Source organism: Pseudoalteromonas sp. SR43-7 (genome assembly GCF_014163785.1).
In the GTDB taxonomy this organism is placed as follows: Bacteria; Pseudomonadota; Gammaproteobacteria; order Enterobacterales; family Alteromonadaceae; genus Pseudoalteromonas; species Pseudoalteromonas distincta.
Genome location: NZ_JACJDY010000021.1, coordinates 1 through 57,671, shown reverse-complemented (window position 1 = coordinate 57,671; position 57,671 = coordinate 1). Strand labels below are relative to the sequence as shown.

Annotated in this window: 49 protein-coding genes and 2 pseudogenes (1 of these 51 running past the window's edge); 26 read left to right on the top strand and 25 right to left on the bottom strand. The window is 39.6% G+C overall.

Annotated features, from left to right (window positions below):
- The 4 genes from H5087_RS15510 to H5087_RS15495 all read right to left on the bottom strand — a co-directional run.
- Positions 1-754 carry the 5' portion of an enoyl-CoA hydratase gene (locus tag H5087_RS15510; protein ID WP_182672622.1) on the bottom strand. It extends 38 nt beyond the left edge of the window, so the window shows 754 of its 792 coding nt (coding positions 1-754); its start codon is at positions 752-754; the stop codon falls past the left edge of the window.
- Between the two features lie 10 nt (positions 755-764).
- Positions 765-1,922, bottom strand: a complete 1,158-nt coding sequence (locus tag H5087_RS15505; protein WP_010552837.1) for an acyl-CoA dehydrogenase family protein — start codon at positions 1,920-1,922, stop codon at positions 765-767.
- Positions 1,923-2,082: 160 nt separating this feature from the next.
- On the bottom strand, positions 2,083-3,573 hold the full coding sequence (locus tag H5087_RS15500) for a CoA-acylating methylmalonate-semialdehyde dehydrogenase (protein WP_024604003.1): 1,491 nt from the start codon (positions 3,571-3,573) through the stop codon (positions 2,083-2,085).
- Positions 3,574-3,697: 124 nt separating this feature from the next.
- Positions 3,698-4,879, bottom strand: coding sequence for an acetyl-CoA C-acyltransferase (locus tag H5087_RS15495; protein WP_008135263.1), 1,182 nt, complete (start codon positions 4,877-4,879; stop codon positions 3,698-3,700).
- Between the two features lie 330 nt (positions 4,880-5,209).
- Here H5087_RS15495 and H5087_RS15490 point away from each other — a divergent pair, with 330 nt between their 5' ends.
- The 9 genes from H5087_RS15490 (at position 5,210) to H5087_RS15450 (ending at position 15,029) form a co-directional block, all read left to right on the top strand.
- Entirely contained in the window at positions 5,210-5,644 is a 435-nt protein-coding gene (locus tag H5087_RS15490; RefSeq protein WP_182672621.1) for a MerR family DNA-binding transcriptional regulator, read from the top strand.
- Positions 5,645-5,698: 54 nt separating this feature from the next.
- Entirely contained in the window at positions 5,699-6,874 is a 1,176-nt protein-coding gene (locus tag H5087_RS15485) for an isovaleryl-CoA dehydrogenase (protein WP_024604001.1), read from the top strand.
- 10 nt (positions 6,875-6,884) lie between these two features.
- A complete protein-coding gene (locus H5087_RS15480; RefSeq protein WP_182672620.1) occupies positions 6,885-8,492 on the top strand; it encodes a carboxyl transferase domain-containing protein in 1,608 nt (535 codons plus the stop codon).
- Positions 8,493-8,504: 12 nt separating this feature from the next.
- On the top strand, positions 8,505-9,275 hold the full coding sequence (locus H5087_RS15475; RefSeq protein ID WP_182672619.1) for an enoyl-CoA hydratase/isomerase family protein: 771 nt from the start codon (positions 8,505-8,507) through the stop codon (positions 9,273-9,275).
- An 8-nt stretch (positions 9,276-9,283) separates the two neighbouring features.
- On the top strand, positions 9,284-11,287 hold the full coding sequence (locus tag H5087_RS15470; RefSeq protein ID WP_182672618.1) for an acetyl/propionyl/methylcrotonyl-CoA carboxylase subunit alpha: 2,004 nt from the start codon (positions 9,284-9,286) through the stop codon (positions 11,285-11,287).
- A complete protein-coding gene (locus H5087_RS15465; RefSeq protein ID WP_165723427.1) occupies positions 11,287-12,183 on the top strand; it encodes a hydroxymethylglutaryl-CoA lyase in 897 nt (298 codons plus the stop codon). Before H5087_RS15470 ends, H5087_RS15465 begins: the two co-directional genes overlap by 1 nt.
- Before the next feature lie 261 nt (positions 12,184-12,444).
- Positions 12,445-13,143: a CoA transferase subunit A gene (locus tag H5087_RS15460; protein ID WP_008135270.1), complete on the top strand. Its 699-nt coding sequence runs from the start codon at positions 12,445-12,447 to the stop codon at positions 13,141-13,143.
- 14 nt (positions 13,144-13,157) lie between these two features.
- Positions 13,158-13,814, top strand: coding sequence for a CoA transferase subunit B (locus H5087_RS15455; RefSeq protein WP_039489749.1), 657 nt, complete (start codon positions 13,158-13,160; stop codon positions 13,812-13,814).
- 333 nt (positions 13,815-14,147) lie between these two features.
- Positions 14,148-15,029 (top strand): LysR family transcriptional regulator, encoded by an 882-nt coding sequence (locus H5087_RS15450; protein WP_002961883.1) that lies wholly within the window; start codon positions 14,148-14,150, stop codon positions 15,027-15,029.
- Positions 15,030-15,910: 881 nt separating this feature from the next.
- Here the strand turns inward: H5087_RS15450 and H5087_RS15445 are convergent.
- Entirely contained in the window at positions 15,911-16,687 is a 777-nt protein-coding gene (locus H5087_RS15445) for an amino acid ABC transporter substrate-binding protein (RefSeq protein ID WP_182672617.1), read from the bottom strand.
- Between the two features lie 133 nt (positions 16,688-16,820).
- Positions 16,821-18,110 carry a peptide-methionine (S)-S-oxide reductase MsrA gene (gene msrA / locus H5087_RS15440; protein WP_182672616.1) on the bottom strand — a complete coding sequence of 430 codons (1,290 nt, stop codon included), beginning with the start codon at positions 18,108-18,110 and terminating at the stop codon, positions 16,821-16,823.
- Between the two features lie 248 nt (positions 18,111-18,358).
- On the opposite strand from msrA, the gene pxpB reads away from it, so the two are divergent.
- The 6 genes and pseudogenes from pxpB (at position 18,359) to H5087_RS15410 (ending at position 23,618) form a co-directional block, all read left to right on the top strand.
- A complete protein-coding gene (pxpB, locus tag H5087_RS15435) occupies positions 18,359-19,024 on the top strand; it encodes a 5-oxoprolinase subunit PxpB (protein ID WP_182672615.1) in 666 nt (221 codons plus the stop codon).
- Entirely contained in the window at positions 19,017-19,943 is a 927-nt protein-coding gene (locus H5087_RS15430) for a biotin-dependent carboxyltransferase family protein (protein WP_182672614.1), read from the top strand. The genes pxpB and H5087_RS15430 overlap by 8 nt, the downstream gene beginning before the upstream one ends.
- Before the next feature lie 44 nt (positions 19,944-19,987).
- Positions 19,988-20,271: pseudogene (locus H5087_RS20310) on the top strand (5-oxoproline transporter, DUF979 family subunit); the annotation flags it as partial.
- Positions 20,264-20,932 (top strand): pyroglutamyl-peptidase I, encoded by a 669-nt coding sequence (pcp, locus tag H5087_RS15420; protein ID WP_220491585.1) that lies wholly within the window; start codon positions 20,264-20,266, stop codon positions 20,930-20,932. The pseudogene H5087_RS20310 and the gene pcp, both read left to right, overlap by 8 nt.
- A gap of 153 nt (positions 20,933-21,085) precedes the next feature.
- Positions 21,086-22,759 carry an asparagine synthase B gene (gene asnB, locus H5087_RS15415; RefSeq protein ID WP_182672613.1) on the top strand — a complete coding sequence of 558 codons (1,674 nt, stop codon included), beginning with the start codon at positions 21,086-21,088 and terminating at the stop codon, positions 22,757-22,759.
- Positions 22,743-23,618 carry a PhzF family phenazine biosynthesis protein gene (locus tag H5087_RS15410; RefSeq protein WP_182672612.1) on the top strand — a complete coding sequence of 292 codons (876 nt, stop codon included), beginning with the start codon at positions 22,743-22,745 and terminating at the stop codon, positions 23,616-23,618. Before asnB ends, H5087_RS15410 begins: the two co-directional genes overlap by 17 nt.
- A gap of 18 nt (positions 23,619-23,636) precedes the next feature.
- Here the strand turns inward: H5087_RS15410 and egtD are convergent, their stop codons facing one another.
- Positions 23,637-24,611, bottom strand: coding sequence for an L-histidine N(alpha)-methyltransferase (gene egtD, locus H5087_RS15405; RefSeq protein WP_182672611.1), 975 nt, complete (start codon positions 24,609-24,611; stop codon positions 23,637-23,639).
- A complete protein-coding gene (egtB, locus tag H5087_RS15400; protein ID WP_182672610.1) occupies positions 24,608-25,879 on the bottom strand; it encodes an ergothioneine biosynthesis protein EgtB in 1,272 nt (423 codons plus the stop codon). The genes egtD and egtB overlap by 4 nt, the downstream gene beginning before the upstream one ends.
- A gap of 628 nt (positions 25,880-26,507) precedes the next feature.
- Between egtB and H5087_RS15395 the strand changes: the two genes are divergently transcribed.
- Complete coding sequence (locus H5087_RS15395; protein ID WP_182672609.1) at positions 26,508-28,088, top strand: BCCT family transporter; 1,581 nt, start codon at positions 26,508-26,510, stop codon at positions 28,086-28,088.
- A gap of 80 nt (positions 28,089-28,168) precedes the next feature.
- On the opposite strand, the gene H5087_RS15390 is transcribed toward H5087_RS15395, so the two are convergent.
- The 3 genes from H5087_RS15390 to H5087_RS15380 all read right to left on the bottom strand — a co-directional run bounded on the left by H5087_RS15390 (position 28,169) and on the right by H5087_RS15380 (position 31,934).
- On the bottom strand, positions 28,169-28,879 hold the full coding sequence (locus tag H5087_RS15390; protein ID WP_182672608.1) for a 3'-5' exonuclease: 711 nt from the start codon (positions 28,877-28,879) through the stop codon (positions 28,169-28,171).
- Between the two features lie 3 nt (positions 28,880-28,882).
- Complete coding sequence (locus tag H5087_RS15385) at positions 28,883-30,778, bottom strand: DUF294 nucleotidyltransferase-like domain-containing protein (RefSeq protein ID WP_039489770.1); 1,896 nt, start codon at positions 30,776-30,778, stop codon at positions 28,883-28,885.
- 148 nt (positions 30,779-30,926) lie between these two features.
- Positions 30,927-31,934 (bottom strand): rhodanese-related sulfurtransferase, encoded by a 1,008-nt coding sequence (locus H5087_RS15380; RefSeq protein WP_182672607.1) that lies wholly within the window; start codon positions 31,932-31,934, stop codon positions 30,927-30,929.
- A gap of 208 nt (positions 31,935-32,142) precedes the next feature.
- Here H5087_RS15380 and H5087_RS15375 point away from each other — a divergent pair, with 208 nt between their 5' ends.
- Both H5087_RS15375 and H5087_RS15370 read left to right on the top strand, forming a co-directional pair.
- Complete coding sequence (locus tag H5087_RS15375) at positions 32,143-33,471, top strand: DEAD/DEAH box helicase (protein WP_002961190.1); 1,329 nt, start codon at positions 32,143-32,145, stop codon at positions 33,469-33,471.
- Between the two features lie 2 nt (positions 33,472-33,473).
- Entirely contained in the window at positions 33,474-34,307 is an 834-nt protein-coding gene (locus H5087_RS15370) for a S1 RNA-binding domain-containing protein (protein WP_182672606.1), read from the top strand.
- 39 nt (positions 34,308-34,346) lie between these two features.
- Here H5087_RS15370 and H5087_RS15365 read toward each other — a convergent pair whose 3' ends face one another.
- The 10 genes from H5087_RS15365 to gyrA form a co-directional block, all read right to left on the bottom strand.
- Entirely contained in the window at positions 34,347-34,721 is a 375-nt protein-coding gene (locus H5087_RS15365; RefSeq protein WP_024595713.1) for a hypothetical protein, read from the bottom strand.
- Between the two features lie 93 nt (positions 34,722-34,814).
- Positions 34,815-35,519 (bottom strand): orotidine-5'-phosphate decarboxylase, encoded by a 705-nt coding sequence (pyrF, locus tag H5087_RS15360; protein WP_002961184.1) that lies wholly within the window; start codon positions 35,517-35,519, stop codon positions 34,815-34,817.
- A gap of 44 nt (positions 35,520-35,563) precedes the next feature.
- Positions 35,564-36,700, bottom strand: a complete 1,137-nt coding sequence (lapB, locus tag H5087_RS15355) for a lipopolysaccharide assembly protein LapB (RefSeq protein WP_002961182.1) — start codon at positions 36,698-36,700, stop codon at positions 35,564-35,566.
- A 2-nt stretch (positions 36,701-36,702) separates the two neighbouring features.
- On the bottom strand, positions 36,703-36,984 hold the full coding sequence (locus H5087_RS15350; RefSeq protein ID WP_039489780.1) for a lipopolysaccharide assembly protein LapA domain-containing protein: 282 nt from the start codon (positions 36,982-36,984) through the stop codon (positions 36,703-36,705).
- Between the two features lie 21 nt (positions 36,985-37,005).
- Complete coding sequence (ihfB, locus tag H5087_RS15345) at positions 37,006-37,293, bottom strand: integration host factor subunit beta (protein ID WP_002961178.1); 288 nt, start codon at positions 37,291-37,293, stop codon at positions 37,006-37,008.
- Between the two features lie 67 nt (positions 37,294-37,360).
- On the bottom strand, positions 37,361-39,028 hold the full coding sequence (rpsA, locus tag H5087_RS15340; protein WP_002961176.1) for a 30S ribosomal protein S1: 1,668 nt from the start codon (positions 39,026-39,028) through the stop codon (positions 37,361-37,363).
- A gap of 95 nt (positions 39,029-39,123) precedes the next feature.
- Positions 39,124-39,834, bottom strand: coding sequence for a (d)CMP kinase (gene cmk / locus H5087_RS15335; protein ID WP_182672605.1), 711 nt, complete (start codon positions 39,832-39,834; stop codon positions 39,124-39,126).
- Between the two features lie 106 nt (positions 39,835-39,940).
- Positions 39,941-41,218: a 3-phosphoshikimate 1-carboxyvinyltransferase gene (gene aroA / locus H5087_RS15330; RefSeq protein ID WP_182672604.1), complete on the bottom strand. Its 1,278-nt coding sequence runs from the start codon at positions 41,216-41,218 to the stop codon at positions 39,941-39,943.
- Positions 41,218-42,300: a 3-phosphoserine/phosphohydroxythreonine transaminase gene (gene serC, locus H5087_RS15325; RefSeq protein WP_182672603.1), complete on the bottom strand. Its 1,083-nt coding sequence runs from the start codon at positions 42,298-42,300 to the stop codon at positions 41,218-41,220. Before serC ends, aroA begins: the two co-directional genes overlap by 1 nt.
- A gap of 158 nt (positions 42,301-42,458) precedes the next feature.
- Entirely contained in the window at positions 42,459-45,158 is a 2,700-nt protein-coding gene (gyrA, locus tag H5087_RS15320; RefSeq protein ID WP_002961163.1) for a DNA topoisomerase (ATP-hydrolyzing) subunit A, read from the bottom strand.
- A gap of 176 nt (positions 45,159-45,334) precedes the next feature.
- Between gyrA and ubiG the strand changes: the two genes are divergently transcribed.
- The 5 genes from ubiG to yfaE all read left to right on the top strand — a co-directional run bounded on the left by ubiG (position 45,335) and on the right by yfaE (position 50,884).
- On the top strand, positions 45,335-46,045 hold the full coding sequence (gene ubiG / locus H5087_RS15315) for a bifunctional 2-polyprenyl-6-hydroxyphenol methylase/3-demethylubiquinol 3-O-methyltransferase UbiG (protein WP_024597262.1): 711 nt from the start codon (positions 45,335-45,337) through the stop codon (positions 46,043-46,045).
- The gene (locus tag H5087_RS15310; RefSeq protein ID WP_182672602.1) at positions 46,045-46,725 is read left to right on the top strand and encodes an HAD family hydrolase; all 681 of its coding nucleotides are present in this window, start codon (positions 46,045-46,047) and stop codon (positions 46,723-46,725) included. Before ubiG ends, H5087_RS15310 begins: the two co-directional genes overlap by 1 nt.
- Before the next feature lie 408 nt (positions 46,726-47,133).
- A complete protein-coding gene (nrdA, locus tag H5087_RS15305) occupies positions 47,134-49,416 on the top strand; it encodes a class 1a ribonucleoside-diphosphate reductase subunit alpha (RefSeq protein WP_002961160.1) in 2,283 nt (760 codons plus the stop codon).
- Between the two features lie 65 nt (positions 49,417-49,481).
- The gene (gene nrdB / locus H5087_RS15300) at positions 49,482-50,612 is read left to right on the top strand and encodes a class Ia ribonucleoside-diphosphate reductase subunit beta (RefSeq protein ID WP_002961159.1); all 1,131 of its coding nucleotides are present in this window, start codon (positions 49,482-49,484) and stop codon (positions 50,610-50,612) included.
- Complete coding sequence (yfaE, locus tag H5087_RS15295; RefSeq protein WP_182672601.1) at positions 50,612-50,884, top strand: class I ribonucleotide reductase maintenance protein YfaE; 273 nt, start codon at positions 50,612-50,614, stop codon at positions 50,882-50,884. The genes nrdB and yfaE overlap by 1 nt, the downstream gene beginning before the upstream one ends.
- 35 nt (positions 50,885-50,919) lie before the next feature.
- Here yfaE and H5087_RS15290 read toward each other — a convergent pair whose 3' ends face one another.
- Positions 50,920-51,507 (bottom strand): DUF1287 domain-containing protein, encoded by a 588-nt coding sequence (locus H5087_RS15290; protein WP_182672600.1) that lies wholly within the window; start codon positions 51,505-51,507, stop codon positions 50,920-50,922.
- A gap of 27 nt (positions 51,508-51,534) precedes the next feature.
- Positions 51,535-52,008, bottom strand: a complete 474-nt coding sequence (locus H5087_RS20205) for a hypothetical protein (RefSeq protein ID WP_182672599.1) — start codon at positions 52,006-52,008, stop codon at positions 51,535-51,537.
- 285 nt (positions 52,009-52,293) lie between these two features.
- Here H5087_RS20205 and H5087_RS20345 point away from each other — a divergent pair.
- Positions 52,294-53,283 (top strand): annotated as a pseudogene (locus H5087_RS20345) (alpha/beta fold hydrolase).
- A gap of 137 nt (positions 53,284-53,420) precedes the next feature.
- On the opposite strand, the gene H5087_RS15275 reads toward H5087_RS20345, so the two are convergent.
- Both H5087_RS15275 and H5087_RS15270 read right to left on the bottom strand, forming a co-directional pair.
- Entirely contained in the window at positions 53,421-53,849 is a 429-nt protein-coding gene (locus H5087_RS15275) for a hypothetical protein (RefSeq protein ID WP_002961147.1), read from the bottom strand.
- Positions 53,850-54,048: 199 nt separating this feature from the next.
- A complete protein-coding gene (locus H5087_RS15270) occupies positions 54,049-54,228 on the bottom strand; it encodes a hypothetical protein (protein WP_002961145.1) in 180 nt (59 codons plus the stop codon).
- Positions 54,229-54,508: 280 nt separating this feature from the next.
- Here H5087_RS15270 and H5087_RS15265 point away from each other — a divergent pair, with 280 nt between their 5' ends.
- Both H5087_RS15265 and H5087_RS15260 read left to right on the top strand, forming a co-directional pair.
- Positions 54,509-54,898, top strand: a complete 390-nt coding sequence (locus tag H5087_RS15265; protein WP_182672598.1) for a YkgJ family cysteine cluster protein — start codon at positions 54,509-54,511, stop codon at positions 54,896-54,898.
- A gap of 215 nt (positions 54,899-55,113) precedes the next feature.
- On the top strand, positions 55,114-57,483 hold the full coding sequence (locus H5087_RS15260; RefSeq protein ID WP_182672597.1) for a TonB-dependent receptor: 2,370 nt from the start codon (positions 55,114-55,116) through the stop codon (positions 57,481-57,483).
- The last annotated feature ends 188 nt before the right edge of the window (positions 57,484-57,671 follow it).

The following is a 57,671-nucleotide window of genomic DNA, read 5'->3' as shown; positions in this document are numbered from 1 at the left end:
AGGCATTTACGCCTTCTTGTTGATCCTCGGTATCAAACAATCCAACAAACAATTCACGCTCAAGAGGCAATACACTTGCCATGGGTTGATGACGCCCCTTTTGAATCAATGTTTTACACGCAGCAACTGAGGTAGGGCTTTGATCGGCCACTTGGTTTGCAAGTTTTAATGCCGCTGCAAAGCTTTCACCGTGTGGTACTACTTCTTCTACTAAGCCAATTTGTAGGGCTTTATCGGCTTTTAAGCGCTCGCCGCATAAAATCATGCGTTTTGCCCAGCCTTCGCCTACAAGCCATGCTAAATTTTGTGTACCACCCGCACAGGGTAATAAGCCAACTTTAGCTTCAGGGAGCGCCATTTGTGCTTGCTCTTCAGCTATACGTATATCGCACGCAAGCGCCACTTCTAGCCCGCCGCCCATTGCATAGCCATTAATGGCTGCAACCGACACGCCTCTAAAATTAGTAAGCGCTTCAAACGCTTCACCAAATACACACGACATATCGGCGGCTACGCCTTTATCGCCACCAGCAAATACGTTTAGGTCGGCACCTGCGCTAAAAAACTTCTCGCCTTCACCAGTCAGTACTAATGCATAAATATTTTTATTGTTATTAAGCGCGTTAACGGTATTTTTTAAATCAATTAATGTGTCTTTTGTCCAGGTGTTTGCTGGCGGATTAGACATAGTTAAAATTGCAACATGACCTTCGGTTGTTAGTTCAATACTCGGATTAGATTTAGATTCTGACATACATTGCTCCTTATAAAACGTCGCTTGCAGACTCAGCTAGAATTCGGCGCGCAATAATTACACGCATAATTTCGTTAGTGCCCTCTAAAATTTGATGAACGCGTACATCACGTACATGGCGCTCAAGCGGGTATTCTTTTATGTAACCGTAACCACCATGAATTTGCAGTGCGTCGTTACACACAGTAAAGCCAACATCGGTAGCAAAGCGTTTAGCCATGGCGCAGTAAGTGGTTTTTTCAACGTCGTTATTATCAAGTTTAAATGCAGCAAGCCTAACCATTTGGCGCGCAGCTACAAGTTCGGTGTTCATATCGGCAATTTTAAATTGCAATGCTTGAAACGCAGCCAATGGCTTACCAAATTGTGTACGTTCTTTTAAATATTCACGGGCTGTATTAAGCGCCGCTTGCGCTGTACCAATTGAACATGTGGCAATGTTAATTCGGCCGCCATCTAGGCCTTGCATCGCAAATTTAAAGCCTTCTCCCTCTGCGCCTAATAAGTTATGCGCAGGAATGCGTACATCTTCAAAGCTAATTAGCCGTGTTGGTTGTGCGTTCCAACCCATTTTTTCTTCTGCTTTACCGTATTCAACGCCTTTTGCGTCGGCAGGCACTACAAATGCCGAAATACCCGCAGCGCCTTCGCCGCCTGTACGTGCCATTACCACTAATACTTCGGTTTCGCCAGCGCCCGATATAAACATTTTTGAGCCGTTAATAACGTACTCATCACCCTCAAGCACTGCTTTGGTTTTAAGTGATGCGGCATCTGAGCCCGAGCCTGGCTCTGTTAAACAGTAAGAGGCAAGTAACTCGCCCATGACTAATTGCTCTACGTATTTGTCTTTAACGGCATCGGTACCAAAACTTGCTACCATCCAGGTAGCCATATTATGAATGGTTAACATGGCCGTTGTTGCTGTACAGCCCATAGCAAGTTGTTCAAAAATAATGCTCGAATCTAAACGAGATAAACCAAGGCCGCCTGCTTCCTCTGGCGTGTATAAACCACAAAAACCAAGCTCGCCTGCCGCTTTAATCGTGTCTTTAGGGAAAATATGTTCGCGGTCCCATTTTGCTGCATAAGGTGCGAGTTCTGACTCAGCAAATTGGCGTGCTGTTTGCGCAAAGGCTTGTTGATCTTCAGATAAGTTAAAGTCCATGGTAGATCTCTTTAATTGTGTAAGTTGTGTTGTTAGCGTTTCCCGTCACGGGAGTCGTTCGTGACGAGCGGCGAAGGCTTATGTGTGTTGTGTGTGAAGTAGCCTTCGCGCCCATCTTTATTATTAATTATTCTTTTATTTACTCATTTTTTAATTACGATTATTTTAAGTTAATGCTCATATTTGGACCCGACGCAATGTCGTCTTCAAACCAACGTGATGTAATTGTTTTAGTTTCTGTGTAAAAGCGAATACCTTGCTTACCGTACGTGTGAGTATCGCCGTAAAACGAGCCTTTCCAACCAGTGAACGAAAAGAAAGGAAGTGGCACCGGAATTGGCACATTAATACCTACTTGGCCTACTTCAATTTCGTGTTGGAATTTACGAGCCACTGCGCCGCTTGACGTGAATAACGAGGTACCGTTACCGTAAGGGCTGTCGTTAATAAGGGCGATTGCCTCTTCAAGCGTGTCTACAAACATACACGCTAGTACTGGACCAAATATTTCTTCTTTGTATAAATCCATCTCTTTGGTTACATCGGTAAATAACGTTGGGCCAACCCAGTTACCTTGCTCATACCCTTCAACCGTAAAGTCAGAACCATCAATTAAACAGGTAGCGCCTTGCTCTTTACCACCAGCAATGAGTGATAAAATACGTGCCTTTGCTGCTTTTGATGTTTGTGGACCGTATGCCGCGTTTGCATCATCCCACACGCCTGGGCGTACATTTTCAAAGCCTGCTTTAATTTCATCTACCCACTGACTTGCTTGACCTACAAATACAGCAACAGAAATACCCATACAGCGCTGGCCAGCAGCACCGACAGATGCGCCTACTAGGTTGTTTACAACGTGCGATTTACTTGCATCAGGCATAATAACCATGTGGTTTTTAGCGCCAACACACGCTTGCACACGTTTAAGGTTTTGTGTGCCTTTAGAATAAATATAAGCACCTACACCACACGAGCCTACAAACGAAATAGCGCGTACTGCTTTATCTTCTAGTAAGCGGTCTACTTGTGGTTTTGTACCGTGAACAACTTGTAATACGCCTTTTGGTGCACCGGCTTCAATAAATAGCTCTGCTAAGCGCATTGGTGTAAGTGGATCTTGCTCAGACGGTTTTAAAATAAAGGTGTTACCACACACAATAGCCAGCGGGAACATCCAAAGGGGGATCATTGCAGGGAAGTTAAATGGTGTTACGCCCGCACACACGCCAAGTGGCTGCATGTAAGAATACGTATCTATTTTGCGCGCTACGTTCTCCATTGTTTCACCCATCATTAATGATGGAGCGTTAGCGGCTTGTTCTACTACTTCAATACCGCGCCAAACATCGCCTTTTGCATCTTCAAACGTTTTACCCAATTCATGGCAAATAATGGTAGCAAGCTCATCGTGATGTTCTTTTAATAGCGCAGCGTACTTCATCATAATGCGAGCACGTTCAGTAATAGGTACGTCTTTCCATGTTTTAAACGTCTCAGAAGCTGAGGCAATTGCCGCGTCCATTTCTGATTCTGTGGTACATGGCACTTGTGCAAGTACTTCTTGAGTTGCTGGGTTTATAACATCGATAAGCTCTTTTGATGCTGATTGAATAAATTCGCCATTAATAAGTAGTGGTACTTGGTGCATGATTAAATCCTAGTGTGTGAGTTGTGTGTTCTCTTTAAAATTGGTAGCGCCGCTTTGTTAGCATTATTAGTGCAGCGCTTTTGTAGTTATTCGTACAGCTTTCTTATAACTATTTAATACCTAGTTAATACGCTTCTACGGCCATAGCAACCGCTTCACCGCCACCAATACATAAAGACGCAATGCCTTTTTTAAGACCTCGGTTTTTAAGGGCATGAATCAGCGTTACTAAAATACGCGCGCCGCTTGCACCAATTGGGTGGCCAAGTGCACATGCACCGCCGTTAACGTTTACTTTGCTTTCATCAAGTTTTAACTCATTAATAGCCAGCATGGTTACCATGGCAAATGCTTCGTTAATTTCCCAAAGGTCAACATCGTTTACAGCCCAACCTGCTTTTTCAAGCACGCTGTTCATAGCCCCTACTGGCGCTACTGTAAATTCACTTGGTTTTTGAGAATGCGTGCTGTGCGCCACAATTTTACAAAGCGGTGTTAACCCTTGCTCTTTTGCTTTTGATTCGCTCATTAATATAAGCGCTGCGCCACCGTCTGAAATTGACGATGAATTAGCGGCTGTAATAGTGCCGTCTTTTTTAAAAGCAGCACGTAAGGTAGGAATTTTCTCTGGGCGGGCGTTGCCTGGTTGCTCATCAATCGATACTGTTACATCGCCTTTGCGTGTTTGCATTGTATGGGGTGCAACTTCGTTATCAAAGCTACCATTTTGTATCGCGGCTTTAGCTTTACTTAATGAGCCTAATGCAAACGCATCCATTTGCTCGCGGCCAATGCCGTATTCATCGGCGGTGTCTTGTGCAAAACAACCCATAGCTTTGTTGTCGTAAGCATCTTCAAGGCCATCGCTCATCATGTGATCTTTTATTTCGCCATGTCCCATACGCATTCCACCACGCGCTTTTGGAATAAAGTACGGTGCGTTTGTCATGCTTTCCATGCCACCGGCAATAGCAGATTGAATAGAGCCTGCTTTAATTAAATCGTTTGCAAGCATGGCCGCTTTTAAACCAGAGCCACATACTTTATTAATTGTTGTAGCGCCAGTGCTAAGTGCAAGGCCTGCTTTTAACATTGCTTGGCGTGCGGGTGCTTGTCCAAGGCCTGCTGGTAATACGCAGCCCATAATTACTTCGTCTATTGCATCATTAGCTAAACCAGTTTGTGCAAGTGCGCTTGCAATGGCGGTAGCGCCAAGTTCGGTAGACTGCGCATCACTTAACGCTCCCATAAAACCACCCATTGGGGTGCGTTTTGCTGCTACAATTACCACTGATTCTAAAGTCATAACTAACTCCATTGTATTTATTCGCAAATAGTTGTTAGTATATTTGCTCTATTAATTTAGTATTCATTTATTATTTAATACCCTTACACAATACTAACGTTTACGCCAACGTCAACTAAAAACAGCTTAATTTTTAGTTTTATAAGTGTAAGGATTATTTTCCATCGGTTAGACTACACTGATGAAATAAAAATAACCCATTGAATATTAAAAACATAAATCAACACCTCGCTTAAACATCCCTTTATAAATAGTTTCAAATCACACCAAGCTTTACCTTTACGTAAACTTCACTTATATTGGGGTTATTCGAATGAGGTAAATACAATTATGAAACCAGATAATCAAACAAACTTTGCAAGCTCAGCCAAAATGCCGGCCACTAATGAACAAACATTTAGCATTAGCGAACTCGCTAAAGAATTTGACATTACAACCCGCTCTATTCGCTTTTACGAAGACCAAGGGTTAATAACTCCAGAGCGTAATGGTCAAACCCGTATTTATTCAAAACGCGATAAAGTGCGTTTAAAACTAATATTACGTGGTAAGCGCCTTGGCTTTACATTGGCCGAAACCGGTCGTTTGTTTGAACTGTACGACGCAGATAAATCAAGCGCTAAGCAGTTGGTTACTATGCTTGACCTTATTTCAGAAAAAAAAGCAGACCTATCTCAACAAATGGACGACATTAAAGTTGTTCTTATGGAGTTGGTGACGGCCGAGCGCCGCTGTAGAGACACGCTTAATAAAATAGACGAATAAGTTTTTTTTAAATAAAAACACACTGACAACACATACGTCACACAGGAATGAATCATGAGCACTATTTCACTATATAAAGAAATGAACTTTGGCCTTGGCGAAACCGCCGATATGATCCGCGACCACGTAAACAGTTTTGCGAGTCAGGAGATTGCCCCGCTTGCTGAAAAAACGGACTTAGATAACGCTTTTCCAAATCAACTTTGGACTCAAATGGGCGAAATGGGCGTACTAGGTATGACCGTATCTGAAGAACTTGGCGGCGCCGGTTTAGGTTACTTAGAACATGTTATTGCTATGGAAGAAATTAGCCGTGCCAGTGCCTCTATAGGGTTAAGCTATGGAGCACATTCAAACCTGTGCGTTAATCAAATTAACCGTAACGGCACACAAGCTCAAAAAGAAAAATACTTACCAAAGCTTATTAGTGGCGAGCACATTGGTGCCCTTGCAATGAGCGAGCCTAATGCAGGCTCTGACGTTGTATCGATGAAACTCAAAGCCGAAAAAAAAGGCGATAAGTACATTTTAAACGGCAATAAAATGTGGATCACTAATGGTCCCGACGCACACACACTCGTTATTTACGCTAAAACAGATTTAAACGCTGGCGCTAAAGGCATTACCGCATTTATTGTTGAAAGTAACTTTCCTGGTTTTTCAACAGCGCAAAAGCTCGACAAACTGGGCATGCGCGGCTCAAATACCTGTGAGCTAGTATTTGAAAACTGCGAAGTACCCCAGGAGAACATTTTAGGTAACCTAAACGAAGGCGTTAAAGTACTTATGAGTGGCCTTGATTACGAACGCGTAGTACTTGCAGCGGGCCCGCTTGGCATAATGCAAGCGTGTATGGACATAGTTGTACCGTACATTCATGAGCGTAAACAGTTTGATACCCCTATTGGTCAATTTCAGTTAATTCAGGGCAAAGTAGCCGACATGTATACACAAATGAATGCTGCGCGCTCATACGTATACACGGTAGCTAAAGCGTGTGACCGAGGCGAAACCACCCGTAAAGATGCAGCCGGTGCTATTTTATACGCAGCAGAGCTTGCAACTAAAATGGCACTTGATGCGATTCAAATTTTAGGTGGCAATGGCTACATAAACGAATACGCAACAGGTCGCCTACTGCGCGACGCTAAACTATACGAAATTGGTGCAGGTACATCAGAAATACGCCGCATGCTCATTGGCCGCGAACTTTTCACTGAAAGCCGTTAAGGATTAAACCATGACGATTTTAAAATCGAGCGTTAATCCTCACGATCCAACGTTTGTGCAAAACCATAAAAATATGTCGGCGCTGGTGGATGATTTACGCGATAAAGTAGCAACAATTAGCCAAGGCGGAGGCGCTGCATTAAAGGAGCGCCACGAAGGCCGTGGTAAATTATTTGTACGCGACCGCATAAGTACATTAATTGACGAAGGCTCACCGTTTTTAGAAATTTCGCAATTTGCTGCCTTTGGTGTTTACGAACAAGCAATACCTTGTGCAGGCGTTGTAGCCGGTATTGGCCGTGTTAAAGGCGTTGAATGCATGATTATTGCAAACGATGCCACGGTTAAAGGCGGTACATATTTTCCGCTTACCGTTAAAAAGCATTTACGCGCACAAGACATCGCAGAGCGCTGCCACTTACCGTGTATTTATTTGGTGGATTCGGGCGGTGCAAATCTGCCAGAGCAAGATGATGTATTTCCAGATAAGCTGCATTTTGGTCGTATTTTTTACAATCAAGCCCGTATGTCGGGCAAAGGTATTCCACAAATTGCCGTGGTAATGGGATTATGTACCGCAGGTGGTGCGTACGTACCTGCAATGGCAGATGAAAGTATTATTGTAAAAGATCAAGGCACTATATTTTTAGCAGGTCCGCCCCTTGTAAAAGCAGCAACCGGCGAAGAAGTAACCGCCGAAGAGTTAGGCGGCGCCGATGTGCACTGTAAAATTTCGGGTGTTGCCGATCACTACGCTGAAAACGATGCTCATGCGCTGTCTATTGCGCGCCAATGTATTGAGCGCATTAACTACACACGTCCGACCGCCCCTCTTCTAGAGGATATAAAGCCACCTCGTTATGATATTAACGAGCTTTACGGCATTGTAGGCACCGACCTTAAAAAGCCGTTTGATGTACGCGAAGTAATAGCGCGCACTGTAGATGACTCATCATTTGATGAATTTAAACGTTACTTTGGTGAAACGCTGGTCACCGGTTTTGCCAGCATTTATGGCAACCCGGTTGGCATAGTGGCTAATAACGGTATTTTATTTAGTGAGTCGGCGCAAAAAGGCGCGCACTTTATTCAGCTGTGTGCTCAGCGCAATATTCCTTTAGTGTTTTTACAAAATATTACCGGCTTTATGGTGGGTAAAAAATACGAAGCCGAAGGCATTGCAAAGCACGGCGCTAAAATGGTGATGGCGGTTTCGTGTGCTGATGTGCCTAAATTCACTGTACTTATTGGCGGCTCTTACGGCGCAGGTAACTACGGAATGTGTGGCCGCGCATTTGAACCCACCATGATGTGGATGTGGCCTAATGCCCGTATTTCTGTCATGGGCGGCGAGCAAGCTGCGGGTGTAATGGCGCAAGTTAAACAAGATGGTTTAGCACGTAAAGGCCAAAACATGAGCGAGCAAGAAATCAGTGATTTTAAAAAGCCAATTATTGATCAATACGAAGAGCAAGGTCACCCGTATTACGCAAGTGCACGCTTGTGGGATGACGGCATTATAGACCCTGCCGACACGCGTAATGTATTAGGGCTTGCGTTAACGGCTGCGAATAACGCACCAAAACGTGATTCGAAATTTGGCGTATTTAGAATGTAACCGGAGCGCAAAATGTCAGTAACACTACAAATAACAAAATCTAATGTGGCTGTACTTGTGTTAAGTCGCCCAGAAAAAAGAAATGCATTTAACAGTGAAGTAATACATGAGCTGATCCAGTGTATTGAACATGCAAATACGCTTGATATTCGTGCTTTGGTTTTAAAAACAGAAGGTAAACACTTTTCAGCCGGTGCCGATTTAGCCTGGATGAAATCGATGGCGAATAATAACTACGCCGATAATCTAGCTGATTCAATGCAATTAGCTAAATTAATGCAGGTATTAGCAAGCTCACCACACCCAACAATTTGCGCTGTGCAAGGTGCCGCTTTTGGCGGTGCTCTGGGCTTAATAGCCTGTTGCGACATAGCCCTTAGTAAAGACGATGCGCAATTCTGTTTAAGCGAAGTAAAGCTGGGTCTTATTCCTGCGGTTATTAGTCCATACGTTATTAAAGCTATTGGTGAGCGCGCTGCTCGCAGGTACTTTTTAACGGCTGAAGTGTTTGATGCACATACTGCTAAGCAACTTGGCTTAATTCATCAAGTAACCGGTAATTTAGACTGTGCGCTCGATAATATGCTGCAAACACTGATTGATAACGGACCTGTTGCAGTAAAAGCCGCAAAAGCATTAATTAACGATGTAGCAAATAAACCAATAACCGATGAACTCATTGAGCTTACCGCTGAGCGTATTGCAAAAATTCGCGTATCTGAAGAAGGTCAAGAAGGGCTAAGTGCTTTTTTTGATAAACGCTCACCCGCTTGGCAACTGTAGGATTGATTATGAACACACAACGATTACAAAAAATACTGATTGCCAATCGTGGAGAAATTGCGTGCCGTGTAATGCGCAGCGCAAAACAAATGGGCTTAACCACGGTCGCGGTATACTCTGATGCAGACAAACATGCCCAGCACGTAAAAATGGCTGACGAGGCTTACCATATTGGTGCCGCGCCAAGTAAAGATTCGTATTTAGTAGCAGACAAAATTTTACAAGTTGCCAAAGACTGCGGCGCTGATTGTATTCACCCAGGCTATGGTTTTTTATCTGAGAACAGCGAATTTGCTAAAGCCTGCGAAGCTAATAACATTGCTTTTATAGGGCCACCAGCAAGCAGTATTGAAGCAATGGGGTCTAAAACCCGCGCTAAAGAAATAATGGCAGCTGCTAATGTGCCATTAGTACCTGGTTATTATGGTGATAAACAAGACCCTGCTTTTTTACAAAGTGAAGCTGAAAAAATTGGCTACCCTGTACTAATTAAAGCCGCCTTTGGTGGCGGTGGTAAAGGTATGCGCGTTGTACAAAAAGCAAAAGACTTTATGAGCGCACTACAAGGTGCGCAACGTGAAGCGATTGCCGGTTTTGGTAACGATTTAGTATTACTTGAGCGCTACGTTAACCAGCCTCGCCATGTTGAAGTGCAAGTATTTGCAGATAACTACGGTAACTGTGTTTATTTAGGCGATCGTGATTGTTCTTTGCAACGTCGTCATCAAAAAGTAATTGAAGAAGCCCCTGCTCCGGGTTTATCTGACGAACTACGCAAAGAAATGGGCGAAGCGGCTGTACGTTGTGCACTGGCTATAAATTATAGAGGCGCAGGTACGGTTGAGTTTTTACTGTGTGGCGATGAATTTTTCTTTATGGAAATGAATACGCGCCTTCAAGTAGAACACCCAGTGACCGAAATGGTAACCGGTGTAGATTTAGTCAATTGGCAAATAAATATTGCGGGTGGGCAAACATTGCCAATGACACAAAGTGATATTCAATTGCAGGGTCATAGCTTTGAAGCGCGTATATACGCAGAAGATCCAGCTAACGACTTTATCCCGTGCTCGGGCACTATTGAAGCACTACACACACCCCTTAACAGCGAATTTGTACGCATTGATACAGGCATTGCACAAGGCGACGAAATTAGCCCATTTTATGATCCGATGATTGCAAAACTTATTGTGCATGACGACAATCGCGAACAAGCACTGAGCCGCTTACAACAAGCCCTTGAGCAATTTCATTTAGCGGGTTTTAGCACTAACATTGGCTTTTTACATAATTTAGCAAGCCACCCTACCTTTAAACAAGGTGCGCCAAGCACACACTTTATTGCTGAGCAAGGTGATTCGTTAGTTGCTGTTGACGAATCGTTATTGCAAACAAGCCAGCTTATTGCTGCTTTTGCGTATTTAGAATCATTAACTAACACCCAAAATGCGCAAAACAGTGCAAGCCCGTGGCAACAACTGAGTGGTTTTACAATCAATTCACCACAAGCAATTAAAGTCCCTTTTGCCGATTTACAGCTAAGCGCTATAAAAACGACAGCGGGCTATAGTATTACGCATAACGAGCATGTATTTAAACTACAAGGCACATTAAATAATAATCTGTGCACTGTATTTATTAATGGTGAAAAACATAGCGCGCACGTAACTACGGTTGGTAATAGTACTGCGGGCAATATTGTCACTGTTATGAATAAAGCACTGCAAACTAAGCTTGAACTAGTTGATAAACATTATATTAGTTCGCACGAAAGCGAAGCTTTGCCACTTGCCGCGCCGCTTAATGGCACAGTAGTTAAGCACTTAATCGACATTGGTAGCACAATTACCAAAGGCGATGCGGTTGTTATTATCGAAGCCATGAAAATGGAATATACGCTTAACGCACCACACGACGGCATTTTAAGAAGCTACTGTTTTGGTGAAGGCGAATTAGTAACGCATGGAGCCTTACTTGCTATTGTCGAAGATACAACAGAGGAAGGTGCATAATGAGTGCCTTTCCAAATAAAGTACGTATTGTTGAAGTTGGCGCGCGAGACGGCCTACAAAACGAAAAAACAGTAAGCACAGCCGATAAAGTAGCGCTTATTAACGCCCTAAGTGCTGCTGGCTTAAAAGATATTGAAGCTGGCGCGTTTGTTTCCCCTAAGTGGGTGCCACAAATGGCAGACTCAGCGGATGTAATATCAGCGCTAGATTTACCCAATGTAAATTTAAGCGCCCTTACACCTAACTTAAAAGGTGCACAAGCAGCGCACGCTGTTGGTATTAAAGAGTTTGCTATATTTACAGCTGCGAGTGAGTCGTTTTGTCAAAAAAATATCAACTGCTCAATAGACGAAAGTATTGAACGTTTTAGCGAAGTAATGGCGTTTGCTAAAGCTAATAATATTCGTGTACGTGGTTATGTAAGCTGTGTACTCGGTTGCCCCTATGAGGGTGATATTGACCCGCAAGCAGTATTAAGTGTATCGCAAAAGCTATTAGATTTAGGCTGTTACGAAGTAAGCCTTGGCGATACCATAGGTGTTGGCACCGCAAAAAAAGTAACGCAATTAATCGAGTTACTTTTAACGCACATTGATAAAGCCAAGTTGGCCGTGCATTTTCATGATACATACGGCCAAGCGCTCACAAATATTTACGCAGCTTTAAGCCTAGGTATTGCAACGGTTGACGCGGCAGTTGCGGGCCTTGGTGGCTGTCCTTATGCTAAGGGGGCGTCAGGAAATGTTGCCACCGAAGATGTAGTTTACTTACTGCAAGGGCTTGGCATTGAACACTCAATTGATTTACAAAGGTTAAGTGACGCTGGCTGGGAGATAACCAAAGCACTTGGTAAGCAACCTGTGAGCAAAGTATCTGTGGCACTGCACACAAAATAACCTGAGCTCTGGATAATAAATCTATCTCGAGCAGCTATTTTCAGCACTAACTGCGTTGAATTTACTTGCAATAGGCCAGCTATTGACGCGTAAATTCGCCTTGTTTTCACTGAAAATCTCTGGCTAGAGAAAATAAACTTAAATATCACCCTGATTCATATGTTAGTAAATCTATTAACCAGAGTTCAGGTTAAATAGCTATCTTATGAAATGATGATTAAAGATAGTTAACAACAAATAGCACACAATGAGGAGAGACTCATGGCCGGTTTTGATAAGGTAGTTTCTAGTTACGAAGCTGCAATGGAAGGATTAAAAGACGGCGATACCATTATTGCCGGTGGTTTTGGTTTATGTGGTATTCCTGAGGGCTTAATTAAACAAATTAAGCACATGCAAACAAAAAACTTAACCGTAGTATCTAATAACTGTGGTGTTGATGACTTTGGTTTAGGTATTTTATTACAAGACAAACAAATTAAAAAAGTAGTTGCCTCGTACGTTGGCGAAAATGCCCTATTCGAGCAGCAGTTATTAAGTGGCGAAATTGATGTAGAGCTTACGCCTCAAGGTACACTAGCTGAAAAAATGCGTGCTGGTGGCGCGGGTATACCTGCGTTTTACACCGCAACCGGTTACGGTACTCCAGTTGCTGAAGGCAAAGATGTAAAAGAGTTTAATGGTCGCCCGTATATTTTAGAAGAATCTATAACGGGTGAATTTGCTATTGTTAAAGCGTGGAAAGCCGACCGCTTTGGTAATTTAGTGTTTAGACACACCGCCATGAACTTTAATCCAATGGCGGCAACAGCGGGCAAAATTACCGTTGCCGAAGTAGAAGAAATTGTAGAGCCGGGTGAGCTTGAACCAAGCCAAATTCATACCCCGGGTATTTTTGTAAATCGCGTTATTAAAGGCAGCTTTGAAAAACGCATTGAACGTGTAACAACACGAGATTAAGCAGGAGCAAAATTATGGCATTATCACGTGAACAAGTTGCAATGCGCGTTGCACAAGAACTTCAAGATGGTTACTACGTAAATTTGGGCATAGGAATTCCGACACTCGTCGCAAACTATGTACCAGATGATATTGAAGTTATGTTACAGTCCGAAAATGGCCTTTTAGGCATGGGCCCGTACCCGACTAAAGCAGAGCTAGACGCCGATATGATTAACGCGGGTAAAGAAACCGTGACAGCAGCCACTGGTGCAGCCATATTTAATAGTGCAGATAGTTTTGCCATGATACGGGGTGGTCATGTAGACTTAACCGTTCTGGGTGCATTTGAAGTTGACCAGAATGGCAACATCGCATCGTGGATGATCCCTAAAAAGCTGATTAAAGGCATGGGTGGCGCGATGGATTTAGTCGCTGGCGCGAAAAACATTATTGTTACTATGACCCATGCAAGTAAGCATGGTGACTCTAAACTATTAGAAGCCTGCTCTTTACCGCTTACTGGCGTTAATTGCGTTAAAAAAATAGTGACAGATTTAGCCGTATTAGAAGTTAAAGACGGCGCATTTCATCTATTAGAACGTGCTCCGGGCGTATCTGTTGATGAAATCATTAGTAAAACAGCAGGTAAATTACTTGTTGACGGTGAAGTTCCAGAAATGGTTTTTTAGGCTTTAGCTTAAAATAACGCTTTACCCTGTACCGACCTCATTCCCAGTGCCAATGGCGCTGAGTTACCCAAAATCCCTCGCAAGAGGGATTTTTTTTATCTTTTGTCATTATTTTTACCGTCATTCATACATCTGTAGTAAATTTTATCTATAATACAAATATAAATTAAATGTAAGCGCTTAGATTCTTTGCACTATTTTGTGGATAGCCTGCACCCTTTTTGTGAACTAGCGTTAATTTTATTTTTAACCTACTGATATTTAAAGATTAAATAGTTGGTTCAAATTTTGCCTAAGTAAGGCGTCTCAATAAATTAAATAATTCTGGAAAACATGCAAACTCCTATTCGTGGCCTTCGCTCTTTTTGCTTTGCCGCAAGAAGCCTAAGTTTTAAGCATGCAGCTAATGAGCTGTACTTAACGCCGTCTGCGGTAAGCCATCAAATAAAACAACTTGAAGAACAACTTGGTATTGAGCTTTTTCAACGTAAAACGCGTTCAATTAGCTTAACCACAGCGGGTAAAAACTTTTTTGATGCTGTGTCTCCTATCATCACAATGTTAGAGAGCACCATTAATGAGTTTAGTCAGATGCAGCAAAATACAAATTTGACGATTACGCTGCCTGAATTTTTTGCCAGCGAATTACTCATGCCTAAATTAAGTGAGTGGACGTCAGAACACCCTAATATAAACCTGCAAATGGACACGCTTAAAACACGCAAAGAATTAACGCGTCATAGCGATTTATCTATTGTATTGTCCTCAGGTAAACCTACTGAAGGGTTAGCGACTGAGTTGTTTAACCTTGAATATATTCCTGCATGTAATAAAAAATTGCTCGATCAGTGGAGGGACGATCATCGTCAAGCCCTTAACCAAGTTCCGCTAATCTTGCACAAAGCTCGCCCTTGGGCTTGGCATCAGTGGGCCGAAAAAGCAGGGATTGATGATTTTTCTCCTTCGCAGATTATTCAAATAGATAGCATGTTTGGTGTAGCGCGTGCAGCGCAGCAAGGCATGGGCATTGCACTTATCCCACTGCCTATTAGCCAAAGCTGGCTAGATGAGCAATGGCTTTACAAATTATTCGAACAGCCTTTAACAACTAAAGATAAATACTATTTAGTGCAGCACGAATCAAGCACGCCTAATCACCCGCTTGATTTATTTGCGAAGTGGGTTGTAAATACGTTTAGAAAAATTCAAGAATAATCCCCTATTAGACGAGTTCAGTAATACAACCTACTCTGTGTTGTATTACTGAACTCGTCTAAATCTCTCTGCAATTTTTAATAATATTTTTTAATTAAATACATAAACTTAGCACCATGCATTAGACTAAAGTCTATAGTTTAATTTTTTTCACTCATTGGTTTTGTTTTTATCGTTTGTCGAAAATAAAGTTAAATATTAAAGTTCCTTTATCAGCTCAAAACAACTTAGTTAAATTGTTTCTTAAGAGCAATAAATGCAACCTTTAGAGTTCTAGTAACTCAAACGTAGCAGTGAAAAGAATCTTATATTGTGTGTGTAAGATGTTGTCAGTGTGAAAAAGCGGTTCAAGTTAGGTGGTGACTTGGCTTGAACTGTTTTTATTTTTGGTGCAAACCACATGGTATGCAATACAAAGCTACCAACGTGTAGTAAACAGAATCTTTATATTGTGTGTGAAGATGTTGTCAGTGTGAAAAAGCGGTTCAAGTTAGGTGGTGACTTGGCTTGAACTGTTTTTATTTTTGGCACAAACCACATGATATGTAATACAAAGCTACCAAAGCGTAGTAAACAGAATCTTTATATTGTGTGTGAAGATGTTGTCAGTGTGAAAAAGCGGTTCAAGTTAGGTGGTGACTTGGCTTGAACTGTTTTTATTTTTGGCACAAACCACATGATATGTAATAAAAAGCTACCAACGTGTAGTAAACAGAATCTTTATATTGTGTGTGAAGATGTTGTCAGTGTGAAAAAGCAGTTCAAGTTAGGTGGTGACTTGGCTTGAACTGTTTTTATTTTTGGCGCAAACCACATGATATGCAATATAAGTTTAATACTTTTAAAAGCCCCGTAAGTTATAACTTACGGGGCTTTTTTAGTTAAATCTTAATTTGATATTCTTTTTTTAATTTACTTATTTGCACTTTATGTGAAATCAAGAAGGCATTAAATTTCTTGATTATGTCAGGGTAGTCAATCGACGATAATAAAAAGGCTTGTAAATCTGTCGGCAATTCGTTTTGAAAATAAACAGGTCTGTTTAATTTAAAGTATTTTAGGAGATTATAATTTAATACATCGTTAGATATGTAAATACACTCCACTCGCTCTTTTAAAAGCATCTCTATTAATTCCATTACGTTAGCTGTTTCAATTAGCTCAACGTTTTCGTTATTCATTAAAGGTTTAAAGCTTTGAGACGTAAACCCTCTCACCGTTGCAAAACTAACGCATTCATCAATAGTGATATTTTTATTTAAACTCGCAATACCCGTTTTAGTCACAACGGTTGGCTGCGAATAAATAATTTCATTTAAATCACCAAAGGAAGCTTTATAACTTGGTTTCCATTGAGGGTTATCTGGATATTTAAAATCAACATGATGGTGATCAATAAATTCTTTATAAAGACGATTAATTGGCAGCGTGTAAAACTCAAATTCAAAATCGTGCTGCTGGGCGAACAAAGTAAGTAATTTTTGACTGAAGCCATAATAATCTGCACCATTTGTTCCACTACCATCAAAGTAAGGTAGATACTCTATATTCTCTACGCCGACGACATAGTGCGTTGCCGACTTAGCATCGGTAATAAAAATGAATAAAGCTAAAGGCAAATACATTAACTGCGTTGCTATTTTTTTAAATTGATTCATTAATAACCTAAGTAATATTATTGACAATTAGCTGCACGCTTTAATTTTAACAAATTTGCAAAGATTATGATAAGCCTATTTTGTTTTATGCAAAAAAAAGCCTGATTAAAATCAGGCTTAGCAAAGAAAGGGTTTAGCTTTTATCTCTCGGTACAAAATCAAGGACTGTTGCATTAATACAGTAACGATCGCGACCTCTTGGACCTTCACCAGGAAATAAATGACCTAGGTGTATGCCTGTACTTTTAGAGCGAAGCTCAATGCGTGTCATGCCCCAGCTGCTATCGTCGTGCTGTGTTACGTTGTTTTTTACAGGATGAGTAAACGACAACCAACCAGTACCTGAGTTAAACCTATCGCTTGTATCAAATAGTGGCTCGCCACTTAATTTATCAACAAAAGTGCCGTCTGGTGTATTTTTAAACTCTTTGTACTCTTTACAGTAAGGTCTATCTGTTCGTGCATCAAATGCAACTTTATAAGCATCACTGTTACCTAATTTAAAAGCGCCTAATGCTTTATAAAACTCTTCAGGCGTTGCATAACCTTGACGGCCATATACCTCAATACCATTTTCTAAAAACAAAATGGTTGGTGTTGCCCACGTGGCTGACTTAATAGTTAAATCATCAAGTTGGTCAGCATGGCGAAACGACATTGGTATTGTCCCTTTGTAATCATTTGCGACTGCTTTGTTAAACTTTTCACAATATGGGCAGTATTCACGTGAATCTAAGACCACTATTTGCTTTCCTGATAATAAAGCCATGTTATCTACTTTTTCTACAGCTGTTTTATTAAAAACAACACCGGTAGAATGATCTGGGCAATAGCCATTAGGTTTCTTTTCTAAATAATTTTGATGATACTCTTCTGCCGATACAAAACCTTGAAGCGGTTTAATAACTGTTTCAATTTTGCCATAGCTTGCATCAGTTAAAAGCTGCTGATATTGCGATTTAACTTGCTCAGCTACTTTAGCTTGTGCATCAGTAGTCGTTAATACAATTGAGCGATATTGAGTACCAATGTCGTTACCTTGGCGATTTTTTTGTGTAGGGTCGTGACTTTCAAAATAGTTTTTTAAGAGATCTTCTGCTGAAATTATATTGCTGTTATACATAACTTGTACAACTTCAGCATAATTGTTCTCGTCAAAACGACGAGACTGATCAGTAATATTTCTGTAGGTAGCTTTAAAGCCATTGCCGTCAGCGTACCCCGATTCAGCATCAATAACGCCATTAAGCGCTTCGTAGCGTTTTTCGGCTCCCCAAAAACACCCCGATCCAAGTACAATGGTTTCTACATGCATGGTGGCTTCTACATTACTGTGCTCAATCTTTTCCATAGATAAAGCAAAGCTGCCTGCGCTAAATATAATAGCAGCGCCTGATAAATATAATAAATGCTGGTGTTTCATAAAGTACCTCTTAAACAAGTGCGTGCTAACTAAGACCTCCTTATCCTAATTTTTATTTCAACCTAATTACTTATTTAGTACGAAGCGTATTAAGTTTTGGTCTTCAATAAGTTAAATACGATTAATTGAATATAAAACTACTCTTAAAGTAAGTTGGGCAATAAACATAACCACTTAGTCGCAATGGTGTAAATAAATTAATAAAACTGTGTTACGTTTAAATAATGTTGTACAAATAGGTTTATTTAATGAAGCCAGCTCCTCATATTTATGCATTAACAAACAGTAGTTTACTGTTTGATGCATCGCATTTAGACGCTACAGATAGACTCTCTATTCAAAAGAAAATTTGGGCTTTAGCTAGCCACTGTAAAAGCACTGATGAATTTAGCGATTTAGTGCCCGCCATGAACTCGCTCACTCTCTATTTAAAATTAGATAAACACTTAAATAAGTGGTTACAAGTGCTACCTTCGCTGTGGAATGAGATTAAAACGAGTACTTTTAAGGGGCAGCATCACTTAATCAAAACCTCATACAAGGGTGAGGATATTAATTACGTGGCTCGCTATCATAATTTAAGTGCCGATGAAGTTATTAATATTCATAGTAAAACCAAGTACCACGTTTTATTTTTAGGCTTTCAGCCCGGTTTTGCTTACCTACATGGCTTAAATGAGCAATTACATACACCAAGACGTGATGAGCCACGCACTAGGGTTCCTAAAGGCTCTGTTGCGATAGGTGCTGCACAAACCGGCATTTACCCCGCAGATACCCCAGGTGGTTGGCATATAATAGGTCATACAGATACTGCTTTGTTTGATTCGACCTCTGAGCAACCTTGTTTAATTCAACCAGGCGATACGCTTGAATTTGTTCCGCTCGTTAATAAAGGTGCAAATCATGATTAAAGTACTTAAAAGTGGTGTATTACTTACAATTCAAGATTTTGGCCGTGAAGGCTACCGCCATTTAGGTGTAAGCAAAGCGGGCAGCCTAGACCCTATTGCACAAATCATTGCTAATAGATTACTTAACAATAACGACAATGATGCCGTTTTAGAAATAACTGTAGGTTTGTGCGAACTGGAATTTACCTGCGACACAGTAATTGCGCTTCATGGTGCAGATTTGCAAGCAACCCTTGATGGACATGCAATTTATCCTGGTTGGACATACGCAGTAAAAAACAAACAAGTCCTAAGTTTTGCTACTGGTAGAGCAGGCTTAAGAGCTTATTTAGCAGTGAAAGGCGGTATACAAAATGCTGAGGTTATGGGTTCTAAATCTACAGATTTAAACGCATGTTTTGGTGGTTTTGAAGGTAGATCTCTCACCACTGGTGATGAAATACCTATTACTCCTTATTATGAAGAGTTTATAAAGGTAGGCGCAATTGCCCCCGCCCAGCGCAAACTTATACGCCTGCATCCAAGTCCTCATGCCGACTTATTAGGCGAGCCTTTACTTAGCAACTTTGTGTCTACCGCTTTTAAAGTCAGCAATAATAGTAACCGAATGGGCGTAAGGCTTGAGCATAAAAATAATTTGGGGCATTCGCACTCTTTGCCATCATTAGGAGTAAGCCCTGGGAGTATTCAACTGCCACCAAGTGGAGAGCCAATTGTGTTACTAAATGATGGCCAAACCACAGGAGGCTACCCTCTGCTAGGGACTGTTATTGAAGCCGACTTACGTCAATTTGCACAATTTAGACCTTTAGATACTGTTGAGTTTAAATATGTAACGTTTGAAGAAGCAGCAAAGGCGAAGCAGAAACTTGACGGACACCTAAATCAATTGAGCCTTGCACTTAAAAATAACCTATAAAAATATTCTAAAAATAAATAGGAAAACTATGTTCGACTTAAATTATTGGCCCTGATAATCGTTTTATACTTGTTGTTTTGTATTGTGTAGGTATGGCATTTTTAATTGAAGGTCATGGCACAAGCCCTGCTCCATTAGTTGCGCTCGGCATGTATAGCGGCTATTGCAGTATGTTAATGACGCCTATGGCAGCAAATTTAATATTCTTCCTGCAGCTCTTTTAGACTTAAAAGATAAGTACTATGTAATAAAGGTTCAAATTCAGACGGCAGTTACCTTACTCGCCGTTAATATTATTTTAATGTATAGCTTGGTGTGTAATGACTAAATCAACTTCTTCTATGGCGTGTGTATTAATAACCGGCTTTGCGCCTTTTGGTAGCGAAACTATCAATCCTTCTTGGCAAGCAGTGCAAAAACTTGATGAAACTATCATCATGAAACACAAAATATGTACACTAGAACTTGCCTGTGAGTTTAATACGTCTATTAGTCAGCTTATAAACGCCATTGAGTCGCACAATCCGACGGTTGTTTTATGTATAGGCCAAGCCGGTGGGCGCAGCGAAATATCAATTGAGCGTATTGCAATAAACGTTGATGATGCACACATTAAAGACAATGCAGGTAAGCAACCTGTTGATATACCAATAGAAAAAAATGGCCCTGATGCCTATTTCACTAACTTGCCAATAAAGCGTATGTTACAAGCACTGCACAACAGCAATATACCTGCTGCCATTTCCAATACGGCAGGTACGTATGTATGCAATCACGTTATGTATGGCCTTATGCATTACATAAATGATCACTGCGCTGTGATGAAAGGTGGCTTTGTGCATATTCCTTATTTACCAAGCCAAGCTGTGCACCACAATGGCGCACCTAGCATGTGTGAAGACACTGTTATTAACGCGCTAAAAGTGATGATTGCACAAGCTTTGAACAATAATAACGACGTAAAAATAGCAGCAGGCACTACGCATTAACCACTTTGGTGCGGTTGCATGTAACTTGGTGCATAAATTATTCTTAATTAATTGTAAAAGCTATGTGACTTGAGTAATTTTTTCTGATAAAACAAGGTTTCGCAGCACAGCAAATTGGCTTTGCTGCACACATAATAGGAATGAGGAGTTACTATGTGTTCAATTTTTGGGGTATTAGATATTAAATCTGATCCCGCTCAATTGCGTACCCAAGCAATTGAAATGTCAAAGCTGCTTAGACACCGTGGCCCAGATTGGTCTGGTGTATATGCATCTGAAAAAGCTATTTTAGTACATGAGCGTTTAGCTATTGTTGGTGTATCAAGCGGTGCACAGCCTTTATACAATCCTGAAAAAACAAATATTTTAGCGGTCAATGGCGAGATCTATAATCATAAAGAACTTGCAGCAGAGCTAGATGTTGATTTTACTTTTCAAACTCAATCAGACTGTGAAGTTATTTTAGCGCTTTATAAACAAAAAGGGCCTGACTTTTTAGATGATCTAAATGGCATTTTTGCATTCTGTTTATACGATGAAGAAAATGACGCTTACTTAATTGGCCGTGACCATATTGGTATTATCCCGCTTTACACTGGTCACGACGAGCACGGTAACTTTTACGTTGCTTCTGAGCTAAAAGCTCTTTCTCCAATTTGTAAGCATATTGAAGAATTTCCACCAGGGCATTACCTGTACAGCAAAGATGGCAAAATGACGCCTTATTACAAGCGTGATTGGGAAACATTTGATGCAGTTAAAGATAACAGCGCACAAGCGCAAGACGTTAAAGATGCATTAGAAGCGGCCGTTAAACGCCAGCTAATGTGTGATGTACCATACGGTGTATTACTTTCTGGTGGTTTAGACTCATCGGTTATCTCTGCTATTACCCAGCGTTTTGCTGCAAAACGTATTGAAGATAACGACGAAAGCGATGCATGGTGGCCTAAGTTGCATTCTTTTTCAGTAGGCCTTGAGGGTTCACCTGATTTAGCCGCTGCCCAAAAAGTAGCTGACATGATTGGTACTATTCACCACCCTATCATTTTTACCATTCAAGAAGGTATTGATGCTCTGCGTGAAGTGATTTACCACATTGAAACGTATGATGTAACAACGATTCGTGCCTCTACACCTATGTACTTAATGGCTCGCCAAATTAAAGCGATGGGCATTAAAATGGTGTTATCTGGCGAAGGTGCTGATGAGCTATTTGGTGGTTACTTATACTTCCATAAAGCCCCTAACGCACAAGAGTTTCATGAAGAGCTAAACCGTAAAGTATCAAAACTGCATATGTTTGACTGTTTACGTGCTAATAAATCAATGGCAGCATGGGGCGTTGAGGCACGTGTACCGTTCCTTGATAAAGAATTTGTTGATGTTGCTATGCGTATCAACCCTGAAGCCAAAATGTGTAAAGATGGCAAAATCGAAAAACACATTTTACGTGAAGGTTTTAATGGCTACTTACCTGATGAAGTTTTATGGCGCCAAAAAGAGCAATTTTCAGACGGTGTTGGTTACAGCTGGATTGATACGTTAAAAGAGTTTGTAAATGAGCAAGTGAGCGATCAAGAGCTTGCAAATGCTAAATTTAAATACCCTATTAATACGCCAGATTCAAAAGAAGCTTACTACTACCGTACTATTTTTGAATCGCACTTTCCTGGTGATGCATCAGCTAAATGTGTACCACATGGTAAATCGGTAGCGTGTTCGACTCCTGAAGCACTTGCATGGGACGCATCGTTCCAAAACAATGCAGATCCATCAGGTCGTGCTGCTGGCGTTCATAACGACGCATATGCAAGCAAAGGTTAATACTCTTTGTTTAACGAAGCGTAAGCCCAAATGGCTTACGCTTCGCTTTATAAAACTCACTTCCACCGAATCTGTTTTTTATAGCCCTGCAAATAACTTAAAAGGCTCAAGTGCTTTAATTGTTATTTATAAAATTGGGTTAACATCAAAAACAATGCAATATATTGCATCACAATCAAATCACCCTGCTACCGTATTTTTAAATCAAAATGAGATAACTAAACGCCATTGTAATATTCGCTGGTTTAACCAAACAAGTGAAATTAAACGCTGTGGGCATGGTACTTTAGCGGCCGCTAATTTTTTAATAAAGTATTTTGGTTATTGCCCTGAAGTATTTACATCAATGAGTAATGAGCGCTTTACTATAAGAGTAAAAAAACAACGCGCACAGTTGTTACTAAAAAGTATAGAGCCAAAAAAAAGCGAATTAGCTAATGGTGAGTTAAAAAGTGTGTTTTCATCAGCGATAAAAGCAGCCTACAGTACCGGTGATAAAAACGGTTATACGGTTGTGTTATTTAATGAAGAATTTAATAAAGAATTTAGTAAAGACGTTGAAAAAGACGATTTAAAAAGCTTACACGTTGATTTTAAAGCGTTAAATAAACTCCATAAAAATGCTGTTATAGCGCTTAGTATAAAAAATATAGACAAAAAAAATGCTATAGCGCATTTTAGATATTTTGCCCCCCAGTTTGGAGTAAATGAGGACAGTGCAACGGGCTCTGCGGTGTCTATTATTGCCCCCCTGCTATTTAGACTGCATGGTTTAAATAAAGCTAAACTTATACAGCAATCAAATAATGGCGCATTGCTAAACTATGAATTTAACAATGCTAAAGTTGTCATTTACTAAACATAACTTAAGTAATGCTTAAAGCGGTCTTAATAAACACAGGGCAAAATAGTTACTATCGTCTTGCCATGTTTGCTCTAACTTTAAATTAGCTTGCGCGGCAAGCTGCTTAAACGATTCGAGCGTGTACTTATGAGAGTTTTCTGTATGGATACTTTCGCCTTCAATAAAGTCTATTTGCTGATCATTTATAATCACGCTTTGATTACAGTTACTTACTAAATGCATTTCAATACGGCTATGTTGCTCGTTAAAGCGTGACTCGTGGCTAAAGTTATCTATATTAAATGTGCCGTTTAGCTCGTTATTAATACGTTGTAGTAAATTTTTATTAAATGCGGCGGTGACTCCCGCTTTATCGTTATATGCATTGAGTAACACTTGGCGCTCTTTTACTAAATCAACCCCAATTAATACATAACCGTTTACACCACATAAGCGATGGAAATTATTCATAATTTCTATAGCTTTAACTGGGGCAAAATTACCAAGAGTAGAGCCTGGAAAATACACCAAATTGGTTTGACTATCTAAAGCGGTGTCTTTGGTTAGCTGTTTAACCATTTGGCTATGTGTAAAGTCTCCTAGTAATGGCGAAATTGCCAAATCTGGGAATAACGGTGACAAATGTGCAAGTGAATAACTGAGCATCTCCTCAGAAATTTCAAACGGTACGAAGGTTTTTACGTTTGCCATGTGCGCTAATAAATACGCGACCTTTTTACCCGAACCACACCCAGGCTCAATAATAGAGAGATTTTCAGGTAGCATTTGAGCAATCGACTGCGAGTATTGCTCTAAAATAGACAACTCCGTACGTGTAACATAATACTCTTGTAAGGATGTTATTTGCTCGAATAATGCAGCACCTTTATCATCGTAAAAATACTTACACGGAAGCGTTTTTTGTTGTTGAGTTAATCCGCTTATCACGTCGTTTAAAAATTCAGTGTCGGTTATGATACTTTGTTTAATCGCTGTTACTTGGCTCATACTATATCCTTAGCTAGTCTTATCCCGCTGCACATCCACGCTTGATGTGGGTAATAAAAATTTCGGTATGTTTGTCGTAAATGGTTTTTAGGAGTAAACACACACCCACCCCGTAACACCATTTGGTTATTCATAAATTTACCATTGTATTCCCCTGCTACTCCTTCAATAGGCTTAAAACCGGGGTATGGCAAATATGCACTGTTTGTCCATTGCCAACATGAATCCGTTAACTGGTTTATTTCAGTATCATCTTTTGCTTGTTGTGGTGTTAGGTAGTTATTATTAGTGTCTGTTGTAGGTGTATTTTTAGCTGCATATTCCCACTCGAACTCTGTAGGCAAGCGAGCCTTGACAAAATTAGCATAGGCGCTGGCCTCAAAATAACTAACATGGCTGATGGGAGCACTTAAATTTAAAGGCTGGAATCCATAGTGTGTAAACTCAAACCATTCGTTATTTATGTAATGCCAATATAATGGATGCGTTAAACGAGTGTTTTGAATATGCGCCCAACCGTCGCTTAACCAATATTGTGGATTGCTATATCCACCGGCATTTATAAAGTCTAAATATTCACCATTAGTGACCAATCTATTAGCAAAACTGAATGGATGAATTAGTACTTGGTGTTTGGGGCACTCGTTATCATATGCAAATTCATCGTCGGCATTTGTGCCAATATTAATAATGGCTTGTTCAAAATTGATAAAATTAAGGGGTTTAATATCAGCTGATCTTTTTTGGCTATTTAAAAGCGATGTTTTATATTGAGGAAATAATGGATTTACTGAAAAGTTATATTTGATGTCCATAAGCATTAGTTCTTGATGCTGTTGCTCGTGGTGTAACCCAAGTTCAATAATATCTTTAATGTGCGGGTTAACGTCAGTCTTAAGTAATTCAATCACGCGGCTATCTACATGTTCTCTGTAAGCTAGCACTTCGTCTAAACCTGGCCTAGATAAGCTTCCTCTGTTTGCCCGTTTAAATTGCTCTCCAATCCCATTGTAGTAAGAATTAAAAAGCATTTTATAGTGAGGGTTAAACACTGTGTACTGTTTACAATAAACACTAAGTAAAAACGTTTCAAAAAACCACGTGGTATGCGCTAAATGCCATTTAGTGGGACTAGCATCAGCCATAGCTTGTAATTGGCAATCTTCTACAGTGAGTGGTTCAATAATAGCTAGGCTTTCGTCTCTAACGCTGCAAAAGCGTTTAACAAGTTCGTTTTGATTGGTATCGTTTGTAACGCTTTCTCGCATAATAGTATTAATCCTTTGCCTATCTATTTATAAAATATAGCTTAGTGTTGTGTTAAATCATATTCATATTACAACTTGATTAAAGATGCTTATCGGCTTATAAATTTATAATAGCCTTGAAGAGAAATTCGCTCTTTGCTAGCCGGCTTTTGATTATTTTTATTTGCATGCAAGCATGAAAAATAACGCATAAGCTGTTACAGAACCGCTAAGCTATAAATCTAGGAGCGATTAAATTGCGCCTAAATTAAACAAATTTCAATCCTAGAAAACTAACAAGCCCTAATATTTAAGCATTAATTAAGCTACTTAAAAATGATCTTTTTTTACTTAACCAAGTAAATTAATACTTTTAATAGCAAACTAAATTTTAACGTTCACTGAATTTTTAAATTTAGGGCTTTTAAATGAAAGAATCATGAACTTGGCCATATAAACAGCGTTTTAAATACAAATTCATTTACATTTAATATTTAACTCATACACTACTAGCTGTATGATCACGCTTCAAATTAGTTAGTCTTCAAATAATTACGGTATTACTTTTTACTTAATATTTAAAGACTAATGTAATTCGATATGACGCCGAATTTATTTTGGCTTGTTAGGACAACCAAAGAGGTATTGCATGAAGGAAAATCATGACAAATATAGTATTGACAACACGGATTACACCGTAGGTCAGGACAACGTACAAAAGTGGGGGTTTGATATTCACAACCCTGTTTTTGGAACTAGTGCGGGCCTGATTGTCATCTTTTTAATCGCCATACTTGTTACCGACCCACAAACTGCAAAAACAGCGCTTGATAGTATCAAGACCGATATTATTAATAATTTTGATGCCCTATTTATGTGGGCTGCTAACTTCTTTGTACTCTTTTGTTTAGCACTTATTGTTTCTCCTTACGGTAATATTCGCCTTGGTGGTGATGACGCTAAACCTTCTCACTCTCGCGTTTCATGGCTTGCTATGTTATTTGCTGCGGGTATGGGTATAGGCCTTATGTTTTGGGGCGTTGCTGAACCAGTTGCTTACTTTACTGGTTGGTACGAAACACCGCTTAATGTAGCCGCTAATACACCAGAAGCTGCAAAATTAGCAATGGGCGCAACTATGTTTCATTGGGGTCTTCACCCTTGGGCTATTTACGCTGTTGTTGGTTTATCTCTTGCATTTTTTACCTATAACAAAGGTTTACCGCTTTCAATTCGTTCTATTTTTTACCCTATATTAGGTGATAGAGCTTGGGGTTGGCCTGGCCATATCATTGATATCTTAGCTGTACTTGCTACGTTATTTGGCCTTGCAACATCTTTAGGTTTAGGTGCGCAGCAAGCTTCTGCAGGCATTAACCACGTATTTGGTACAGAAAGTGGCATTGGCTCTCAAATTCTAGTTATTGCGGGTGTAACACTTTTAGCTATTGTCTCTGTGGTTCGTGGTATTGACGGTGGTGTGAAACTACTAAGTAATGTAAATATGCTAATTGCGTTTTCATTATTATTGTTTGTATGTTTAGTAGGCTTTGCTGTAGCAATGGGTAATGTACCAACTACCGTGATGGGCTATGTAGAAAATATTATTCCATTGAGTAATCCCCACGGTCGTGAAGACGAAACATGGATGCATGGTTGGACTGTGTTTTACTGGGCTTGGTGGATTTCCTGGTCACCGTTTGTGGGTATGTTTATCGCGCGTGTATCACGTGGTCGTACAATTCGTGAATTCTTAATTGCGGTTTTACTTATCCCTACTCTAGTTACTGTTTTATGGATGTCTATTTACGGCGGTATTGCGATTGATCAAGTAGTTAATGGTGTTGGTGCGTTAGGCACTAATGGTTTAACTGATGTACCTTTAGCTATGTTCCAAATGCTTGATGAATTACCTTTATCTAATATTTTATCATTTATTGCAATTTTATTAGTGCTGGTATTTTTCATTACGTCATCTGACTCTGGTTCATTAGTAATTGATTCAATTACAGCTGGCGGTAAAATTGATGCACCGGTACCACAACGTATATTTTGGGCATCGGTTGAGGGCGCAATTGCAGCTGCTTTACTTTGGATTGGTGGCACACAAGCAATTGAAGCACTACAAGCAGGCGCTGTCTCTACAGGCTTGCCATTTACTATTGTATTATTATTTATGTGTTTAAGCTTAGTTTTAGGTTTACGAACTGAGCCTCGCCCAGTTAAATAATATTTCTAGTAAGTAATACTTTTAATTAGTAACGAAAACGCCGCAATTTTTGCGGCGTTTTTTTGTTTAGTCATTAAAAGCTAGAGCCACAGCTCTGAGATTGGAGTATCTACACGATAATGATAACTCAGCTGCGCTTGTAAAAGCTCTGCTGTAGCAAGTGCATCCGTTAACGCATTGTGATTTTGATATGCTGGTAGGGAATAACGCGCACGGCAATCTGTTAGCCTAAGAGAACCTAATTTTGTGTTAAACAATCGCCCTAATAACCCCTGCCTTGCTTTTAGTGCTCTTTTTTCTATTTCCATTGTATCAACAAGTGCAAACTCAATACCTTCTTTAAGCCTTAACAATAACGCATTATTTAAAAAGTGACGTTCTATTGCTGCATAATGCACCACGACAACTTTACCACTGAGCGCTTCAAGTAAAGGCTCTATAATTTGATTAAAGTCGGGGGCGTCGTCCACCTCAGAGTGCGTTATTCCATGTATTAAAATAGACTCTTCATGAAGGTTTCGCCTAGGCTGCACAACCCAATGCCGACTGTGCTTACAATAAATGCGCTCTAAATTGAACGGCACTAAACCAACACTCACTATATCGTCGTTTTGGCTATTTAAGCCTGTTGTTTCAAAATCCATTGCTACAAAAGGCACGTCTTTTATTGCAGCTTTGTCTTGATTATAAGCACCCGCATAAAAGTGTTTTAGGAGTTTATTTTTGGTGCTATTGGCAAGCTCGTTATACCTAGCTTGCCAATCAATTACTTTATGATTACGCGGATTCATAGGCTACTTCACACCAGAGTTTGCTGTGTAGCTAAATTTTAAATAGCTTTGTGCTTTTTCTAAAATGGCGAATGCCTCTTTTAAGTTTCGTTGCTCGAACGGAGAAAGTAAATGTGGATCTAAGTCGTTATCGGGCTCTTCGCCCTTCTCTATTTGCCACGCTTGATGGCGAATTCGCATCATGGCAATATACTCAAGTGCATCACGTAAATCTTGCGCTTTACCCTGTGGTAACAGCTTAGCTTCAATAATATCTTCTAGTCGTTCAAACGAATTTTGTTTACGTGAGCCAATAGCCAATGCGTGCACGCGAATAACATCAGAAAGAGGTGCAGTCCCTCTTCGCTTTAAGTTCATTGAACGCTTATGTTGGCCATTATGCTCCATAACAAAGCCTTTAAAGAAACCTAGTGGAGGTGTTCTATTTCTAGCATTTGCTGCCATATTAGCTAAAAATACGCGATTTACTTTACTTTGTTTTGCTATAAATATTTTAAGCTCGTCGGCCCACTTGGTTTTACCCCACACACCGTCTAAGTCAAAAAATATAGAACTATTAAGCAATGCTTGTGGTTTTGGCTGCGCGATCCAATCTGCAAATTGATCGAACCACTGTGAGCGAGTTTTACGCCATTTTTTAAACGACGCCATAATTTCTCCATCACAGTAGGTGTAACCACACTGCGCTAAACCATCACACACAAAATCGGCAATATTTTGAAAATACGCGTTATGTTTTTCGTCGTCATAACTGTCATCTAAAATAAGCGCGTTGTCTTGATCGGTTACAATAAGTTGCTCGTCTCGAGCCATTGAGCCCAGAGCAATAAAACAGTAAGGCACAGGAGGTGGCCCAAACTTTTCTTCTGCTAATACAAGTAGTCTTTGTTTAAATGTACGCCCTATAACAGCCATGGCTGTACCGACCATGTGTGAGTTTGCATCTTCATTCACCATACGAACAAACACATTGGGCAATTGGCGTGCATAATGCGCCAAATCCTCTATTGTTTGTTGAGCCAGTATGCCACGTACAAGTAATAAGCTGCTTTGGGATTCATAACGCAAAATATCAGAGAGGGAGATAACACCTATTGGGCGTCTTTTCTGTACTACTGGCAAATGATGTAAGTTATCTCTAAGCATGGCCAATACAGCTTCGAAAATATAGTCATTAGCATCTAATAGTACTAAGTTAGTGGACATAATGTCTTTTGCTTGCGTGTTAAAGGCAAGCCCTTTAGCCACTACTTTAGTGCGTAAATCCCTATCGGTTATTATACCAACTACTTGTCCATCATCTTCTTCTGGGTCATCATTTATGGGTTTATTTACATCGGTTACCAACACTGATGATACCGCCTCTTCGGTCATTAATTTAGCGATATCTTGTATCGTAGAGGTTGCATCTACGGTAACTACATCTCTGTGAATTAATGATTTTACCTTCGCGGTTGTCAGGTCATTGCCATCGGCTTGTTCGACAATAGCTTGATGCAAACGCACGTTACCGTCTGTTTCGAAGTAATCAGCAAACGCATCAAACTCATCACAGTAACGATTAAATAGCTCGACATTTATGCAATATACTAACGTATCTTCAAGAGCAGTTGCAGGAAAACGTACCTTACGGTTCATCAATAAACCCATTTGGCCAAATATACCTGCGGTAGCCAAACGATTGTACAGCTCGCCATTTCGGCGATACATTTCTACAGAACCACTTCTAATTACATACAAATCAGAAATGTCTTGTCCAAAACTCAATATATCTGTTTTGGCTCTAAAATAAGCAACTTCTACTTGTTGAGCTAGCTCATTAAGCGCTTTTTGAGGTAAGTCATCAAAAGGAGGATGTTGTGCTAAAAATTGTGCGATTTCAACTTGTTCGGCTTGCATAAATCCCTTCCTGTATGCGCATTAAAATGACTAAATCTGTTTTGCAGATTAACACTATCATCGGGGTGTGAAAACAATTACTGTACAAATTTAGGCACAAAAAAAGAGCCTAAATAGACTCTTTAAATGTAATACTTATTGTATAAATTTATTTACAGCGCTGAGCGTCTTTTTGGGCTTTTTTAGCTTCTTTACGTTTCTGTAAAACAGCTTGTGCTTCATTACCAATATGGCCTTCCCCACGCGCTTGCGCTAATTCTATTTGCTTTTGGCGCTCTGCAAAACGTGCGCGTTGTTCATCCGTAACTTCTTCAATACAATGATGACAAGAGACGCCCTCCATGTATTCAGGCTTTAACTTTTCGTCTTCTGTAATTGGCATACGACACGCGTGGCATTGATCATAAGAGCCTTTTTGTAGGTCGTGATCAACCGCAACGCGATTATCAAATACAAAACACTCGCCTTCCCACATGGTTTCTTCTTTTGGCACTTCTTCTAGGTATTTTAAGATACCGCCTTCAAGGTGATAGACTTCATCAAAACCTTGCTCTTTCATGTAGGCTGTCGATTTTTCGCAGCGGATACCACCTGTACAAAACATCGCCACTTTTTTGTGTTTTTCAGGGTCTAAGTTTTCTTTTGCCCACTGTGGAAATTCACGGAACGTTTTGGTATTTGGATCGACCGCATTTTGAAATGTACCAATTTCAATTTCGTAATCATTACGTGTATCAATTAAAATTACTTCAGGGTCAGATATAAGTGCGTTCCACTCATTTGGCTTAACATAGCTACCCACAACTTTAAGCGGATCTACGCCTTCAACGCCCATTGTTACAATTTCTTTTTTTAGTTTTACTTTAGTGCGGTAAAACGGACATTCATCGTCGTAAGATTCTTTTGTAACGATGTTTTTTAAATTTGGTTGCTCATCTAGCCATGCTAATAAGTTGTCTATCCCTTCACGTTTTGCAGAAACAGTGCCGTTTATACCTTCGGCAGCGAGCAATAAAGTACCGCGTACTTCATTTGCTTCCATCACTTCTAGTAATGGCTTACGGATAGCTTCAAATTCAGGTAAACCTACAAACTTATACAGCGCACATACTACAAAGTGATCACCCGTTACATGATCTTTATGAACAACAGTCATTATATTTCCTATTTTGCCTTGTTAGCCAATATTGGCGTTTACCGAATCGTAAATCCGGCGCATATGGGGCGCGTATTTTACGCTTTTTTAGTTTAATTGCAAAAAATAGCGCTATAGATTGGTTTTTACTGTTAGCGACCTAGCTGTGTAAGCTATAATGCGCTAATAAATTTATAGAGTTAATTTGCTCATTTTGGAGAAACACACATTGCAGTTTACTGATCTTGGGATTGATACACGCCTTGAAACACAATTAGCACATCAAGGGATCACCCAGCCCACCGATATTCAAGCGCATGCAGTGCCTACCGCACTTGCAGGGCATGACATTTTCGCTCAGTCTAAAACTGGGTCGGGCAAAACCTTGGCGTTTTTATTACCTGCTGTACAAAGGGTTATGAAACAAAAAGCACTCAGCAAACGCGATCCCCGTGTACTTATTGTTGCTCCTACGCGTGAGCTTGCTACGCAAGTATTTACTCAGCTGCGTTTATTAATTGCTGGCACAGCGATTAAGGCAGTTAAAATACTTGGCGGCGAAAACTTTAATGACCAAATAAAAGCACTTAGAAACGACCCACAATTCGTAGTTGCTACACCTGGGCGTTTAGCTGATCACATAACAAAACGCTCATTGCAATTGAGTGGACTAGAACTGCTTATTTTTGATGAAGCCGATCGTATTTTAGATTTAGGCTTTACCGAGCAGTTAAAAATGATTAACGAGCAAGCTAATCACCGATTACGCCAAACGTTATTGTTTTCTGCAACACTTGACCATGCACAAGTAGATGCACTATCACGTAACCTATTAAAAAAACCAAAGCAAATTACGCTAAGTGCAGCAAATGAGCAACATAGTGATATTAAACAAACGTTATACCTTGCAGATCACCTTGATCATAAAGAAGCGTTATTAGAGCATTTTTTAAACCAAGATGATGTTGGTCAATGTATTATCTTCACAGCAACGCGTTCTGACACGAGCCGTTTGAGTGAAGCCCTTAATGCTAAAGGCTTCAAATCTGTAGCGCTTGCTGGTGATTTAACGCAAAACAAACGTTTAGATATCATGGATTCGTTTAGTCGCGAGAACTTTAAAATATTGATTACCACCGACGTTGCATCTCGTGGTTTAGATTTGTTAAGCGTAACGCACGTTATTAACTTTGATTTACCAAAACACGCTGAAGAGTATGTACACCGCATAGGTCGTACAGGACGTGCTGGCTTTAAAGGGAATGCAATTTCATTAGTTGGCCCAAAAGATTGGGCAAGTTATTTAGCTATTAAAGCATTTTTAAATGACGAATTAAAATTTGCGAGCGTAGAGAGCTTAAAAGCTAAGTTTAAAGGTTTAAAAGAGAAAAAACCTGAGGCAGCGTGGGACAAATCTAAAGAAAAAGCCGCCGCTGTTAAAAAGCCTGCATTTAAGCGCAAAGCTAAACCTAAAAAGCCTACAGCACCAATTAAAGCACCGATGAACATTGATGGCGATACACCAATGCGCCGTAAAAAAAAGCCTGAGCAGGAATAATTATGAGTTACCTAGGAACCACACAAACATTATTTGTAAAAGAAGTGAGTAACGAAGGTGCTTACTTAGACGGCCGTGATTTAGGTGAAGTATTTTTACCAAAACAAGAAATAAAACATGAGCTTGAAGCGGGCGATAGTATTAGTGTATTTATCTTTTTAGACAATGCTAATTTAGCCACAGCAACAATAAAGAAACCACATGCTCAAGTTGGCGAGTATGCCCTACTACGCGTTAAAGAAATAAATAGTATTGGGGCATTTTTAGATTGGGGGCTTGAGAAAGATGTGCTTGCACCTTTTAATGAACAAAAGCCACGCATGCAAGAAGGCCATTCTTATTTAGTACGTCTGTACCTTGATAATGCAAGCCAACGTATTTGTGCCTCAAACAATTTTAATCGTTTCTTATCAAAAGATGAGCCGCAATATACTCACTTACAAGAAGTGGATTTAATTGTTGCTGGCAAAACAGATATTGGCTACAAAGTATTAATTGAAGAGTCGCACTTCGGTGTTGTTTTTTACAATATGGTATTTAAAAGCTTATTTGTGGGTCAAAAGCTTAAAGGCTATATTAAAAAAGTACGTGACGACGGAAAAATTGATGTTGTACTAGAAAAGCCAGGTATGGGAAAAGTAAGTGACCTTGGTGAAACTATTATGCAAAAGCTTAAAAACGAAGGCGGTGTTATTCCACTTGGTGATAAGTCTGATCCTGAAGCAATAAAAAAGATGTTTTCTACAAGTAAGGCTAATTATAAAAAAGCAATTGGTGGCTTATTTAAACAAGAGTTAATAGATATTGAAGCGAAATCCATTCGCTTAAGATCTTAATTATAATTGGCTGTAATTACTAATAATACCTGTTTGTAATTAACCTAAAATATATTTATAAGGCAATGTACATTGCGTATATTGCCTTGAATAATCAAGCACTTCAACTTCCGACTCAAGATTGAGCGGCGCCAAACGAAAAACCTTTTTTTCACATTCTGTTTTTTTATCATCAAGCTTTGATATACATTCACTAACGCTTACATGCTGAGATATGAGTGTATCTTCATTTTTGTAACACAGATGATGAGCATAATCTTGCATTGTTTTTTTAAAATCAAACATATCGACTGGGTACGTTGGAATTATATCTGTAACGGTTGTTACACCATCGTATGCTTTATTAGAAAAAACGTACTTATTTACTGAAAAACCCGCAATAACAATTACTATAGAACCAAAAAATAACTTCAAAACAAACCCCTATTACATTTTGATTTTATTAATGTAACATAAAACTCACATAAGGTAAGGGGTTTTAGCACTATATGACTGCTTATTGTTAAATTAAGCTATAGAGTTATTAACATCACTAAGCACTTTTACAGGATTATCTGCTTGAGTAATCGGTCTGCCTATCACTAAATAGTCACTTCCTGAATCTATAGCTTGCTTAGGAGTCATTATACGCTTTTGATCGCCGGCATCACTCCCTTCAGGGCGTATACCAGGCGTAACAAGCTTAAAGCTATCACCTAACTCTGTTTTTAAAGCTTTTGCTTCTTGTGCAGAGCACACGACACCATCAAGCCCAGCTTCCTTTGCAAGCTTAGCTAAATAGATAACTTGCTCTTGAGCTGATTTATCAACACCTAAACGCTTAAGTTCTGTTTCATCCATACTTGTTAATACAGTCACAGCGATAAGTAATGGCGCTTTGTCACCAAATTGCTCTAGAGCCGATTTAGCTTTGCTCATCATTTCAAAGCCACCAGAAGCATGAACGTTTACCATCCACACCCCCATTTTAGCAGCTGCAGTAACCGCTTTAGCTACTGTATTAGGAATATCATGAAACTTTAAATCTAAGAAAACATCAAAACCTAAATCAATTAACTCTTTAACAAATGCAGGTCCAAAATAGGTAAACATTTCTTTGCCGACCTTGAGACGGCAAGTATCAGGAGAAAGTTGTTTAACAAAGTTTAAAGCAACTTCTTGATCATCGTAATCTAATGCAATAAGAATTTTTTTTGAGTGTTCGAAAGACATAACTATCCTAGTGAATGGCAGTAAAGTTATAAATTATGGGGTTATTAAAATCCGTCTAAGCCTCGACTTGGAACAATGGTTTCCCAATGCTTACAAGAAGGGCAGTTCCAATATATGGTGTAGCTTGTAAAACCACAATGCTGGCATTGAAAATCTGGTTTTGTAGCAATATAAGAGGTTACAAGCTTATCAATTTCATTAAGTACTTCCTTAGTATTTTTATTTTGGTCACCCATTAATTGCAGTAAAAAACTAAAACCACGAATAGTAGGTTGACGTTTTAAGCTATCAGTTAAAAATTCAAAGGCTTGCTTGGTGTGACCTTGCTCAAGTAATGCTTGGCAATGCTTTATTTTAATTAATACACCGCCCTTCTCTAACAAGTCACTGACTAACTCGTGAAATTGATGCGTCAAATTCAATTGTTTATAACTGTGTGCAAGTTCATCAATAAACAACGGAGCAAACAAGGTAAATTGAGAGACAAGTTCACGCCAGTAATAAATAGCTTTAACGTAATCTTCTTTTGCGTAAGCAACTAACCCTAACTCGTAAAGCGGACGCACGGCTTTATAATTTAAGCTAATCGCTTTTCTCATTAGTTGGGGTGTATTGTCACTTAAAGCTGACTCACAATAAAAATTAGCGATTGCTTTAAATTGCTGTTCTTTTGAAAATAGTTCGCTATGGGCTTCAAACATGTTGATGCCTTTTTCCCACTCACGGGTTTGCGAATATAAAGTGATAATAGGGTCCAGCGCTTCTACATGCCCTGCTTTAACTAGCCAAACTAAGTGCTCTTCCGCACTATCTAGTAGTCCGGCCATTATATAATCTTCGGCTAATTCTAAACGGCTAGTTGCAGCTTGTTGTTCATTTAAGCTTGGGTGTTTTAATAGAAGTTCGTGAATTTTTATTGCGCGGTCTAATTCACCTCTACGGCGAAACATGGTGGCAAGTGTAGAATAGTGTTCAACCGAGTCGGCTGAAACTTCAAGTAAGTTGATTAAATGCTCTAAGCCTTGATCTTCTTCTCTATCGAGTAGAAATTTTAAGCCTTTGCTATATTCAGAAGTGATCTGACGATTAAGTTGATGAGCTTGGTTTTTAGCGCTGTTTTTACCCATAATCCAACCGTAACCAGCGGCAACAGGTAATAGTAAAAACAAAAGCTCAATCATAGTTAGGTGTCTTTATTCGCGGCAAGCTTTTTTTTATCTTTTTCAGGCGCTAATTGCTTTTTTAAGCGGTAGTTTTGCCACTTTAATTGCGAAAACAATTTAAAGCTAATAAAACAACCAATCAAAACACCTAATAAAAAGCAGATACTTATTATTACAGCTAAAGGTAGCGTATTACTGGCTATAATGTAATTTACTTGTACTAACTGTGGGTTTTGTGACCCTAATACAAATGCACTGATAAGGCATAGTGCAACCAGAATAATTTTTAATACCTTGAACAAGTAACTACTCCACTAAGTTAACTAGGCAATGCTTTCATTCACGCGGTCGCGTAATTCTTTGCCTGGTTTAAAATGAGGTACATGCTTTCCTTCAAGCTCAACTGTATCGCCAGTCTTAGGATTACGACCTGTGCGAGGAGCGCGGAAATGCAAAGAGAAACTACCAAAACCTCTGATCTCAATACGATCTGAAGTAGATAATGAGCCGGCCATTTGTTCAAGAATTTCTTTTACAGCATTCTCAACATCTTTCACTGGAACGTGTGCGTGTTGTTCCGCAAGTATTTCTATCAATTCTGACTTAGTCATAGCGTTTCCTTAAAAAGAGATATAGGAAGGGCAAAAAATGCCCTTCCAACTAAAAACTAATTATATATTAGTCTTTTTGTGCATTTGCGAAAGCAGCTGCCATTGCGTTTTCAAACACTGGCTCTTCTTTCTTAAGCTTCTCTAGTACTTCTTTCTCTTCTGCTTCGAAAAGAGCTTTTACAGATAAGCTTAAAGTGCGGTTCTTACGATCAACACCAACGTATTTAACTTCAATCTCGTCGCCTACAGAAACAACAGTAGTTGCATCTTCAACGCGCTCTTGAGCGATATCAGCTACACGGATGTAACCTTCAACGCCTTCGATAAGTTCAACAGTTGCGCCTTTCGCATCAACTTCAGTCACTTTACCTTTAACAATAGCACCTTTTTTGTTTGCATCAAGGTAGTTATTGAATGGGTCAGCTTCGATTTGCTTAACACCTAGAGAGATACGTTCACGCTCTGGGTCAACTTGCAATACGATAGCAGTGATTTCGTCGCCTTTCTTGAATTCACGTACAGCTTCTTCGCCAGGTGTATTCCAAGAAATGTCTGAAAGGTGTACAAGACCGTCAATACCACCGTCAAGACCGATAAAGATACCGAAGTCAGTGATTGATTTGATCTTACCAGTAACTTGATCGCCTTTGTTTTGTAGACGAGCAAATTCCTGCCAAGGATTAGCAATACATTGCTTAAGACCAAGAGAAATACGACGACGTTCTTCGTCAATTTCTAAAACCATAACTTCAACAGTGTCGCCAAGGCTTACAACTTTTGAAGGATGGATGTTCTTGTTAGTCCAATCCATTTCAGAAACGTGTACTAAACCTTCAACGCCTTCTTCGATTTCCACGAAACAGCCGTAATCTGTAAGGTTAGTAACACGACCAGAAAGTTTAGAACCTTCTGGGTAACGACCAGCGATAGCTGCCCATGGATCTTCACCAAGCTGTTTAAGGCCTAGAGATACACGAGTTTTATCTTTGTCGAATTTTAGAACTTTAACTGCGATTTCGTCGCCAACATTAACGATTTCTGAAGGGTGCTTAACACGCTTCCAAGCCATATCAGTAATGTGTAGTAGACCATCAACACCACCAAGGTCAACGAATGCACCGTAGTCAGTAAGGTTCTTAACGATACCTTTAACTTCTTGGCCTTCAACAAGGTTAGCAAGAAGCTCTTCACGTTCTTGTGAGTTTTCAGATTCGATAACTGCACGACGTGAAACAACAACGTTGTTACGTTTTTGGTCAAGCTTGATTACTTTAAATTCAAGCTCTTTGCCTTCAAGGTGAGTTGTGTCACGTACTGGACGAACATCAACAAGTGAACCAGGTAGGAAAGCACGGATTGAATCAACTTCAACTGTGAAACCGCCTTTAACTTTACCGTTGATAACACCAGTAACAGTCTCTTGCTCTTCACATGCTTTCTCAAGACGGATCCATGCTTCGTGACGCTTAGCTTTCTCACGAGAAAGGATAGTTTCACCGAAACCGTCTTCAATTGCATCTAGTGCAACATCTACTTCGTCGCCTACAGCAACTTCTAGTTCACCAGCAGCATTTTTGAACTGCTCTGCAGGGATAGCACTTTCTGATTTAAGACCAGCATCTACAAGTACAATGTTATTCTCGATAGAGATTACTGTACCTTTAACGATAGAGCCTTGCTCTGCTTCAAAACCCTTTAAGCTTTCTTCAAATAACTGCGCAAAATTTTCTGACATACGAATATACGTCTCATATATTAATACCAATAAGCAACCATGCTGCATGGGGTTGTTAAAATAGCACTGGCATCCTGCTGGCGCATAAAATGTGTTTAGCTTCGTTTAGGAAGCTTACCTTCAGAGATAGCAATATCCAATAAAGTTATTACCTTATCAAACACTTGCTGTGCATTAAGATCGCTAGTATCGATCTCAATAGCATCCTCTGCAGGTACAAGCGGAGCAACGGTGCGATTCATATCGCGCTCGTCACGAGCTTGAATGTCCTGTAATAGACCATTTAGTGTAACATCAAGGCCGCGCGTATTCAACTCAACAAAGCGTCTACGAGCACGCTCTTCTGCACTGGCTGTTAAATATATTTTTAACGGCGCATCTTGAAAAACCACAGTGCCCATATCACGGCCATCGGCAATTAAGCCATTTTCAGTGCGAAATGCACGCTGGCGACGTAATAACGCTTCACGAACGCGAGGTAATGCTGCAACTTTTGAAGCCGCAGCGCCTACTTCTTCATTACGAATAGTAGTGGTTACGTCTTCGCCTTCTAAAATAACTTTTCCTGCATTAGTTTGGCTATCTACCAAAAACTGCACATCTAAATTTGCAGCAAGCGGGACAAGCCCTTCTTCATTATCTAATGCAATTTGGTGATGAAGTGCAGCTAAAGATAAAACACGATAAATCGCACCGCTATCTAATACATCCCACCCTAACTTGTCGGCTAACAAGCGACAAACAGTTCCTTTACCTGAACCACTTGGGCCATCAACGGTGATCACGGGCATTAATAACGCCTGCATTTAAAACCTCCTGCAATGCACACCTAAATAAACCGCGACATTATACGTCAGTTATTAAAATATATCTGCTATTAGTGTGTAACTTTTGTAATTACTTCTAATTAGCTTATTCACTGACTGACGCTAAAACATTGAAAAATGTAGGAAATGTTTTATAGGTACACTTTGGATCATTAATTGTTATTGGCTTTCCACCAACGGCAACCATTGCAAAACACATGGCTATACGGTGATCGTCGTAAGTATCAACAGCAACATCATTAAATGTTTCAGGTGGGGTGATCTCTATAAAATCTTCACCTTCTACAACCTGTGCGCCTACTTTACGAAGCTCAGTTGCCATTGCATATAAACGGTCTGTCTCTTTTACTCGCCAGTTATAAATGTTACGAATGGCTGTTGGGCCTTTGGCAAAAAGAGCAACAGTTGCAAGAGTCATGGCTGCATCAGGAATTGCATTGGCGTCAATATCCACGCCTTTTAGTTCGCCTTTGCGAACAACTAAACGCTCATCATACCAATCAATTTTTGCGCCTACTTGCTCCATTACTTTGGCAAAGCCTATATCACCTTGCACCGACTTGGCACCCACGCCCTTAATTTCAATCTCACCGCCTGCAATTGCAGCCGCAGCAACAAAGTAAGAGGCAGAAGATGCATCGCCTTCAACCATTATGCGATCTAATGATTGATACTGTTGACCACCTTTAACTTTAAAAGTTGCATAATCACTGTGCTCAACATTAACTCCAAAACGTGCCATTACATCAAGTGTAATATCAATATAAGGTTTAGAGACTAAAGTACCTTTAATAGTTATTGTTGTATCACCGTTAAATAATGGCGCTGCCATTAATAGAGCGGTTAAAAATTGACTTGAAATACTGCCGTCAATTTCAACCTCACCGCCTTTTATTTGGCCACCGACAATTTTAAGTGGTGGGTAGTCTTTGTGCTTTGTATAAGTAACATCACCACCCAATGCTTGCAGCGCGTCAACCAAGTGCCCTATCGGGCGCTCTTCCATACGTGGCTCGCCTATTAGCTCGTATTCACCAGCAACGCCAGCAAGTACTGCCGTTAAAGGTCTATAAGCAGTACCCGCATTACCTAAAAACAATGGCTCAGTCGGTGTATTAAACACACCACTAACACCCTCTACGGTGGCTACAGTGCGGTCATCATTTAAAGTTACATTTACACCTAATAACTTTAAGGCGCCCAGCATATGGCGTATATCGTCACTATCAAGTAAGTTTTCTACAACGGTAGTACCGCTTGCAAGTGCTGCTAATAATAAAATTCTGTTCGATAGACTCTTTGAACCTGGTAGGGTTACTGTGCCATTTACTCTAGAAATAGGTTCTAAACGAAGCTGCTCCATTAGCTGTGCTCCTTTGCAAAAGCAGCCATAAAGTCTACAAGTGCTTGAACACCTTCAATAGGCATTGCGTTATAAATACTTGCGCGCATACCGCCCACAATTCTGTGGCCTTCAAGAGCAAGTAACCCTGCATCTTTAGACTGAGCAACAAACTTATCATTTAAGCTTTCATCATTAAGCCAAAACGGAACATTCATACGTGAACGGCAATGTTTAGCTACTTTATTGGTATAAAAGATCGATTCATCAATAAAGTCATAAAGTAGCTGCGCTTTAGCAATATTTTGAACTTCCATCGCTTTTACGCCACCATTACTTTCAAGCCATTGAAATACTTCAGCAGCTAAATACCAAGCAAATGTAGGAGGCGTGTTAAACATGCTGCCTTGTTTTGCTTCTAATGTGTAATCTAAAATGCCTGGCTTAGGTAAGCCTTCACGCTCAAGTAATGTTTTACGAACAATAACGATTGATATGCCCGACGGGCCGATATTTTTTTGCGCACCAGCGTAAATTAAATCAAATTTATTAACGTCTATTTCGCGTGATAAAATAGTTGACGACATATCAGCAACGATCGGTGCAGTTGGGTGGCTTGGTACATCAAAAATTTCTAAGCCGTCAACCGTTTCGTTAGGGCAATAGTGAATGTAAGATGCATCTTCTGGTAACACCCAATCAGCAACCTGTTTAATAGAAAACTCGCCATTGGCATCATTACGCACATCAATAGAGGTTGCTTGAGTAAGCTTGTTGGCCTCGTCTGTTGCACTTTTTGACCACACGCCGTTTTCGCAATAAACCGCAGCTTTGCCTTCTTGGTGTAAATTTAATGGCACAGCACTAAACTGACCACGACCACCACCATGCATAAACAACACTTCAAATTCATCACTGATATTCATTAGGCGACGAAGGCTGGCTTCACATTTAGCTGTAAGGGCTAAAAACTCTTTGCTACGATGGCTTATTTCCATCACAGACACACCTAAATCTTGCCAATCTAGAAACTCTTTTTGTGCTTTTTTCATAACCGCTTGCGGAAGCATAGCTGGCCCCGCACAAAAATTATATTTACTCATTACCTTTGCCTCATTCCAGTAATTTAACTACTAAGCATGAATGCTCAATACCCACCCACTAAACCTTTGAGTTTTAGTGAATGAATATAACTTCACACCCTATTAATTTTTTTCAACAACATTAAAAAAAGCGGCCAAGGCCGCTTTTTCAATATCAATTATTCTGAAGGAGGATTATCATCCGCTACTTCATCAATAACCGTATCTACAGTTTCAACGTCTTCAATATCAATCAAGTCACTTTCTGTAACTTCAATCTCTTCTATACGTTGTAAACCAACTACTTGCTCTTCGTCAATAGTTCTGATCAAAATAACACCTTGGGTGTTACGTCCAACCGTAGAAACTTCATTAACGCGAGTACGTACTAAGGTACCACGATTTGAAATAATCATGATTTCGTCGTTATCATCAACTTGTACAGCGCCAACAACAGCACCGTTACGCTCACTCACCTTGATAGATACAACACCCTGTGTTGCACGGCTCTTAGATGGGTAATCTTCTAGTTGTGTACGCTTACCGTAACCATTTTCAGTTACCGTTAAAATAGCACCGTCAGTTTTTGGTACAATTAACGATACTACGCGTTGATCATCGGCCATTTTAATACCACGAACACCTGTAGCGGTACGACCCATTGGGCGAACGCCTTTGAAACGAATCTCAGGGTTACCTTCTTCGTCTAATACTGGGTTACCGTTTTCATCAACAACTGTTGTTTCTTCAGCTTCTTTAAAGCGTACAACTTTACCTGCATCAGTGAACAACATAATTTCGTTGCTACCATCGGTAATATCAACCCCAATCAGGCTATCTCCATCATTTAAGTTAACAGCAATAATACCGCTTGCACGTTGACGACTGTAAGCCGTTAATGGTGTTTTCTTAACTGTACCAAATGCTGTTGCCATAAAGATGTATTTATCTTCTGCGTACTCGCGTACTGGCAATATAGCAGTAATACGTTCATCAGCTTCAAGTGGTAACAAGTTAACAATTGGCTTACCGCGCGCTGCACGACTCGCTAATGGTAACTGATATACTTTAAGCCAATATAAACGACCGGCCGTAGAGAAACACAATATAGTATCGTGTGTATTTGCAACTAATAGACGTTCGATGAAATCTTCATCTTTCATCTTCGTTGCTGACTTACCTTTACCACCACGACGCTGTGCTTCGTAATCAGACAATGCTTGATACTTCACATAACCTTCGTGAGAAAGCGTTACGACTACGTTTTCTTCGGTAATTAAGTCTTCAAGGCTGATATCGTGAGCAGCTGCATTAATTTCAGTGCGACGCTCATCACCATATTGCTCTTTAATTTCAACTAGCTCGTCACGTATAACTTCCATTAAACGCTCAGGAGTTGCCAAAATATAAAGTAGTTCAGCAATTAGTTCTAATAACGCTTGGTATTCGGTCAAGATTTTTTCGTGTTCAAGACCTGTTAGCTTATGTAAACGCAAATCAAGAATTGCTTGAGCTTGTTGCTCAGAGATATAATATTGACCATCGCGAATACCAAGTTCGCTTGCTAACCAATCTGGACGAGCAACATTGTCTTCACCTGCTTTTTCAAGCATACCTTGTACATTACCTAATTCCCACGGACGCGCTGTTAAAGCAATTTTAGCTTCAGCAGGTGTAGGGGATTTACGAATAAGTTCGATAATTGGGTCAATGTTCGCAAGCGCAATCGCTAAGCCTTCAAGCGTGTGTGCACGGTCACGGGCTTTACGTAAATCAAATACTGTACGACGAGTTACTACTTCACGACGGTGAATAATAAACTCTTCTAACATTTCTTTTAAATTGAAACATTTAGGTTGGTTATTAATTAAAGCAACCATATTCATACCAAACACAGTTTGTAACTGAGTTTGTGAATACAAGTTGTTTAAAATAACTTCGCCTACGTCACCACGTTTGATTTCAATAACGATACGCATACCGTCTTTATCTGATTCATCACGTAGCGCACTAATACCTTCAATTTTCTTATCTTTAACCAGCTCAGCAATTTTTTCAATTAAACGAGCTTTATTAACTTGATAAGGAATTTCGTGAACGATGATTGTTTCACGGCCTGTTTTTTCATCGGTTTCGATGTCGGCGCGTGCACGCATGTACACTTTACCACGGCCAGTTAAGTAGGCTTGTTCAATACCCTTCTTACCGTTGATAATTGCAGCCGTTGGGAAATCAGGACCAGGAATATAATCCATTAACTCTAAAATAGTTAAATCTGGATTTTGAATAAGTGCCAAACAACCATTTACAACTTCAGTTAAGTTATGTGGTGGTATATTTGTAGCCATACCTACTGCAATACCTGACGAACCATTCACTAATAAATTAGGAACTTTCGTTGGTAAAACATCAGGGATGAACTCAGTGCCATCGTAGTTAGGAACGAAATCAACCGTTTCTTTTTCAAGATCGGCTAATAACTCATGCGACATTTTAGCCATACGTACTTCTGTATAACGCATTGCCGCTGCTGAATCACCATCAACCGAACCGAAGTTACCTTGGCCATCTACTAGCATATAACGCAGTGAGAATGGCTGAGCCATACGAACTATCGTGTCATAAACTGCACTGTCGCCGTGTGGGTGGTATTTACCGATTACGTCACCGACCACACGGGCCGATTTTTTGTAAGGCTTGTTCCAGTCATTACTAAGCTCGTTCATTGCAAACAAAACGCGGCGATGAACAGGTTTTAAGCCGTCACGTACGTCTGGTAATGCACGTCCTACAATTACGCTCATTGCGTAATCTAAGTAGGAGTTTTTTAACTCGTCTTCAATATTGACTGGCAGAATTTCATTGGCGAGATCAGTCATTTGATATCACATTCCTTCAGTATCAGCTCTCAACAACCCGGTATTGGGTATTAAGAGTATTGTTATTATTTCTAACAGCCATGCTATCACAATTAATTTTAATTTACAGGCGCAAAACTTTGCGATTTATCAATTTAGCCCTATATAATGGCCTCAGATTGACGAGGAAGTATTTTATGACCGAACATCAAAATGTAGATCACGCAGAAATAGCAAAATTTGAAGCCATCGCCGAGCGTTGGTGGGACCTAGACGGAGAATTCAAACCTCTTCACGAAATTAACCCGTTACGTTTAGACTTTATAGCAAACAAAACGCAAGGCTTATTCGATAAAGAAACACTCGATGTTGGCTGTGGTGGCGGTATTTTAAGCCAAAGCATGGCGCGCATGGGCGCAAAAGTAACTGGCATCGATATGGGGCAAGAGCCTTTAACTGTTGCTAAGTTGCACAGTTTAGAAACTGGCGTAAATGTAGATTACATAAAAGTGCCAGCAGAAGAGTTTGCATCGCAACACCCAGAGCGCTTTGATGTAATAACCTGTATGGAAATGCTTGAGCACGTTCCCGACCCAGCATCTATCATTCATGCCGTAGCTGCACTTGCCAAACCAGGCGCAGACGTGTTTTTTTCAACCCTGAACAAAACACCTAAAGCATATTTATACGCTATTGTTGGTGCTGAAAAGCTTTTAAAAATGGTGCCTGAAGGTACACACGACCATAAAAAGTTTATAAAACCTGCACAGCTTATTACATGGGCAGAGCAAGCGGGTTTAAAAGTTCGTGCAAGTACAGGCCTTTCTTATAACCCACTATCAAAGCAATATACGCTCAATAGTGACGTTAGCGTAAATTACATACTGTACTTCGAGAAGTTAGCTTAATGGCTAACTCTCAAGCCCCCCTCCCCCTTATTGAGTACGATGCATTTTTATTTGATTTAGACGGCACTCTACTCGACACCGCTGAAGATTTAGGTGCGGCTTTAAATGCAGTTCTCATTAATAATAAAATAGAGCCTGTTAGTAGTGATGTATACCGTCCTGCGGCATCTAACGGCGCAGGCGCATTATTAGAGGCTGGTTTTAAAGAGTTATGGGACACACAACCTCAAAGCGAGCTTATTAAGCAATTAGTTGACGAATACGCTGCAAACATAGCAAATCACACACATTGCTTCAGCGGTGTTGAATCGTTGCTTATTGCCCTTGATCAGAAAAAGATCAAATGGGGGATCATGACTAACAAACCAGGGTTTTTAACTGATCCTTTAGTGGCAGCAATTCCCGCATTGAAAAATGCCAGTGTAGTAATAAGTGGCGACACCTTAGCTGAAGCTAAGCCATCCCCTTTACCGCTGCTACACTGTGCAAAGCTTATGGGAGTGCAACCAAAACGCTGTTTGTACATTGGTGATGCACAGCGAGACATACAAGCAGGCAAAGCCGCAGGTATGCGCACAGCAACGGCACTTTGGGGTTACATACCAAGTATTGATGAAGCCAACAGCTGGAATGCTGATTTTAACTGGCAAAGCCCAATTGATGGTTTTAACCATATATAGTGCCATGTTAATTAATAAACACTATATATTGTGATTGTGTTAGTTTTCACACAAAGCTTGCTGATAAAAAAAGCAGTCAAAATTTATTTTTAAAATGCGTAAATTTAGCAGATCATTAGTTGATTTTTGCATATTTCAACTTAAATGATTGTTCGAAGGTGAGTATCTACTAACACAAATACGTTATCCCGAAGTTATCCACAAATAGGGGCAATTATGTCCCTTGCAAAACAACTCAGACCACACTATCTTGTGATCTCTAAATTGAACAACACCAGATATTGTGGCCAAATGTTATTCAATTAAATTCGCAAATATGGCGAAACTTATAATAAATGAGTATATACCTTGCCCCAGCGAGGTATAAAGCATTGGTCAAAATACATAATTCCCAAGGAATACAGGCAAATGAACCAACAGTTATCTGTAAGCAAACGTGACGGGCGTAAAGAGCCTCTTGATCTGGATAAGATCCATCGCGTTATTGAGTGGGCCGCCGAAGGTTTAAACAACGTTTCGGTTTCGCAAGTTGAATTAAAGTCGCACATTCAGTTTTACGACGGTATTCGTACTAAAGACATTCACGAAACCATCATTAAAGCAGCAGCGGATCAGATTTCAAAAGAATCGCCTGATTACCAATACTTAGCTGCACGTTTAGCTGTATTCCATTTACGTAAAAAAGCGTACGGTCAATTTGAGCCACCACGTTTATTTGACCACGTAACAAAAATGGTTGGCGATAAACGCTACGATGCTCATTTACTAGTAGATTACACAGAGCAAGAGTTAGATGAGCTTGATGCATACCTTGATCATTCTCGCGATCTTAACTTTAGCTACGCTGCTGTAAAGCAACTTGAAGGTAAGTACCTCGTTCAAAACCGTGTATCGGGTGAAATATACGAAAGTGCACAGTTTTTATATATTTTAGTTGCGGCAAGCTTATTTTCAGATTACCCACGTGAAACACGTACTGATTACATTAAACGTTTTTACGATGCAGTATCTTTATTTAAAATATCTCTACCAACGCCAATTATGTCGGGTGTACGTACGCCTACTCGCCAGTTTAGCTCGTGTGTATTGATTGAATGTGGCGACAGCCTTGATTCAATCAATGCAACGTCGTCAGCTATTGTTAAATACGTTTCACAACGTGCGGGAATTGGTATTAATGCAGGTCGAATTCGTGCGCTAGGTAGCCATATTCGTAACGGCGAAGCGTATCACACAGGTTGTATCCCTTTTTATAAGCACTTTCAAACAGCGGTTAAAAGTTGTTCACAAGGTGGTGTACGTGGCGGCGCAGCAACATTATTCTACCCGCTTTGGCATTTAGAAGTAGAGAACCTACTTGTACTTAAAAATAACCGTGGTGTAGACGACAACCGCGTTCGTCACCTTGATTACGGCGTACAGTTTAATAAACTAATGTACTCTCGTTTAATTAAAGATGACTACATTACATTATTTAGCCCATCAGATGTGCCTGGCCTTTATGATGCATTTTTTGAAGACCAAGCTGAGTTTGACGCACTTTACGTTAAATACGAACAAGACGAGTCTATTCGTAAAAAACGCATTAAAGCCATTGAGCTTTTCTCTATGTTTGCACAAGAGCGTGCAAGTACTGGTCGTATTTATTTACAAAATGTGGATCACTGTAATACACACAGCCCATTTATTTCTAAAGTTGCGCCAATTCGCCAATCTAACTTATGTTTAGAAATTGCATTGCCAACTAAGCCACTTAATAACGTGAATGACGAAGAAGGCGAAATTGCCCTTTGTACACTTTCTGCGTTTAACCTAGGTGCAATAGAGTCACTTGATGAGCTTGAAGAGCTAGCTGAACTTGCAGTACGCGCACTTGATAACTTACTTGATTTCCAAGACTACCCTGTACCGGCTGCTAAAAATGCAACTATGGGTCGTCGTACACTAGGAATAGGCGTAATTAACTACGCATACTACCTAGCTAAAAACGGTAAGCGTTATTCTGATGGCAGCGCTAATGCATTAACGCATAAAACCTTTGAAGCTATTCAATATTACTTGATGAAAGCATCAAACGAGCTTGCTAAAGAACGTGGCGCATGTCCTAAGTTTAACGAAACAACGTATTCACAAGGTATTATGCCAACAGATACGTACAAACGTGATTTAGATAAAATTTGTGATGAGCCACTTCATCTTGATTGGGATACACTACGTGCAAGTATTAAAGAGCACGGTATGCGTAACTCAACACTAAGTGCATTAATGCCATCAGAAACATCGTCGCAAATCTCTAACGCAACTAACGGTATTGAGCCACCACGTGGACATATTAGCGTTAAAGCAAGTAAAGACGGTATTTTAAAACAAGTTGTTCCTGAGTATGAGCGTTTAAAAGATCAGTACGAGCTACTATGGGACATTCCATCAAACGATGGTTATTTACAGCTTGTTGGCATAATGCAAAAATTTGTTGACCAAACAATTTCTGCAAATACAAATTATGATCCAAACAAGTTCGAAGGCGGTAAAGTACCTATGCAAGTCTTATTAAAAGACTTACTAAGCGCGTACAAACTAGGTGTTAAAACCTTGTATTACCACAATACTCGCGATGGCGCCTCAGATTCACAAGAAGATGCTCCAGAAGTGGAAGATGACGATTGTGAAGGCGGCGCGTGTAAAATATAACTGCTGATTTTTATTTTAAGCGGGCATTTAGCCCGCTTTTTCTGATAGTTTTTTGAGTGATAAACATGTCTTATACTACTTTTAGCCGAAACCATAATAACCAAATGCAAGAGCCAATGTTTTTTGGCCAAACTGTAAACGTATCTCGTTACGACCAACAAAAATACCCAATTTTTGAAAAGTTAATTGAAAAGCAACTGTCTTTCTTTTGGCGTCCTGAGGAAGTAGATGTAAGTAAAGACCGTTTAGACTTTCAAGCATTACCAGATCACGAAAAGCATATATTTTTAAGCAACTTAAAATACCAAACACTGCTTGATAGTGTACAAGGTCGTTCGCCAAACGTGGCTCTACTTCCAATTGTATCGCTACCAGAGCTTGAAACATGGATAGAAACGTGGGCGTTCAGTGAAACAATTCACAGCCGCTCATACACGCATATTATCCGTAACGTAACACAAGCACCTGAGCTTATTTTTGATGACATTGTTAGCAACGATAAAATTAGCGAACGTGCTGATGCCGTAACTAAATACTACGATGACTTAATTAACTCTGTATCGCTTTACAACTTATACGGTGAAGGCAAACACGAGATTAACGGTAAAACAGTTATCATTAATTTATTTGAGCTTAAAAAGAAACTTTACCTGGCTATGATGTCGGTAAATATTCTTGAAGCGATTCGCTTTTACGTAAGTTTTGCATGTTCGTTTGCATTTGCTGAGCGCGAGCTAATGGAAGGTAACGCTAAAATCATCAAGCTAATTGCACGCGATGAAGCACTTCACCTTTCTGGTACTCAGCATATTTTAAACATCATGCAAGACGGTAAGGACGATCCAGAAATGGCGATTGTTGCTGCCCAGTGCCGCGACGAAGCAATTAAAATGTTTGTTGATGCTGCAGAGCAAGAAAAAGAGTGGGCCGAATACTTATTTAAAGATGGTTCAATGATTGGCTTAAATAAACATATTTTATGTCAGTACGTTGAATACATTACCAATGCACGTATGACTGCGATTGGTTTGCCAGCACAGTTTGAAAATAACAGTAACCCTATCCCGTGGATAAACTCGTGGTTAGTGTCTGATAACGTGCAAGTAGCACCACAAGAAGCAGAAATAAGCTCATACCTTGTTGGTCAAATAGACTCTCAAGTTGATGCATCAGAATTTGGTGATTTTGATTTATAATGAGTGACAAGTCTACTGCAAGCATAACGCTTGCAGAAAACAGCCAGTGTATAGAATTTACCGCTGGCTGCCCTTCTCTTTTACACTGCTTAGAATCCATGAAAATAGACGTCGCATTCCAATGCCGTGAAGGCTATTGCGGCGCTTGTAGAGCAACGTTAGTGTCAGGCAGTGTTGAGTATAACGAAGAGCCACTTGCGTTTGTACGCGAAGGCGAAATACTGTTGTGCTGCTGTAAACCCAATGGCAATGTAAGTATTGATCTGAAATAAAAATCAATACTTACATCCATCGTTTATTAAACTTATCAATAGTGTGGAACGAACCGGTAATGTCCGGTAATTTTATAATTAAAAAGCATATCGCTTTTTTGCGGACCACGCCCTATATTATGCACAATAAGTGGGTTACCCGTATCTTGAGATAACTCATTAATCACCATACCTATATGAGGTAAATTACCTGGTAACATCCACGTTACTATATCACCGGTTTTATAATCACTCACTTTGTTGGATTTACTTAATACGTTTGCATGGCGCTCAAAGTAAGCTTGTAAATTTGGAACACGTCGGTGATCTATATTTTTATCAGTCTTAGTTAAGCCCCAAATACGTTTAGATGGATACAGCGCAAAGTTTTTTTGCATGTCTTCATGCACGAGTTTCTGTAAATCAACACCTAACTTTCTGTAACTTCTAATTATTACATCGGTGCACACACCTATATTTTTAGGTACATCCCCACCAGGGTAGCCAATAGAGCGATAAGCGCCGTCGTAAGTCACATCATGAGTTGTACGCTCAAGCAGAGCTGAAACAATATCTTCTTCAAACGATGCTGCATTACTATTAATACACGCTAAAGTAAGTAAACACCCAATAATTCTGTACATATAAACTCCTTTCAACCTAAAATTGAGTTACAGCGTTTGGGCTACGTGCCTAAGCACATCTATTTTATCGCCTTTACTTACGAATTGCTCATCCAGAGCGTATGCCATTTTTTCAAGCGGTGCGTCGTTGTATCCCACACGTTGAATTTCGCTAATGTAACGTAGGATAAACACGTCTGGGCCAAGCTTAAGCCACTGCGCTACATGCACAAGCTCATGAAAATGAACCCTCAAATCTTTGGCAGCATCAGGAAGTATATAATATGTATTTTTATACGTTATTCCTGCTACATCCATATCTACAAAATCGCCTAAACCCATTTCTCGCAGGATTGGAAAGTCAGGTTTTGGTATTTTATCAACAACAACGTAAAAGGCATTTTTTAAAAATTCGACAGGATAAAACCCTGCAAACTCACTAGCAAATTTCTCACAGCTAATTCTTTGGGTTTTATATTTAATATTTGTTGCATCAATCCATTGTTCTATTTGTTCGAGCACGTCCTTTCTCCAAAATACTAGCTTAACGCTGTACACATTCTGTAAGCTAACAAATTAATAATAACAAAAGTAAATTAACGAATCTCTTTTTTAAATTACAAAAAGCTGCTAAAAAACCACTTACCCTCTAATCAACTATATATTTGGTAATGTGCTTTAAAAACACAGGTATTGTTACTGTGTCCTTATTAGTAATAACTTGTAATTATTAACTGAATGCAATTGTGTAAATAATAGGTCTGGTAAATAAATAAAGCGTCATTACCAAAAATAACGAGTTTACTAATGCACCTAGATATACAAAAAAGCCTTAAAGTAAAACCTGCTCACATCGTCTCATTTATTGTGTTTTTATTAGTCTCAATATCTACGTTTACCGCTCAAGTATATGCCGCTGATGCAGTATGGCCTTCAAAAACCACTTACAAATATCCAAATGTAAACGGTAAAAAGATATTTTACCGAGAAGCTGGCGCGCAGCATAAGCAAACCATTGTACTTTTACATGGGTATCCGTCGTCTTCACACAGCTACCGAGAATTGATCCCACTCTTATCAGGTCGTTATCATGTGATTGCACCTGATTATTTAGGCTCTGGTTATAGCGCACGCCCAAACCCAAAAACTCAAAAATATACTTTTTAATTTCTAGCTCAATACGTTGAAGGATTACTAACAACACTTAAAGTAAAGCACTACAGCCTTTATATACAGGACTTTGGAGCTCCTGTGGGCTTTAGAATGTTGTTAAATAACCCAAATAAACTTGATGCACTTATTGTACAAAATGGTAATGCGTATTTAGAGGGGCTAACCCTACCGAGGCAAGCTTTTTTTAAAGCCGCGAATGAGGACAAATCACAAGCGCAGAGTGATAAAATTTATTCGTTCACGTCTAATAAAGCCATTATTAATAAGCAATATTTACGAGACGTACAAAGTAACCCAGAAGTAATGAGCCCTGATAGCTGGACGCACGATCTTCACTTTTTACAAACTAAATCCGATAGAGTAATTCAAGTACAATTGCTACAAGATTACTACAATAACCTTCTCGACTACCCTAAATGGCAAGCTTATTTACGCAAGTACCAACCAGTAACATTAATTGTATGGGGTAAAAACGACCCTGCGTTTATAGCCGCAGGCGCTAAAGCATATTTAAAAGATGTACCGAACACTGAAATACATTTACTCGATTCAGGACACTTTAGTGTTGAAGAAAAACCAGTTGAGATTGCAAAGTACATTGTGAACTTTATGGATAAGCTATAAATAGCGGAAATAAAAAACGCTGAGGGTATAAACCATCAGCGTTTCATTAAATTGTACTAACTTAAGCTAAATCCAAAGAAATAGTATTTAATATGGGTAACTGTCAGATCAAGTCTGAGCTAGTAAATTTTAAGTATTTAACCTTCTTCTTCAATAAGTGACTCTAGTAGATCGTGTATTTCAGCTTTAAGCTCTTTATCTTCAATTTTATTAGCACTAACCTTAGCATTTTGAAGATTTTTAATAGCCTCGTCTTTTTGACCAAGTTCTAGCTGCAGTGTAGCCATTGAAAAAGAAACTGATGACATGTGATCTTTGTTATTAATCGCAACAGACTTTTCTAATGCTTTTTCATAAGTCGTGATTGCCTCTTCTAGCTCTTCGGTAAAATCAGCCAAAGTTTCCCATTGTACTGGGTGATCTTTTGAGGTATTTTCGTTTTCAATACAAATCGCTTTTAATTGAGCAAATAAAGATTCAAATTTTTCTCGGTTATTTTTGTTAGCCGCCGCCATTAAATCTTCTGCTAGGTCATGTACCGCTTTATATATTTTTGTATTCATCATCACTGGTTATCCTTTAGTGCAACTAAACTAATTTACTGACTCAATTTAGCTAAAATGTATCATTACAGTCATTATAAAATGTATTTAAACAACTGATTTATTTAATTTGGTGTATAGCGTAATAATACATTAATAATGAACATCGCGTAGGCGTTAAACACACTGTAATTAAACTTTATCGCAATTACTCTTAGTAACCTCACACACTGAATAAACTTGCAACCCAATCCAACGTAAAGATGGTCGTAAACACTTTAAGTGCAATGACAACTATAAATAATAAGATGATTGCCGCTTTGGCTTTGCTACTTTTGAGGTTGTTCCAATATAATAACTTTGCATTAAATTCTGTTTTTAACTTAGTAACAGCTTCTTTCATAATTACATCCTACTTAGGGATCCCGCTCAGCAACATTTAATAACTACACAGCTGCCCAAGCAGGTTTCATAATATTTTTCGCCACCTTAGAGTAAAGCATTAAATAAAGCCTGTACTATATAAAATGTAACAAGGGGTTTTAACTTAAGTTATTGTATCTAACTTTTTTACACACCCAAAAAGCAAACACTGGGGCAATTCAGTAGAGCGTTAATAATAAATTTGGTGCTACACTAATAGCTAACTTAAATGTGTTAACAGCCAACTAAATTAGCAAATTATGAAAGAGTGCAACCAGTGTGGTAAATGCTGTATTAAATATGGTGGCGGCGACTTAAGCGCAACGAAAGAAGAAATAGATTTATGGGAGCTCTTTAACCCCGAAATTTATGAGTACGTTAAAAACAACGAAATTTGGTTTGACCCAAAAACAGGCTTAAGACTTCAAGTGTGCCCATTTTTAGAAATTGCGCCTAAAAAGGAGCCTCTCGCTAAAAATATGTATACCTGCAGTATTTACCTTGACCGTCCAGAAGACTGCCGCCACTACCCTAGCCTTATTTCAGAGATGATCCGCGACGAATGCGAAATGATTGAATCTATAGATATAACAAACCAGACAAGAGCGCAGCATAAACTAGATTTTATAATGATAGATAGCCGCTCTTAAATACCCAGATAAACCTACAGCGCTATAAGTCTCGCACTTAAATAAATAGGTATTTCTATTAACATACCTATTATTATAATTTTTATAAAATTGGTTTAATCGTCATTTTTAGATCATTCATCGCAAAATACAAAGTTATACTATAACATTGTTGATTCACTGATTTTGCGGTGTTATATTATATCACAACATAATAACCGCGAACCAATATATCCATGACAAAGTTAACATTAATCTCCTCTGCTATTTTTTCTGTTTTATGTTCTCAATCAGCTTTGGCTGCCACTGTTACTGGCAAAGTAATGGATGATAAAAATCAACCAATTAAAAATGCCTCAATTCATGTGCATGGTAAAAACCAAAGCGTTAAAAGTAATGATTTAGGCGAATTTGCTATAGAAATCGATGCAAATAGCCAATTACATATTAGTAAAGACAACTACGTAGACTCTCGTATTGCTGTTAGCGAATCTTCAAACAACCTGTCTGTATCGCTTAAACCAACATCAGTTGAGACAGTGGTTGTTTATGCCTCTGCACTTCATAAAAATAGCCTCGAGATGATATCGCCAGTAAGCGTGCTCTCAGGTGATGAATTAAGAAATAAATCTAAACCAACTCTTGGTGAAACGCTAAAAGGTTTACCAGGCGTAAATGCAAGTTACTTTGGCCCTGTATCATCAAGCCCAATTATTCGTGGTTTAGATGGCCCTCGCGTTAAAATCACACAAAACGGATTAGATGCCAGCGATGCATCACGTATTGGCCCAGACCATGCGACATCAAGCGATAGCCTAGCAGCAGAACAAATTGAAGTATTACGTGGCCCAAGTACCCTACTTTATGGCTCTGGTGCAATTGGCGGTGTTGTAAACGTGGTTGATAACCGCATTCCTACAGACAATATCGACGAGCTTACGGGTGCTGCTGAATACAGCCACGATACAGTGTCAAACTCAAACACAGTAGCTGCAAAACTAGAAACAGGTAATGAAGGCTTTAACTTTCATTTTGATGGCACTAAGCGCAGTGGCGATGATTACCAAACACCTACCTTCACTATTGCCGACGATGATGGCGATGTAGAAACAGAGAATTCTGTAGAAAATACTTTTATTGATAGCGAAACACTTAACTTTGGTACCAGCTATGTTGGCGATCATTTAACGATTGGTTTTTCGTACGGTAGCATTGATACCGATTACGGTATTCCTGGGCATGAGCATCATCACGATCACGAAGGTGAAACTGAAGAAGAGCATGAAGAACATGAAGACGAAGCAGCTGAAGAGCCGGTTTATGCACATTTAGAGCAAGATCGCTGGCAAGGGCTTGTAAGTTACGCCCTTCATAATAACTGGATTGAAACCATCAACCTACGTGTTGGCTACACAGATTACTCGCACAGCGAAATTGAAGATGGCGAAATTGGTACTACTTTTAAAAATAAAACGACTGAAGCACGTTTAAATGTAGAGCATAAGTTTGCTGATTGGCACGGAATGATGGGCTATCACTACAGCGATTCTGACTACGATGCAATTGGTGAAGAAGCCTTTACACCCGCAAGTGTAACTACAACTAACGCATTATATTTACTAGAAGAGCGTGAATTTGGCGACATTACAATTGAACTTGGCGCACGTGTTGAAGATTACAAAATTGAAAGCCAAATCACGGCACACGAGCATAGCCACGATGAAGTAGAAATAGATCACAGCGACGAAGAAACCATTGGGTATGATGAAAGTTTTACCAATTTAAGTGCCTCTGCTGGTGCCATTTGGCAATACAAGCCAGGTCATAGTATCGCTACGAGTATTTCTCATTCAGAACGAGCACCACTTTCGGCAGAGCTTTTATCTAACGGTTTACACATTGCAACTGGCACTTACGAGCTAGGCCTTGGTTACAATATTGAAGATAATGAAGCGCATTTTGAGCCAGAAAATATCAAGCAGGAAACTTCAACAAACTTAGATTTAAGCTTTAGACGCTTTAGCGGTGATTTTGGTTACACCGTTAACTTTTTCTATAACGATATCAAAAACTTTTATTTTCAAGAAAATACGGGGTTAGTTTACGATGAAGAAGATGGTTTAGAATCAGCTATTGGTGCACATGACGATGCTGTTGCGGTTTATCAATTTACAAGTAAAGACGCAGAGCTTTATGGAATTGAGTTTGACGCGCATTACCAAGTAACACCAAGCGCTATGGTTAAAGTATTTGGTGACTCAACTCGTGCAAAACTAAAAGACGACGAAGGTAATTTACCACGTATCCCTGCCAATAAATTAGGCTCTGAGTTACAGTACGATTTAGGTGACTTACAACTAACATTAACGGGTACTCATTACTTTGATCAAAACGATGTAACTGCCTTTGAAACTCAAACTGATGGCTATACGTTATTTGATGCACAAGCTAATTACCAATTAGGTTTAGGCAGTGTCGATGCACAGCTGTATATAAACGTTGATAACATTACTGATGAGTTAGGTTTTGTACATAGCTCATTTATTAAAGATAAAGCCCCACTACCAGGCAGAAACTTCCGCTTTGGTGTTCGTGGCTATTTTTAATAATTAAAAGTAGTTTTAGTTTATAAACCGCATTTTATTAATGCGGCTTTTTTATTTTTAGAATTGTCTCGTCCTGAAATGTGTTTACACATTTAGGATTTATTATGACCAAGTCAAATAATACACCGCTCAAACGAACACAACGAGATTATTCATTAGGCTTTAAATTACAAGTTGTTCACGCTGTA

Coding starts and splice junctions, on each gene's coding strand:
- H5087_RS15505 (WP_010552837.1), bottom strand. CDS start 1,922: ATGGACTTTAACTTATCTGAAGATCAACAAGCCTTTGCGCAAACAGCA.
- H5087_RS15500 (WP_024604003.1), bottom strand. CDS start 3,573: ATGCACCAAGTACCACTACTTATTAATGGCGAATTTATTCAATCAGCA.
- H5087_RS15495 (WP_008135263.1), bottom strand. CDS start 4,879: ATGACTTTAGAATCAGTGGTAATTGTAGCAGCAAAACGCACCCCAATG.
- H5087_RS15490 (WP_182672621.1), top strand. CDS start 5,210: ATGAAACCAGATAATCAAACAAACTTTGCAAGCTCAGCCAAAATGCCG.
- H5087_RS15485 (WP_024604001.1), top strand. CDS start 5,699: ATGAGCACTATTTCACTATATAAAGAAATGAACTTTGGCCTTGGCGAA.
- H5087_RS15480 (WP_182672620.1), top strand. CDS start 6,885: ATGACGATTTTAAAATCGAGCGTTAATCCTCACGATCCAACGTTTGTG.
- H5087_RS15475 (WP_182672619.1), top strand. CDS start 8,505: ATGTCAGTAACACTACAAATAACAAAATCTAATGTGGCTGTACTTGTG.
- H5087_RS15470 (WP_182672618.1), top strand. CDS start 9,284: ATGAACACACAACGATTACAAAAAATACTGATTGCCAATCGTGGAGAA.
- H5087_RS15465 (WP_165723427.1), top strand. CDS start 11,287: ATGAGTGCCTTTCCAAATAAAGTACGTATTGTTGAAGTTGGCGCGCGA.
- H5087_RS15460 (WP_008135270.1), top strand. CDS start 12,445: ATGGCCGGTTTTGATAAGGTAGTTTCTAGTTACGAAGCTGCAATGGAA.
- H5087_RS15455 (WP_039489749.1), top strand. CDS start 13,158: ATGGCATTATCACGTGAACAAGTTGCAATGCGCGTTGCACAAGAACTT.
- H5087_RS15450 (WP_002961883.1), top strand. CDS start 14,148: ATGCAAACTCCTATTCGTGGCCTTCGCTCTTTTTGCTTTGCCGCAAGA.
- H5087_RS15445 (WP_182672617.1), bottom strand. CDS start 16,687: ATGAATCAATTTAAAAAAATAGCAACGCAGTTAATGTATTTGCCTTTA.
- msrA (WP_182672616.1), bottom strand. CDS start 18,110: ATGAAACACCAGCATTTATTATATTTATCAGGCGCTGCTATTATATTT.
- pxpB (WP_182672615.1), top strand. CDS start 18,359: ATGAAGCCAGCTCCTCATATTTATGCATTAACAAACAGTAGTTTACTG.
- H5087_RS15430 (WP_182672614.1), top strand. CDS start 19,017: ATGATTAAAGTACTTAAAAGTGGTGTATTACTTACAATTCAAGATTTT.
- pcp (WP_220491585.1), top strand. CDS start 20,264: ATGACTAAATCAACTTCTTCTATGGCGTGTGTATTAATAACCGGCTTT.
- asnB (WP_182672613.1), top strand. CDS start 21,086: ATGTGTTCAATTTTTGGGGTATTAGATATTAAATCTGATCCCGCTCAA.
- H5087_RS15410 (WP_182672612.1), top strand. CDS start 22,743: ATGCAAGCAAAGGTTAATACTCTTTGTTTAACGAAGCGTAAGCCCAAA.
- egtD (WP_182672611.1), bottom strand. CDS start 24,611: ATGAGCCAAGTAACAGCGATTAAACAAAGTATCATAACCGACACTGAA.
- egtB (WP_182672610.1), bottom strand. CDS start 25,879: ATGCGAGAAAGCGTTACAAACGATACCAATCAAAACGAACTTGTTAAA.
- H5087_RS15395 (WP_182672609.1), top strand. CDS start 26,508: ATGAAGGAAAATCATGACAAATATAGTATTGACAACACGGATTACACC.
- H5087_RS15390 (WP_182672608.1), bottom strand. CDS start 28,879: ATGAATCCGCGTAATCATAAAGTAATTGATTGGCAAGCTAGGTATAAC.
- H5087_RS15385 (WP_039489770.1), bottom strand. CDS start 30,778: ATGCAAGCCGAACAAGTTGAAATCGCACAATTTTTAGCACAACATCCT.
- H5087_RS15380 (WP_182672607.1), bottom strand. CDS start 31,934: ATGACTGTTGTTCATAAAGATCATGTAACGGGTGATCACTTTGTAGTA.
- H5087_RS15370 (WP_182672606.1), top strand. CDS start 33,474: ATGAGTTACCTAGGAACCACACAAACATTATTTGTAAAAGAAGTGAGT.
- pyrF (WP_002961184.1), bottom strand. CDS start 35,519: ATGTCTTTCGAACACTCAAAAAAAATTCTTATTGCATTAGATTACGAT.
- lapB (WP_002961182.1), bottom strand. CDS start 36,700: ATGATTGAGCTTTTGTTTTTACTATTACCTGTTGCCGCTGGTTACGGT.
- ihfB (WP_002961178.1), bottom strand. CDS start 37,293: ATGACTAAGTCAGAATTGATAGAAATACTTGCGGAACAACACGCACAC.
- rpsA (WP_002961176.1), bottom strand. CDS start 39,028: ATGTCAGAAAATTTTGCGCAGTTATTTGAAGAAAGCTTAAAGGGTTTT.
- cmk (WP_182672605.1), bottom strand. CDS start 39,834: ATGCAGGCGTTATTAATGCCCGTGATCACCGTTGATGGCCCAAGTGGT.
- aroA (WP_182672604.1), bottom strand. CDS start 41,218: ATGGAGCAGCTTCGTTTAGAACCTATTTCTAGAGTAAATGGCACAGTA.
- serC (WP_182672603.1), bottom strand. CDS start 42,300: ATGAGTAAATATAATTTTTGTGCGGGGCCAGCTATGCTTCCGCAAGCG.
- gyrA (WP_002961163.1), bottom strand. CDS start 45,158: ATGACTGATCTCGCCAATGAAATTCTGCCAGTCAATATTGAAGACGAG.
- ubiG (WP_024597262.1), top strand. CDS start 45,335: ATGACCGAACATCAAAATGTAGATCACGCAGAAATAGCAAAATTTGAA.
- H5087_RS15310 (WP_182672602.1), top strand. CDS start 46,045: ATGGCTAACTCTCAAGCCCCCCTCCCCCTTATTGAGTACGATGCATTT.
- nrdA (WP_002961160.1), top strand. CDS start 47,134: ATGAACCAACAGTTATCTGTAAGCAAACGTGACGGGCGTAAAGAGCCT.
- nrdB (WP_002961159.1), top strand. CDS start 49,482: ATGTCTTATACTACTTTTAGCCGAAACCATAATAACCAAATGCAAGAG.
- yfaE (WP_182672601.1), top strand. CDS start 50,612: ATGAGTGACAAGTCTACTGCAAGCATAACGCTTGCAGAAAACAGCCAG.
- H5087_RS15290 (WP_182672600.1), bottom strand. CDS start 51,507: ATGTACAGAATTATTGGGTGTTTACTTACTTTAGCGTGTATTAATAGT.
- H5087_RS15275 (WP_002961147.1), bottom strand. CDS start 53,849: ATGATGAATACAAAAATATATAAAGCGGTACATGACCTAGCAGAAGAT.
- H5087_RS15270 (WP_002961145.1), bottom strand. CDS start 54,228: ATGAAAGAAGCTGTTACTAAGTTAAAAACAGAATTTAATGCAAAGTTA.
- H5087_RS15265 (WP_182672598.1), top strand. CDS start 54,509: ATGAAAGAGTGCAACCAGTGTGGTAAATGCTGTATTAAATATGGTGGC.
- H5087_RS15260 (WP_182672597.1), top strand. CDS start 55,114: ATGACAAAGTTAACATTAATCTCCTCTGCTATTTTTTCTGTTTTATGT.